The sequence below is a fragment of the Halobellus sp. H-GB7 genome (assembly GCF_030848585.1).
Lineage (GTDB): Archaea > Halobacteriota > Halobacteria > Halobacteriales > Haloferacaceae > Haloquadratum > Haloquadratum inordinatus.
This window is the reverse complement of the sequence record NZ_JAVDDW010000002.1, coordinates 1-57671: the sequence shown is the minus strand read 5'-3', so window position 1 is coordinate 57671 and position 57671 is coordinate 1. Positions and strand designations below refer to the sequence as shown.

The following is a 57671-nucleotide window of genomic DNA, read 5'->3' as shown; positions in this document are numbered from 1 at the left end:
CCGGTCCGGTACTCGTCCTGTAAGAACTCGTGACAGAGGATCACCGAGTCGTAGCCGACGACGACGTGATCGCCGAGCGTGATCAGTTCGGGCCAGAACACGTCCGGCGTCGCCTCCAGCCCCCAGGAGACGCCCCTCCCGACGGTTACGCCGAGGCGGCGGAGCGCCCAGTTGCGGACCCGAAGGGAAGGAGCGATCCGGGCGATCCACACGAGGACGTAGTTGAGGGCGACGCGCCAGACCGGCTTCGCGTCCGTCCAGTACTGTAGCGAATTGAGCGGTCCCGGCGTCGGATGCCGCTGGACGCGGCCGTGTCTGCGACCGTCGTCGGCAGCGGGGTCGTCCGCGTCGTCTGGAGAGTCGGCGTCGTCGCTCACGACCGCCCCTTCTCGGGCAGTGACCAAAAGGTTCGCTCGTCGGGCGCGTCTCGAAATAGTCGGCGGGCGCGTCTCGCAATCGCCAGCGGGCGTTTCTCGCGACGCTCCCCCGTCGTTACTCGCCGCGCAGTTCGGCCATATGGTCGATCCGGCGCTGGACGAGGTCAGGTTTCCCGACGTCGTGGCGCACGCGGAGTCCGTCGCCCGCAGCAGCGAGGGCGTCTTCGGCCTGTTTTTCGGCTTCTTCGATGGAGTCGGCGACGCCGACGACGGCGAACGAGCGGGAGGTCGTGGTGTAGAGGCCGTCCTCGCGCTCGTCGACGCTGGCGTAGAACAGGAGCGCGTCGCCGACGCTGTCCTCGTCGACGGTGATCTTCGCGCCGCTCTTGGGGTCAGTCGGGTAGCCCTCGGGAACGGCGTACTTACAGACCGTCGCCTTGCCGGCAAATTCGAGCTGCGGGAGCGGCTCACCGTCGCGGGCCGCGGTCAGTACGTCGAGGAACGAGGTGTCGAGGACGGGGAGCGTGTTCGTCGCCTCCGGGTCGCCGAAGCGCGCGTTGAACTCGACGACTTTCGGACCGTCGGCGCCGAGCATAAACTGTCCGTAGAGGACGCCTTTGTAGTCCGGCAGCGCGTCGACGGTCGCCTCCAGAATCTCGACCGCGTCGGCGTAGTCCGCGGTGGTCATAAACGGCAGTTCGGGGCCGGCGTCGCTGTAGCTTCCCATCCCGCCGGTGTTCGGTCCCTCGTCGCCCTCGTAGGCGCGCTTGTGGTCCTGCACGGCGGGCGTCGGCCGGACGTCGCCGTTCGCGACGAACGCCTGCACGGTGAACTCCTCGCCGACGAGGCGCTCTTCGAGGACGACCTGCTCGTAGTCGTTCTCGCGGAGGTACGTTTTCGCTTCTTCGGCGGTCACCTGGTCGCCGATGACCTTCACGCCCTTGCCGCCGGTGAGGCCCGCGGGCTTGACCGCGAGGTCGCCGTCGTAGTCGTCGATGTAGTCGCAGGCGGCGTCCATATCGTCGAAGACGGCGAAGTCGGGACAGCCCGGGATCGACTCGGACTGCATAAACTCCCGCTGGAACGCCTTGTCGGTCTCGATGCGGGCGGCGTCGGCGTCGGGGCCGAAGGTGTAGACGCCGGCCTCGTCGAGCGCGTCGGCGACGCCGGCTTCCAGCGCCGATTCGGGGCCGATGATGGCGAGGTCGGCACCGACGTCGGTCGCGTAGGCGACGATCTCCTCGGCGGCCGTCTCAGCGATCGTCTCGAAGCCCTCGGCGAGCGCCGTGATACCGGGGTTGCGGTTGCTCGCACACGCGTAGAGGTCGCACGCCGGGTCGTCAGTCAGCGCGCGGGCGATCGCGTGTTCGCGTCCGCCGCCACCGACGAGAAGCACCGTCTCCGAGTCAGACATACTCGGAGGGCATACACACGGGAGTGTAAAGGTTGCTCTTTTTCGGTATTCGTATATGCACGTTCGTGCGGTTCTGCGGCCGGGGAGGCACCCTCCAAACTTGCGCAACCGACGCGACAGCGACCACGACACGTCACACTGTTTTTGCACCGCAGCGTCGTACGGTCCGTATGGACGATCCCCTAGTCCGGAACCGACTCGACGAGGAGGAGAGCCCGTATCTCCGCCAGCACGCCGACAACCCGGTCAACTGGCAGCCGTGGGACGACGCCGCGCTCGCGGCCGCGAAGGCGACCGATCGGCCGATCTTCCTCTCGATCGGCTACTCGTCGTGCCACTGGTGTCACGTGATGGCCGAAGAGAGCTTCGAGGACGAGGAGGTCGCGTCCGTGCTCAACGAGTCGTTCGTTCCGATCAAGGTCGACCGCGAGGAGCGCCCCGACCTCGACCGGATCTATCAGACCATCTGCCAGCTCGTCGCCGGCGGGGGCGGCTGGCCGCTGTCGGTCTGGCTCACGCCCGAGGGCAAGCCGTTCTACGTCGGGACCTACTTCCCGAAGCGGGAGGACCAGCGCCGCGGCAACGCCCCCGGCTTCCTCGACATCTGTGAGTCCTTCGCCGCGTCCTGGGAGACCGACCGCGAGGAGATCGAGAACCGCGCCGACCAGTGGACCGACGCCTTGCGTGACCGCCTTGAGACGACCTCGGCGAGCGGATCGACAGGCGGGGCGCCGACCGGCGGCCCCGGGGCCGCGAGCGACGACGCCGACGACACGCTCGGCGCGGACGTGCTCGGCAACGTCGCGAAAGCGGCACTCCGGGCGACGGACGAGGAGTACGGTGGCTTCGGCTCCGGCGGACCGAAGTTTCCGCAACCGGGTCGGGTCGAGGCGCTCTTGCGCTCCTACGTCCGGTCGGGAACTGAGGAGGCACTGTCGGCCGCGACCGGAACGCTGGACGCGATGGCCGCCGGTGGCCTCTACGACCACGTCGGCGGCGGCTTCCACCGCTACGCGACCGATCGGGAGTGGACCGTCCCGCACTTCGAGAAGATGCTGTACGACAACGCCGAACTGCCGCGGGTCTACCTCGCGGCGTACCAACTCACCGGCCGCGAGACGTACGCGACGATCGCTCGCGAGACGTTCGCGTTCCTCGATCGGGAGTTCCGACACGACGACGGCGGGTTCTACAGCACGCTCGACGCCCGCAGCGAAGGTGACGAAGGGAAGTTCTACGTCTGGACGCCCGAGGAAGTCGCGGCCGCCATCGACGACGAGCGCACGGCCGAGATCGCGTGCGATCGCTTCGGCGTGACCGACGCAGGGAACTTCGAGGGGTCGACGGTGCTCACCATCGCAGCGTCGATTCCCGACCTCGCCGAGCGGTACGACTGCTCGGAATCGGAGATCGTCGACCGACTCGACGAGGCCCGCGAGGCGCTGTTCGAGGCGCGCGAAGAGCGCGTGCGGCCCGCGCGCGACGAGAAGATCCTCGCGTCGTGGAACGGCCTCGCGATCTCCAGTCTCGCCCGCGGGGGCCTCGTCCTCGGCGACGACACCTACACGGACCTCGCGGCCGACGCGCTCTCGTTCGTGCGCGAGCACCTGTGGGACGCCGACGAGCAGCGACTCGCCCGGCGCTACAAGGACGGCGACGTCAAGGGAACGGGCTATCTCGACGACTACGCCTTCCTCGCGCGCGGCGCGTTCGAGGTGTATCAGACGACCGGCGACGTCGACCACCTCGCGTTCGCGCTCGATCTGGCCCGAGTCGTCGTCGCGGAGTTCTACGACGCCGACGCCGAGACGCTGTATCTGACACCCGCGGACGGGGAGTCGCTCGTCACGCGCCCCCAGGAGCTACAGGATCAGTCGACGCCGTCGAGTGCCGGCGTGGCAGCGTCGCTACTGCTCGATCTGGACGCCTTCGCGCCCGAGGAGGGCTTCGCAGACGTCGCCGACGCAGTGCTCGATACCCACGCGAACCGCGTCCGCGGACGGCCGCTCGAACACGTCTCGCTGGCGCTCGCGGCGGAGAAGCGCGCCCGCGGCGGGACCGAAGTGGTGATCGCCGCTGACGCGTCGACGGATGGGAGCGACGCGGCGGCCGGGATCGCAGCTCGTGGAGCGGTCGGCCTGCCCGACGCCTTCCGAACGTCGCTCGCCTCGACGTATCTCCCGGACGCAGTCGTCTCTCCCCGTCCGCCGACGGACGACGGCCTCGCCGCGTGGCTCGACGTGCTCGGCGTCGACGACGCGCCACCGGTCTGGAAGGGCCGCGAGCAGCGCGACGACGAGCCGACGGTGTACGTCTGTGAGGGTCGCACCTGCTCGCCGCCGACACACTCGCTATCGGAGGCACTCGATTGGTTCGAGAGCGAGGTCGGTGGCGATCCCGAGATGGATACTCTGGAGACCGACGACCTCTCGCTCGACGACGTCGACGGACTCGACGTCGGGAGCGAGGAGTAGAGCAGCGGAAACGGCGGGAACGGCGAGAACGGCAAGAGCGGCGAGAACGGCGAGAACGGCGAACAAGACGACGAAACGTAGCGCGATTTCCGCCGACAGCGAAGTAGTAAGAGTTTCGTTCTATGACGAAAGTGGGCAACCAATGGAAGGTGGCACTCGACTGTCCAGTCTCGCCCGCCATCTTCTCCTGGGATTCGTCGGCGTCGTCGTCCTGTATCTCGTCCAGACGCAGAACTACCTGCTCTTTCACAGCATCGTCGAACTCTTCAGTATCACCGTCGCGTTCGCCGTCTTCACCGTCGTCTGGAGCGCACGCGACGAACTCGGCAATCAGTTCTTCGCCATCCTCGGCGTGGGCTACCTGTTCGTCGGCGGTGTCGATCTGCTACATACGCTCGCGTACAAGGGGATGGGCGTCTTCCCCGAGGCCGGGGCCGACCTCCCGACACAACTGTGGATCTTCGCGCGCTATCTCGAAAGTGCGACGCTCGTCGGCGCCGGAGCGCTCGGCGTCGTCTCCAAGTACAAGCATCCGCCGTTGCGGGAGTGGAGCGACGGACTCCTCTCGGCGCTCGTCGGCGGCTACGCGACAGTCGTCGCGCTGGGCCTCGGTTCGATGTTCGTCTTCGATCTCTTCCCGCGAGCCTACGTGGCCGGGCGCGGTCTCACCGATTTCAAAATCCTCAGCGAGTACATCATCATCGGCCTCCTGACGTCTTCGCTGTTTCTGTTGCGCCAGCAGCGAGACCGGTTCGAATCGCCCGTCTACAAACTGCTGGCCGCCGCAATCGTGATCGGTGCCGTCTCGGAACTGGCGTTCACCGCCTACATCGACGTCTACGGCATCTCGAACGCCGTCGGGCACTTCCTCAAGTTCGGGTCGTTCTATCTGGTCTACCTCTCGGTCGTCAAAACCGGGATCACGGAGCCACAGAAGACCCTCTACCGGGAGTTGGCGCGGCGCGAGGACGAGGCCCGAAAGTTCGAGCAGGCAGTCGAGCACTCGGGGCACGCCGTCGTCATCACGGATCGAACGGGAACGATCCAGTACATCAACCCGGCGTACGAGGCGATGACGGGCTATACGGAAGACGAACTGCTCGACGAGAATCCGCGGATACTGAAATCTGACGAACACGAGGAAACGTTCTACGAGGAGATGTGGGCGACGGTGCTCTCCGGCAACGTCTGGGAGAGCGAAATCGTCGACGAGCGAAAGAACGGCGAGCAGTTCGTCGTCAATCAGACGATCGCCCCGATCACCGACGACGCCGGCGAGATCGAGCACTTCGTGGGCGTCCACAAGGACATCTCCGAGCGCAAGAAACAGGAACAGGAACTCCTGCAGCGCTACGAGTTGCTGTTCGACAGCATCCGCGATGCGATCGTCGTCGCCGACACCGACCGCCGGATCACCAACGCGAACTCGGAGTTCACCAGCCTGTTCGGATACGACCTCTCGGACATCGCCGGCAAGTCGGTGAAGGTCCTCTACGAGGACGACGCGGAGTTCGAGCAGATGGGCCGAGCGATCGGCGACCACGCCGACGAGCGGCGGTTCTCCCAGACGGTCGACTACGAGAAGAAGTCTGGACAGGTCTTCCCCGGCGAGACGACCGTCTTCTACCTCCGAAACGCGGACGACGACGTGGTCGGGGTCATAAGCCTCATTCGAGACGTCTCCGAGCGGGAGAACCGCATCCAGCAGTTGCAGATACTCGATCGGACGCTCCGGCACAACCTCCGGAACGATATGAACATCATCCAGGGGTACGCGGACGTCATCCAGCACACCGGGTCGGGCGATGCCACCGAGAACGCACAAGAGATCATCGACGCCAGCGACCGCATCATCGAGAACGTGAGCAAGCAGCGCGAGGTGACGAATCTGCTCTCCGAGCCGCAGCCCCGCAAGAGCGTCGATCTGTCGACGGTGGTCGAGGCGGTCGTCTCGAACATCCGAGAGCAGTACTCCGACGGCGACGTGTCGCTGTCCGCGCCCGACGAGTGCACGGTCCGGACGCTCCCGTCGATCTCACGGGCGGTCGAGGAACTGATCGAGAACGCGCTCGTCCACACGGACCACTCCGATCCGAGGGTCGACGTCACCGTCCAGTGCGGCGAGGAGACGATCGAGATCCGGGTCGCAGACGACGGTCCTGGCATCCCCGAGATGGAACGGGACGTGCTGCGCAAAGACAAAGAGATCGGCCCGCTGTATCACGGCAGCGGCATCGGCCTCTGGCTGGTCAATCTGGTCGTCCAGCAGTCCGACGGCGTGCTGACCTTCGAGGAGAACGAGCCACGCGGTAGCGTCGTGACGATTCGACTGCCTGCTAATTGAGCGGTCCACTGTCCGTCAAGTGAGACGTGTGTGCGGATGAGAGACCGGAGAGAGTAGCGCTACGCTTGCAGTCGCTCTGCGAGATACATCGCGATCGGGACCGCCTCGTTTTCGACGTACCGTGCGACTTCCTCGCCGTCGCGTTCGACGACGACCGTCGGGATCAGTTCGATGCCGTACTCCTCGACGAGCGGGCCGGTCTTGCTCCCGTCGTCCTCCTTCTCGACCGGGTAGTGATGGACGCGCTCCTCGGGGACGCCGGCGGCGTCGAGCGCGGCGGCGAAGTCCGGGAGTTGGCCCCGGCAGTCCCCGCACCAGTCGCCACCCCAGACGCGGAAGACGAGGTCGTCAGCGGCGAGTGCCTCGACCGCGTCCTCGTGGGCGTCGGCGTTCCACGCGGGGTTCGGCTGCATCGTTTCGAGCGTTCCCGAGGCCGTCTCGGGTTCCGAATCGGCTTCTGACATACGCGGCGTTACGACAGCCGAGCGGGTAAAGTTCGCGATGGCTGTCGGTCACAACGACCTGGACCCCCGTCAGTCTGTGATACCGGCACTGCGTGGCCAACGTCGTCACCGTCTTGTGCCCGACCGACGAAGGACGGCGTGATGAACGGGAACGTGCTGGAGACCATCGGCTCGCCGCTGGTCCGCGTCGACTCGCCCGAGGGGGCGACGGTCGCAGCGAAGATCGAATCGAAGAACCCCGGCGGCTCGGCGAAGGACCGCCCCGCGCTCGCGATGGTCGAGCGCGCCGAGCGCGAGGGTGAGATCACGCCCGGCGACGCGCTGGTCGAACCGACGAGCGGGAATACGGGGATCGGCCTCGCGGTCGTCGCCGCGGCGAAAGGCTACGACCTCACGGTCGTGATGCCCGGATCGAAGTCGCCCGAGCGCCGCCAGATTATGAAGGCCTACGGGGCCGACATCGAACTCGTCGACGGTGACATCTCCACGGCGAAGGACCGTGCGGACGAACTGGAAGCCGAGGCAGGAATGGTCCAGCTTCGACAGTTCGAGAACCCCGCGAACCCGCGGGCGCACTACCTGACCACGGGCGAGGAGATCCTCGAACAGATCGGCGACCGCACCGTCGACGCCCTCGTCGCGGGCGTCGGTACCGGCGGCACGATCACCGGCATCGGGCGGCGACTCCGCGAGGAGTTCCCCGAGATGGAGATCGTCGCGGTCGAGCCTGCCGACAACGCCGTCCTCTCCGGCGGCGAACCGGGCATCGACGACTTCCAGGGAATGGGTCCGGGCTTCGTCAGCCCGAACCTCGACACGGATCTCCTCGACGACGTCGAGACCGTCACCATCGACGACGCGGAGGCCGAGTGTCGCCGCCTCGCCCGCGAGGAGGGCATCCTCGTCGGGCAGTCCTCCGGGGCCTCGAACCTCGCCGCCAAGCGCGTCGCCGAGCGCATCGCTGACCCCGACGCGAACTGCACGGACCCGGAACCGGGATACGTCATCGAAGATCCGGACGCACCCACTCCCGCCGAACACGACACCGCAGACGAGACGGACGCCGACGACTGCCCGCTCGTGATCACGGTGTTCTGGGACAGCGGCGAGCGGTATATGTCGACGGGAATGTTCGACGCGGAGTAGTTCGGATACTGTCGGACCAGCACCCAGAAGGTGCCAACGTAACTCACGAACTGCTGTCCGACAGTACGGTCGGCCGCTACACAGCGAAGGCGTCGGCAGCCGAATCCTTTCGGCGAGCGTCGCTGCTCCATTTCGAGATATCAAATCCGAGAAATCGAAGGACGGCGACGTGATATCACGGCTACGTCGCCGACGATGTCTCGCTAATACTGGACTCCGAGTGAATACTCTCTGCCGTATTTATAAGCCAGGACAACAGAACTGTTGCGTCTTCCCCTGAACTCCCTCAAGATCGGTAAGAGGATATAAGTATCAGGACGGAGAATTGTCTTAGTGCCGGGGTGCCTCTGACAACCGGCAATTAGCCGACGGTTCGGCTACGGTACTAGCCCGGTCGACGACGTTCGATCGGAACCGACGGCCGAGTCAACGGCCGACCGTCCGCGCCGGCCTTGCCCGGACCGGCGCGGCGTGTCCGTACTACCGTCTTCTCACAGCACCGTTCGAAGCGCTTCTAGCACTGCCGAGCGAAGCGTCTCTGCGTCCGGTCCGGAAACGAGGTGTGCTCGACAGTCGCAGTCGGACGCGCCAAATCCCTCGATCGGTGACGACGCGAGTTCCCGGCTCGCATCCGACCCTCGCGATTTCGTCGGACTGCTGTCGGGTGATTTCTGATCGGCGTCCGCCATCGGCGGCAACTCCCGTGCGAGGCGGCATTCGGCGTCTGCGTCGGGCGCGGCGACGACGCTGTCCAGCGAGACTCCGGGATGGCCACCCAGGTAATCGACGTGCCAGTGTGTGACGTCGTGGTCGCCGGCAGCGACGCGGCGGTGGCGGTCGACGCGTCCCAGGCCGTTCGAACCGAACGCGCTGCCGACGTAGGCGTACGCTCCCGCCGGGAACGTCGTCGTCCCGAGAGCCCCCACCGAGATCGTCGCCGCAGTACTGAGTTCGAATACGAGTGCGTACGTCCCCGGCGGTGCATCGCCAGCCCCGATGCCGAGCGCGTCTTCGCCCCCGGCGATGGCGTCAGGATCGACGACGACGCAGTCTGCCGGCGCTGCTGTCGACACGGCACTGGAATCCTCGCCGGGCATCGCTCAGGCGAGTGCCTCCGGTTCCGGCTCAGCCGCTTCGACGAGCCCATCGAACAGCGCTTCGGCGTCGTCGTCGAGCGGGTAGATCTCGTGGTAGTCGTCGGGGTCGCGTCCGCGCCCGCTCGCAGCCCCGACGACCTTGGCGATCCGGTCGTAGTTGTCGCGGACGAGCGAGCCGACGATGCCGGGCGTCCCGGCTCGCTCCGCCAGCTCCTCGGCCGCGGAGCGGCCGGCGTAGACGCGTTTTCGGCGACGATCGACGAGGAACATCGCGAACGGCTCCTCCCCGAACTGGGCGTCGAGGAATGTCTGAGCCGCCTCGTCGTACCACGAGATCGCGCCGACGTCGTCGAGGCGCTGGAGCGCTCGCGCGGCGATCGAGCAGTAGGGACACTCCCCGTCGTAGATGAGTACCGCGTCGTACTCGCGCATACCCGGAGTTGGAACCGGGCGGGCAAAACCGTGCTGGGCGATCGGGTCGTCGGTCGCGTGGTCCGGGACGCCGCGGCGGGTGACCGCCGCCGGAGCCAACTGCGACGACCGTAACGGTCAGGTCGCTGTCGTCCTGACAGAGGATATCGTGGACGAACTCCTCGCGCAATTGAAGTCGCGCCCGTACTATGCGGGGCAGATACGCGATCACCGCCGCGTCGACGGGCGCGAGGCTGCCTACGCCGACGTCGACCTCGAATCGCGGTTGGCGGGCGCGCTGTCGGATCGCGGCATCGACCGGCTCTATCGCCACCAGGTGGCAGCCATCGACGCCGTTCGCGGCGGCGAGAACGTCGTGCTCGCGACGCCGACGGCGAGCGGGAAGAGTCTCGCCTACACCGTCCCGGCGTTCGAGCGCGCGATGGATCACGGCGGCCGGACGCTGTATCTCGGCCCGCAGAACGCCCTCGTCGCTGACCAACAGGAGACGCTCTCGGATCTGGCGCATGGGCTCGGCTTCGGGAGCCGCGTCTCCGTCGAGCAGTACACCGGGCGGCTGTCGAAGTCGGAGAAACGCGACGTGCGCGACCGACGCCCGACAGTGCTGCTGTCGAACCCGGATATGCTTCATTACGCGCTGCTCCCTCACGCCCACCGGCTCTGGGAGTGGTTCTTCGGTTCGCTAGAGACGGTCGTGATCGACGAGATTCACGGCTATCGTGGCGTCTTCGGCAGCCACGTGGCGCTCACACTCCGTCGATTGAACCGGATCTGCGAACGGTTCGGGAGCGATCCGCAGTACGTCTGCTGTTCGGCGACCATCGGTAATCCGATCGAGCACGCCGCGCGCGTGACCGGTCGCGACGCGGGGACGTTCCGTCTCGTCGACGACGACGCGAGTGCGACCGGGGCGAAACACTGGCTGCTGTGGAACCCCCCGGAGTATCGAGACGACACTAGCGGAGACAGCGGGAGTGGAGGCGGCGGCAGCGGCCGCCGTCGGTCGAGTCACGTCGAGACGAAGAACCTCTTCGTCGACCTCGTCGCCCGCGGCTACCAGACCCTCGCGTTCACGCGGGCGCGACAGACGGCCGAGCGGTACGCGACAGAGAGCGCCACAGACCTCAGAGAGCGCGGCAAACACGACGAAGCGTCGTCGGTGACGGCCTATCAGGCCGCGCTGAAACACGACCGCCGACGCGAGATCGAAGCGGGACTGCACGACGGGTCGGTCCGCGGCGTCTGGTCGACGAACGCGCTGGAACTCGGCGTCGACGTGGGAGAACTCGACGCCGTGCTCATCGACGGCTACCCAGGCACGCGGATGTCGGCGTTCCAGCAGGCCGGACGGGCCGGGCGCGGCGACGACGACGCGCTGGTGGTGCTGGTCGGCGGCGAGGACCAACTCGATCAGTACCTACTCAAACATCCCGAGGAGTTCTGGGACGGCGATCCCGAACGGGCCGTCTGCGACCCCGAGAACCCGGAACTCCTGCCCGATCACGTCGCCTCCGCGGCTGCCGAAAACTGGCTGAAAACGGGCGACGAGGCGCACTTCGGAGAGGCGTTCCCGGACGTCGTCGCGTCGCTGCTCGAAGACGGACAGCTCGAACGCCGCGAGACCGAGCGCGGCATCCGGTGGCTCCACGACGGCGGCGGGAGCCCCCAACACGAGATGAGCCTCCGGACGATCGAGACCCGCGAGGTCGACCTCCTCGACGCGCGCTCGAACGAGGTGCTGTCGTCGCTCTCGTTCGCGGACGCGCTGCGCGACGCGCACGAGGGCGCGATCTACCACCATCAGGGGACGACGTACGAGGTGGCGGAACTCGACCTCGACCGCGACACCGCGCTGTTGCAGCCGACCTGGGCGGACTACTACACCCGCGTGCTGCACGAGAAGACGATCACGGTCGAGGCCGACCGACGAGCGAAGTCGCTGTCGGCCCGTCCCGACACGGAAGTTCGGTTCGCCGAAGTGACGATGCGCAAGCAGATCACCGGCTTCGAGCGGCGCGATCCGCGGCGCGGCGAGGCGATCGGCCGCGAGGCGCTCGACCTCCCGGAGACGACACTGCGGACGGCGGCACTGTACGTCACCGTCCCCGAAGACGTCGAGCGGGAGATGCGGGAGATGGGCGGCGAATACGGCTTCAACGGCGGCATCCACGCCGCCGAGCACGGGATGATCTCGCTGTTCCCGCTGTCGTTCCTCTGTGACCGCGGCGACATCGGCGGGCTGTCGACTCCCCATCACCCACACACGGGCCAGTCGACGATCTTCGTCTACGACGGCTATCCCGGCGGCGTCGGATTGACAGAGAGCGGGTACGGTGAGATCGAGACCTTGCTCTCCCGCACCCGGAAGATGATCGACGACTGCGACTGCGAGGACGGCTGTCCGGCCTGCGTGCAGTCGCCGCACTGCGGGAACGCGAACGACCCGCTCTCGAAGGCCGAAGCGATCCATCTACTGGACGAACTCAGTACGTGAGCGCGTCGCGGCGAACGACTCTCACTCGGCGCGGAACCTCGAACGGGCTAGAAGGAACCGAAAGAGTACGTAAGCACTCGGTCGACGGCGAGGAGAGAGACGACCGCCGGGAGGACGACCAGGAGTGCGGCTCTCGGCTCGAGTAACCCGAGCGCGACGATGAGCGTCGTCGCACAGGCTGGCGGATGAACCACGTTTCCAAGTCGCATTCCGGTGGTGGTGAGCGCGACCGCGACGACGCCACTCGCGAGCAGCCACGGCGGGTCGAACACGAGCGGTGACGAGGGAACAGCCACGACGGCAGTGACGCCGAGATACGCCACGAGCCCGGCAGCAACGCCGACAGCGTGCCCGCCGACGACCGTCCGATCGGATGGACAGGGAGGATCTGTCGAGAGCGCGAACGCGGAAGGCCCGAGACTCGGAAACACCGCAGGGGCGCCCGAGACCCACGCAACGGCGGCCGCGAGAGTGAGCAAGATGCCAGCACGGAGACCCACCGCGACGTCAGCTCGCGTATTCGTTCCCGACACGGCTCTACCACGTCGTTCGGAGCGGAAGAACGCCGCGATTGTGACTCCCTCAGGGGCGGCGACTACAGAGCGACAAGATTTTTAGGGTGGCCTAAAGAGCTAGCGGTGATGAAGCAGGATGTCTGTGTCGTGGTGCCGACCATCCGCGAGTACGACTGTATGCGGGCGTATTTCGAGAATGCACGCGAACACGGCTTCGACCTCGATCGACTGTTCGTCCTCCTCGTGACCGAGGACTTCTGTGACGCCGAGGCGATGGAGCAGATGCTCGACGAAGAAGGCGTCGACGGCGCGGTCTACGACGGGTCGCGGCGCGAGGCGTGGTTCGAAGAGCAGGGGCTCTCGGCGTATTCCCACCTGATCCCCGCTGCGTCGCACGCCCAGACCAGTTTCGGACTGCTCTATATGTGGGCGCACCCGCGGTTCGAGCGCGGCGTGTTCATCGACGACGACACGTTGCCGCACGAGGAGTGGGACTTCTTCGGCCGTCACCTGGCGAACCTCGACCGTACCGACGAGGTCGAGTCCGTCCGCTCGGACGAGCGTTGGGTGAACGTGCTCTATCAGAACGCGGACGAGCACGGCCTCTACCCGCGCGGGTACCCCTACTCCGCGATGGACGAGGCGGTCGAGACCGGCCGCAGCGAACTCAGCGACGTGGTCGCCTCTCAAGGCCTGTGGACGAACGTCCCCGACCTCGACGCCGTCCGAATCCTGATGGACGGCGACCTGCAGGGCCAGGCACAGACGCGCACGGAACACGAAGACTTCGAGGGCGACTTCGTCGCCGAATCGGGCCAGTATCTGACGGTCTGTTCGATGAATCTCGCGTTCGAGCGCGAGGTCATCCCCGCGTTCTATCAGTTGCCGATGGACGACAACGAGTGGGATGTCGGCCGCTTCGACGACATCTGGTCGGGCGTGTTCCTCAAGCGCGCCGCCGACCTCTTGGAGAAGGACGTCGTCAACGGCTACCCGCTCTGTGAACACAACAAGGCGCCGCGGCCGACGTTCGACGACCTGAACAACGAGGTGCCGGGCCTCGAACTCAACGAACACGTCTGGGAAGTCATCGACGCCGTCGGCGACGACGCCGACTCTTGGACGGCCGCCGCCGACGCGATGGCACGGGCGTTCGCCGAGGGAGACTTCTCCGAGTGGAACAACGGCGCGTTCCTGAATCACTGCGGCGAGTACTGGCTCGACTGGCTCGACTGTCTCTCGGAGATCGAGGAGTCGAACGCCGAACCGCCTCGCGACGCCGCCGTCGCCGACGACTGACACACAGCAGCTCGGGTCAGACTCCCGATATCGACCTCGTAGCTTCCTTTTCAGCCGAATCTATCGTCGTCAGATCGGACAGATCACGTACGTGAACCGGAAGGTATATAGGTTTTAGGCAGGCCTAAATTCAGTATGGACGGATCAGACAACACGTCCCGGACGCGCCGCCGCTTCCTCCAGGCGGCCGCGGCGGCGGGCGTGGTCGGCGTCGCCGGCTGCAACACGCCGGGAGGCGAGACGACGGAGACGGAAACGGACACTGCTGGCGGCGAGGAGCCGGCTCAACAGATCGGTTCCGGTCGTTCGCCGTTCGGCGAGCGGGACCTCTCCGCCGGCGTGTCGATGGCGGAGATGCCCGACCTCGAAGGCGAACTGACGCTGTACTCCGGACGCGGCGAGGCGCTCGTCGGCGAACTGGTCAGTTTCATCGAGGACCGCTATCCCGACTTCACCGTTCGGCCGCTGTACAACTCTGCGGCCGAACTGGTCAACCAGATCATCACGGAAGGACAAAACAGCCCCGCTGACGTCTTCTACTCGGTCAACGCCGGTTCGCTCGGTGCGCTCGCGGACCGCGACCGAACCCAGGCTCTCCCCCAGGACGTTCTCGATTTCGTCCCCTCGAACTTCCGCGACCCGGACGGCTCGTGGATCGGAACGTCCGGCCGTGCGCGCTCGGTCCCCTACAACACGAACACGTTCTCGGCGTCGGACATCCCGACGAGCATTATGGCCTTCCCCGAGACCTCGGCCTTCCAGGACCAACTCGGGTGGGCTCCCACGTACTCCTCGTTCCAGGCGTTCATCACCGCGATGCGCATCCTCGAAGGCGACGAGGCGACGCGGCAGTGGCTCACCGGGATGCAAGAGCTCGGCGTGAGCCAGTACGGCGACGAGTTCCAGGTCGCACGCGCGGTCGCCGACGGCGAGATCGCCGCCGGCCTGACGAACCACTACTACATCCAGCGCGTGCTCGCACGCCGCGGCACCGGGACGCCGCTCCGGACTGCGTTCACGCAGAACGACGCCGGTGCGGTCTTCAACGTCGCGGGCGCGGCCGTCCTCGACACCGCCGACGACGCCACGCTCGCCTCGAACTTCGTCCGACACCTCCTCTCGGCGGAAGCGCAGGACTACTTCGCGCGGACGACCTTCGAGTATCCGCTCGTCCCCGAGATCGAGCCGATCGGCCGGCTCCCGTCGATCGACGAGTTGAACCCGCCCGAGGATATAGACCTCTCACAACTGTCGGATCTCGAAGGAACGATCGATCTGCTTCGAGATACCGGCGTCCTCTAAGGGGCTGAAACGCCTACGATGGCCACAGAACACCGGACGAGCGCGGACGACGACGCGGACGAAGAGACCCAACTCCCGCTCGGAGTCTCGATCGCCGCAGCCGCGGTGTCGGCCGCGGTGCTCCTTCCGATTCTGTGGCTGGTGAAGACCGGCCTCGACGTCGGTTTCTCGGAGGCGATCGCGCTTCTCACGCGACCGACGACGCTCGAAGTGTTCGTCAACACGACCGTTTTGGTCACGCTGACGACGGCCGCGTGCGTCCTGATCGGCGTCCCGCTGGCGTATCTGACTGTCCGGACGGACCTCCCGTTTCGCCGCTTCTGGACGATCGTCGTCTCGTTGCCGCTCGTCATCCCGAGCTACGTCGGGGCGTTCGCGTTTGTCTCGGCGTTCGGGCCGCAGGGGAGTTTCCAGCGACTCCTCGCACCGCTCGGCGTCGAGAAGATCCCGGAGATCTACGGGCTCGAAGGGTCGGTACTGATCCTCACGCTGTACACCTACCCCTACGTCTACATCACCGCGCGGGCGTCGCTGAAGTCGATGGACACGACGCTCATCGACGCCGCGCGGACGCTCGAACACGACCGCTGGGAGACGTTCAAGCGGGTGACGCTCCCGCAGATCCGCCCGGCGGTCGCCGCGGGTGCCTTGCTCTCGGGGCTGTACGCGCTCGCCGACTTCGGAACACCCTCGATTATGCGCTACGACGTGTTCACGCGCGTCATCTTCGTCGAGTTCGGCACGTTCGGCCGCGACACCGCGACGCTGCTCTCGCTGCAGTTGGTGGCGGTGACGCTCTTCATCCTCTGGCTCGAGGCGCGCGTCCGCGGCGAGGAGCGGACCACGGCCGGCGGCCGTTCGCGCGGGGTCGTCTCCCTGGGCAAGTGGCGGTACCTGGCGATGGGGTTCGCCGCGCTCGTCGCCGGCTTGGCGCTCGTCGTCCCGGTCGTGATCCTGCTGTCGTGGCTCGGAACCGCGTCGACGGCGGTGAATCAGTCGCTGGCGTTCCAGTGGTCCTACGTGACCAACTCGGTCGTCGTCGCGGCCGCGGCCGCCGCCGTCGCCGTCGTCGCCGGGCTGCCGGTCGCGTACCTCTCGGCGAGATACGACGGCCTGCTTCCGACGGCGTTCGAGCGCGTCAGCTATATCGGCTACGCGGTTCCGGGTGTCGTCCTCGGCCTCGCGCTCGTGTTCTTCGGGAGCCAGTACGCGACGCCGATCTACCAGACGCTGTACTTACTCGTGTTCGCGTACGTGATCCGGTTCCTGCCGCAGTCGGTCGGCTCGCTCCGGGCGTCGTTCCTCTCGGTCGACCCGGCGCTTCCGGAGGCCGCCCGCACGCTCGGTCGGACCTCTGTGGGGGCGTTCCGGTACGTCACGCTCCCACTGGTCGCACCGGGGCTGTTCGGCGGGGCGGCGCTCGTGTTCCTGACGACGATGAAGGAACTACCGGCGACGCTTCTGCTGCGACCGTCGGGTTTTACCACGCTCGTCACACATATCTGGACAGCATATGAATCGGGGTACTTCGGACAGGCGGCAGTGCCAGCACTGGTTCTGCTCTTCGTGTCGGGGCTCTCGATGCTCGTGATTCTCAGACAAGAGGGATACGATGTCAAATAGCACGCAAACACCGGTGGAGTCGAACGCGAAGTACCGAACTGACACAGCCAGCGACGGACAGACGGAGCCGTTGACGGCCGGTGTCGGTGAGGACGTCGTCCTCGAACTAGACGACCTACAGAAGTCCTACGGCTCCGAGCCGGTCGTCGAGGGGCTCTCGCTATCGGTCCGCGAGGGAGAGATTCTGACCCTCCTCGGTCCGTCCGGCTGTGGGAAGACGACGACGCTCAGGCTCATCGCGGGGCTCGAACGACCCAACGGCGGCGCGGTGCGACTGAACGGCCGCTCGGTTTCGGGATCGACGTTCGTGCCGCCCGAAGAGCGCGGCGTCGGCGTCGTCTTCCAGGAGTTCGCCCTCTTCCCGCACCTCACCGCCCGCGAGAACATCGCGTTCGGCCTGAAAGACCGGCCGAAAGACGAAGTCGACCAGCGCGTCGACGAACTGCTCGAACTGGTCGATCTGGCCGGGCAGGGCGATAGCTATCCCGATCAGCTCTCGGGTGGCCAACAGCAGCGCGTCGCCCTCGCGCGCTCGCTCGCCCCCGAACCGGAGATTCTTCTCTTAGACGAGCCGTTCTCGAATCTCGACGTCGACCTCCGCGTCGAGATGCGTGAGGAGGTCCGCCAGATCATCAAAGAGACGGGCGTGACCGCCATCTCGGTCACGCACGATCAGGAGGAGGCGCTCTCGATTTCCGATCGCGTCGCCGTAATGAACGACGGGGAAATCGAACAGGTGGGCGACCCAGAAGGCGTCTTCCAGCACCCCGAATCGCGGTTCGTCGCCGCTTTCCTCGGCTATGCGAGCTTCATTCCCGGCTACGTCTCCGGCGACGTCGTCGAGACCGACCTGGGCACCGTCCCGCGGGACCAGATCCACGGGCTCGCCCCGGAGTACGACCGCACGCGCGTCGACCTGCTCGTCCGCCCCGACGACGTGAGCGTCCGCCGACTGGACTGTGAGGGCGTCGAAGCCTGCGGCAACGTCGTCGCTCGCCGATACCTCGGCCCGACGTTCCTTTATGAGGTCGAACTCGACACCGGCGAGTCCGTCCAGTGTATGCACAACCACGACGAGAACATCCCCGACTCGGGCCCCGTCGGCCTCGAACTCGACGCCGACCACGAACTCGCGTGGTTCCCGCGCGAACAGCGCCCCGAAGACGACTCCCGGTACAGCGATTGATCCGTGTCCCGGCGACGACGCCTCTCGTCCGCCGGAGGCGCCCTCCCACAGCGGCTCCGTGCCGCCGCGCGTGATGCGCCCGAACGAGTCCTCGCCGTCCTCCTCGCGGCCGCCGTCGGTGCACTCGTCTACTACCTGGCGATCGATCTCTTTCCGTACCACTCGGTCAACGACGACGAGGGCGTCTACCTCTATCAGGCCGCGATGTTGCTGGAGGGGAAGCTCTTTCTCCGCCCCGGCGACATCCCGTGGGAGGCGGTCCGGCCGTGGTTCTTCGTCGTCGAGGGCAGCGGCGAGAACGTCCGAATGTACGGCAAGTACTCGCCTGTCGCGCCAGCGATCTTCGCCGTCGGACGGCTCCTCGGAGACTGGAACATTTCGCTCGGCCTCGTCGCCGCCGGCACCGCTCTCGGGGTCTACACCCTCGGCGCGGCGGCCTTCGACCGACGGGTGGGACTGCTCGCGGTGCTCGCGCTCGCGGGGTCGCCGCTGTTTCTCCTCACGTCGTCGACGTTTTTCTCGTATGCCCCGACGACGCTCCTGAACGTCGCCTTCGCCGTCGCCTACATCCGCGCCGCGCGAACCGGGAGCCTGCGATGGGGTGCAGCCTCGGGCACGGCGATCGGAGTGGCGTTCTTCGCTCGACCCTACACGGCCGTCCTGTTCGCGCTCCCGTTCATCGGCCACACGCTCGTCTCGCTCGGCGTCTCGTGGCGGCGCGCGGGGTGGACGCCCCAGTTCCGAGGCGTGCTCGCCCGCGCGCTCGCCATCGCGGTGCCCGGTGCGGCGTTCGTCGGCGTCGCGCTCGCGTACAACGCAGTCGTGACGGGCGATCCGCTGGTCTTCCCCTATGCGGCGTTCGCGCCGAACGACGGCATCGGCTTCGGGCCCCACGAGATCCTCAACTACGAACGGGACTACACGCCCGCGCTGGCGGCCGAGACGACCGTCACGATCACCGAGTACTTCTTCACCGAGTGGGTGACGGCCGGCCGAATCGGCACCGCACTCGCCGCCGTCGGCGTCGGTGCCGCGGCGTGGCGCGAACGCCGACGGATTCGCGGATGGGTCGGAACGCCGAGTTCGCTCGGTAGCGGCACTCTGGAGCAGCGGTTCGATCCCGCAGACGGGATGCAAAGCTGGGAAGTCGCCGCCGTCCTCCTCGCGATCGTCCCTTCGGTGTTCCTCGGCGAGGCGTACTTCTGGGGGACACACAACGGCCTCCGAAACGGCCTCATCGATCTCCTGGGGCCGTTCTACCACTTCGACGCGCTCGTCCCAGTCGCGATATTTACCGCCGCAGGAGTCGCGTTCCTCGCGCGTGGCGCTGTCTCGACGCTCCGCGCCTACACCACGCGCCGCCGCGCCCGACTCGCGCTCCTCGTCGGCCTCGTCCTCGCCGCACCGGTCGTCGCCTCCGCGGAGTTGGCAGTCGTCGAGGAGCCGTTCGCGGCGAATTCCCAGCGCACCGATAGTCTCGAAGCGACCTACGAACCGTTCGAGGAACGCTCGTTCGACGACGCGCTCGTGTTCACGCCCGACCCCTACGGCGACTGGCAGGCCCATCCCTTCCAGTACCTCCGCTACGATCCCGGCTACGACGGCGACGTGGTGTACGCGACAGACGGCGGTCCCGACCGCGACCTCGCGGTGTTGGCGGCGACGAATCGGACGCCGTATCGCTTCACGTATCGGGGCGTCTGGACCGGCGCGGCGACGCCCGTGAACCCAGAGATCCAGCGCCTTCGCGTTCTCGAAGGAGAGTCAGTACAGGCGCGAACGACGCTCGGGATTCCTGCGGAGGCGACGAGCGTGAGCGTCCGGGTCGAGACGCCCGAGGGGTACGCGCGCTATGCGGTCCCCGACGCGGCGCGGACGAACGAGACGGTCACGGTCGCGTGGCGAATCAGCCCCGACGCGGCTCGGGCGGAGAATCTGCGCTTCGAGGGTGGTTCGCGGTTCCGCAACGTGCCGCTGGCGGCGGACGGGCGCGGCGAGGTCGACCTGGTCGTGACCTTCGTCGGCGTCGGTGGATCGAGCATCACCTACCGACAGGAGGCGACCGTCGAGTCGACCCCGGAGGGCGTTCGCGTCGTCTGGCCGCCCGAGACGCGTATCTGTCGGCTGACGACGGAATGTGGCTCAGAAGGTACGTGGGTCGGTTCCGACGGCGACTACGTCGCCGGAGTGTCGGTCGCGACGAACGCGAGCGTCGTCTGATCTTCACATCGTTCTGTCCGACAGTATAGCGTTCAGAGCGGACCGGTGAAACTGAGCTGGAGAAGACCCTCGCGGACCGCGTACTGCAGGCGCTCGTCGAGCGGCATCTCACCCCAGTCGTCGGGGCGTTCGGCCTCGGGCACCTCGTCGAGACGCTCGACGAGCGATTCGTGGAGGAACCGCCCGTTCTCGCCGCAGTCCGGACAGGTCAGGATGATAAGACGGACCCGGTAGGGGCGGTCTTCCACACGCCCACAGTGCGGGCAGACGTACGAGTCAGTCACTGGGTCGCGGTACGAGCCGAGGTAACTCGTATCTGTGGGTTTCGACCCGAGCGCAAACGCGAGGGAGCGGCGTCATTTCGCGCGGAAGACGGCCACGTCGTCTACTTCCAGACCTGCAGCCGTCGCGCGCGACTCCCCAGTGATCAGATCCGTCGCGTCGACGTCGCGGTCGTCGAGCGTCACTGTCGCCGGATCGGCCTCGAAGTTGAGAACGCAGACGTAGGTGTCGTCGAGTTCGCGGGCGAACGCGACCGCGCCGTCGGCGTCGGTCTCGTAGTCGATCCGTTCGAGCGTGCCCTCGTAGCCGAGTGCGGGAATCTCCGAACGGACGTCGAGCAGGCGTTCGTAGTGGTCGGAGAACTCCTCGCGGGCGTGGTCCCACGCGAGGGCGTCGCGACGACCGCGCTGGCCGAGTTCCTGGCCGCCGTAGAGCATCGGAACGCCGGGGAGCGTGACCAGTGCACCTGCGGCGGCCATCGCAGCCTCGTCGCCGCACTCGACGACGTACCGCGTTTCGTCGTGGTTCTCGATGTAGAGCATAAACGCCGCGTGCGGCGGGAATCCCACGCCAGCGCGCTGGTCGATGGCATCGAGAATCGCCTCGGCGGGGGCGTCACCGCGGCCGACCTGCCGCAGCGTGAAGTACAGCGTGGTGTCGAAGTGCATATCGAACATCCCGTCGTGGAAGTCCGCCACGTAGGGGATGGTCTCATCCAGCAGGAGAAACTCGGAGTCGCGGGACTTCACCCGCTCGCGGAGTTCCCGCCAGAAGGTGTCGGGGACGGCCCAGGCCATATCGCACCGAAATCCGTCTGCGACCTCGAACCACGTGTCGACCGCATCGAGGAGGTGCCGGCGGACCGAGAGGTTCGCGAAGTTCCAGTTGGCGATGTACTCCCAGTCGAAGTACGTTTCGGGTTCGCCGCTGTCCTGCCAGTCGTACCAGTCGTAGTACTCGGAGTCGGGATTGCCGTAGGCGTCCTGAAAGAACGGGTGGTCCCGCGCGGAGTGATTCAAGACGAGATCGAACAGGACCTTCATCCCGCGGTCGTGGGCGGCCGCGACGAACTGCTCGTAGTCCTCGCGGTCGCCGAGGTCCTCGGCGATGCTGAAGAAGTCGGTGATGTTGTAGCCGTGCGGCGCGTGATCGTTCTCGAGCACCGGCGTGAGCCACAGGCAGTCGACGCCGAGGTCGGCGAGGTAATCGAGTCGTTCCTCGATGGCCTCGAACACGGTTTCTGATTCGATCTCGGCTGGGTCACCCGCGAAGCCCCGGACGTAGATCTCATACAGCGTGACGTCTTTCGCCCACTCCGGCGGGTCGTTCGGTCGGACGACCTCGAAGGCGTGTCGCTCCTCGACGACGGTCCCGGAATCGGCGTCTGCACCCTCGGCCGCCTGGGACTCCGACGAGAGCGTGATGGCGCGCCCCTCGCCGCTGCCGTCGGGAACGACCTCTCGACAGAATTCGATGGTGTCGGGGACGCTGTAGGCCTCCGCGACCGCGACACCGTGGATCCGAACGCGGTCGCCGACTGCCGCGGTCGGGATCCGGAGTTCCCAGCCCTCCGTATCGATTTCGCTCTCGTCGACGTCGTCGCGGTCGTCGACGAGGAACTCGACGGCCATCTCCTCGCGGTCGACGTCGCTGTCGGGATGCGGTTGCGGGTCCGCGCGAACGACGAGCGTACTTCCTTCGACGCTGCCTCTGAGTTGTATTCGCGGTCGGCCGCCGCCGCCGCTTCCGGATCGGGCCCCCGACCCTGATCCGGAGACGCCGCCGCTCTCGCCGGGTCGCCGTCCCGACCCGCTCTGGAAGCCGCTCCAGCCACTCACACCGCTGCCACCACTGACGCGGTCCGCGGGAGCGAGTTCGCCCGGGAACGCGCGGATAGTGAGTCGGTGGATGCCGTCGGGTGCGTCGAGTTCGAGCCCGAACGTACCCGCAGCGTCGGGGACGAACTCGACGACCGGCTCGTCGTCGGGCAGTTCGGCCGTGCTCGCCGCCGGCGCGCTCCGAACGCGCCAGCTGTACGTCGCCTCCGGGTCGGGGTCCCGAGGCGCGAGCTGGACGGATTCGCCGACCGCGACGAAGCGAGGGGGGCCTGGGTGTTGCATACTGATATCAACGATTCCTCGGGACTTTGTCTTTGCCCCGCCCTCTGACGTCTGTTTTCATCGATCGTTTCAAATTCTGCGGGAGCGGTTACAACGGGGAGATGTTCCCGGCGAACACCGTGAGTTTCCCGCCAATACTTATGTCGCGGGCACACTGGTGCGTGTGTATGAGACTTCGGACCGTGCTGAACGAGTACAAGCGCGACCGTGACGGGCGCTTTCCGGGGGAGTTGCCCACGACAAACGGCGCGTTCTCCGGGCACGGCGATCGATTGGTCTACGTCGGGGCTGACGGCGCCCTCCGCGATTATTCCGCGGCGCTCTCGGGTCTGTACGGGATCGACCGTTCTCGGTTCGCGATCGAGGCGGACGGCGAGATACGCTGGTTCGACGAACTCGAACGCGTGCGCCAGCACTACTATCGGGAGACGACCCTCGTCGAGACGGAGTACAACGCCGGTTCCTACACCGTCCACCAGTACGACCTGACGCTGGGTCGCGCACACGTCACCCACGTCGAACTCCGCGGAGCGATCCCGACCGACGCACACCTGACGGCCTTTCTGACGCTCGCTCCCGAGAGCAGCGAGACGCAGGTCGGTCGCCTCATCCACGAGCGCGGCGGTCCGAACGACACCCAGGCCGTCGAGGTGTTCCACCGCGACGAGCACGATTACGTCACCGCTTCGACCGGCCTCGACGACGTTCGCGCACAGGTCCCCGAGCGATTCGAGGAGATGCTCTCCTCGGAGGCGTTCGAACTCCCCCGCGACGCCGTGCTCGAACGCTACGAGGACACGCACCTCAGCGGCGACATTGTCGTCTCCGCGCCGCTCGAACGCGAAGACCGGGGCGTACAGACGACGCTCGTCACGCAGTTGTCGGATCACACCGAGGTCGACCGCGAGGACGCACTGGCGGACCTCCGGAACTGCGCGCTCGAACACGCCACGGCGGACGAAATCCGCGCTGCTGCCCGCGAACGTGCCGAGGTGGCGGTCCCCGAAGACGTGCCGAGACCCCGCACTGTCCGCGCCGATCTGCGGGCGCTCTCGCTGCTGACAGCGCCCTCCGGTGCGCACATCGCCGGACCCGAGTTCGATCCCTTCTACACGCACTCGGGCGGTTACGGCTACACGTGGTTCCGCGACGAGGCCGAGTCCGCTCGACACCTTCTTCGAAGCGACGGACTGCTCGACCTCGATCTGACAGAGCGGCTCTCGACCGTCGCCGCGTTCTTCTGTGATACCCAACTCGACGACGGATCGTGGCCCCACCGGGTGTGGGCGATCGACGGGTCGCTCGCTCCGGGCTGGGCGAACGCACAGATCGAAGGATCAGACGCACCCGAACACCAGGCCGACCAGACGGCGAGCGTCGTCACCTACCTCGCGACGCTCTTGACAGAGCGGCAGTCTGATCTCTCGGCGTCGCTCACCGAGCGGATCGAGGAGACGATCGAAGCCGGCGTCGCCGCACTCGATTCGGATCTCGCAGACGACGGGCTCCCGCGGGAGTGTCAGAACGCCTGGGAGAATATGATCGGCCGGTTCGTCCACACGACGGCGACGTTCCTGCACGCGTACGCGAGCGTCGCAGCGGCCCCCGTGGAGACCGACCTGGCGGTCCACGCCGAAGCGCAGGCCGACGCCGTCTTCGAGGGCCTCGATCTGCTCTGGGACGACGACTACGAGGTGTACGCGCTCCGTCTCCGTGACGGGAACGGCGACCGCGACTCACGATTAGATTCGGGCTCGTTCGCCCTCGTCGAGGCGTTCGCCGCCTACGACGACGTCGACGAACTCGACGAGATACCGACGCAAACGCTCTCTCGGCTGGAGCGACATATGCGAACGGCGTTCGACGACCTCTATCGGGAGTCGGCGGGCGACGACGTCGCGGGCATCATCCGGTTCGAGGGAGACTACTGGCGCAGCGCCGAACAGGACGACGAGAAGGTGTGGTCCGTCGCGACCGCGTGGGGCGCGAACGCCGCTGCGGGGTTCGCCGTCCTGCTGGACAACTACGGGCGGAAAGCGGCGTCCGCGGACTTCTTCGAGTACGCGACGGAACTGTACCACCTGATCCGTCCGAACGGCCCGTTCTGTACGGGCGCCGGCTACCTGGCAGAGCAGGTGTTCGACGACGGCACGCCCGACAGCGCCACGCCGCTCGCGTGGTCGCACGCGATGCGCCTCCGCGCGACGGGCGTTCTCGAAGCCCACGACGCCCTGCCGGCCCCGAAGTCCGCGCCGTCGGGGCCGACTGGGCGACCGCGCTGGACGACCGGCGAGAAGTACGGCGTCGGGACCGTCGCAGATCACACCTCAGAGGACCCCTCGCGCGTGTGGTTCACGCTGACCGAGGGGGCGTTGACGGAGGTCCGGTTCCCCCGCGTCGACCTGATGAACCTCCGCACGCTGGATCTCCTCGTCGTCGACGCCGACGCCGACTCCGATTACACGGCCCGGACGTACAACGAGACGCGCCGCGACGACGAGGCCGACACGATCGATCGGCGCGTCGAGATCGTCGACGACGACGCGCTGTTGTTCCGGCACGTCGTCTCCGAGACCGGCGACGGCCGCGGTCACGAGTGGCGCCTGCACGCAGAGTACGTGACCGACCCCGAACACGACGCGCTGCTCGTCGACGTCGACTTCGAGGCCGACGACGACAACGAGTACGAACTGTACGCCATCGCGGACACCGCGCTCGCGAACACAGGCACGACCGACCGCGGGCTCCGGCTCGGCGGCCCGGACGGCTATCACCTGGTCGCCCGCGACGCCAGCGCGTACGATCAGCGCGGCGACGTCGAACCGCTCCTCATCGACGAGGACGGGACGGAGTACAGCGTCGCGGCCGCGATGGCGACCGCCGGCCGCTTCGAGTGGGCCACCGTCGGCGTCGCGGGCTCGAAGTACCTCAACGAACTCTTTTCGGACGGGGCCGCGCCGACGCCGCAAAACAGCGTCGACGACGAGAACGTCGTCCTCGTCGGCCGCCTCGGCGTCGGCGAGGGAGTCGCCGACCGGATCGCACTCGGATTCGCCGAAGACGCCGACACTGCGGCCGCACTCGGTGAGGCCGCGGGGGCGCTCAGCCGCGGCTACGAGACTGTCCGGCGGGACTACGTCGACTCCTGGGACGACTTCCTCGCGGACAAAGAGCTCCCGGCCTCCGTCGCAGACGACGACACGCTCGCGAATCAGTACAAGACGTGTCTGATGAGCCTGCGCGCCGTCGAGGACAAGACGTTCCTCGGGGCCGGCATCGCCTCGCCGTCGGTGCCGTGGGGCGAGGCCGTCAGTGCCACCGAAGCGAAGGGCTACGGCTACAACTTCGTCTGGTCGCGCGACCTCTATCAGGTCTTCACCGTCTTCGAGGCGGTGGGAGACATCGAGACCGCGCAGTTGGCGCTCGAGTACATCTACCGCTTCCAGCAGGACGAGCGGGGGTTCATCCCGCAGAACACCTACCTGAACGGGCGGACGCGCTGGGGCGGCGAGCAGATGGACAACATCTCGTTCCCGCAGGTGATGGCGTGGATGCTCCGCGAACACGGCGTCGACTTCGCCGATACGGAGTACGATTACGTCAACGTCAAACGCTCCGCTGACTACGTGGCCCGGAACGGGCCGCCGACGGCCCAGGAGCGCTGGGAGGAAGAAGCGGGCTACTCCCCGTCGTCGATCGCCGCCGAGATCGCCGGCCTCGGGTGTGCTGCCGACATCGCGATCCAGGAAGGACACGACGCCGACGCCCTCATCTGGCAGGCGTTAGCCGACGACTGGGCCGACCGCGTCGAGGAGTGGACCGCCACGGAGACGGGAACGAAACGCCACACGAACACGCCCTACTACGTCCGGATCACCCGCGACGGCGACCCCGACGTGGGGCACCTCCGCACGCTCGCGAACAACGGACCGACGCTCGACGAACGCGAGATCATCGACGCCGGCTTCCTCGAACTCACCCGATTGGGAATCAAGCCCGCAGACGACGAAACGATTCGAAATTCGGTGACGGAAGTCGACGAGACGATCCGCGTGGATACGCCGCACGGTCCGGCGTTCTACCGGTACAACGGCGACGGTTACGGCGAGCGCGCGATCGACGAGGAGGGCGCGCCGTGGTCGATCGAATCGAAGGGCAAAGGGCGACTCTGGCCGATCTTCACCGGCGAGCGTGGGGAGTACGAACTGCTCCATAGGCCGGACGAAGACGCGCTCGATCCCCGAAACCTCTTGGAGACGATGGCCGGCTTCGCCAACTCCGGCCGGATGCTCGCAGAGCAGGTCTGGGACCGCGAGCACAGCACGCAGTACAACTGGGCGTTCGGCGAAGGGACCGGCGCGGCGACGCCGCTGGCGTGGTCGATGGCACAGTACGTTCGCCTCGCACACAGCATCGACGTCGGCGAGCCGGTCGAGATGCCGTCGGTGCTCCGCGAGCGGTACGTGGAGACTGAACGGCCGTCGGGGCCGCGGCTTAAGATCAGTACGCGCTTTATGCGCGACGAACTGGTCGTCTCGGGGCGAACCGATGCGGCCATCGTGGCGATCAAGACCCCTTCGGAGACTGAAATCGTCGTGCCCGAGAAAGGGTCTTTCGAGGAGTCACTCGACATCGAACACGGAGAGAACCAGATCACCGTCGCGGGCGCGACCGACGTCGATCTGAAGCAGGCGGGAACGAGCGTCACGCGGTTCACGCTCTGAACCGTTCTATGGGGATAAATCGAGGAGCGGTCCAGACCGCGCTCCTCACTTCGCCCCCTCACGGCAGATAGACCGCTCACAGCAGGCTGACTTTCCCACGCACGAGCGTGGGCAGTTGTGCGATGACTGCCGGGAAGGTGAGCCCCAGTTGGTCCATACACTCCCGTTGGTCGAAGTAGACGTGGTGTTCCTGCAGTTTGCCCTCCTCGATGTGAAACTTCGCCATCATCTGGATTTCGACGCTCCGATACGTCGGCGGCACCCCGTTGAACACGCCTTCGTGGGTCCCCGTGAACGTCACTTCGTCCATCACGAGATCGTCCGTCGCGACGAGGTCGGCGACGGCAAACTGAAAGTCGGGGAAGCCACGCTCCAGTCGGTTCATAAAGGACACTAACCCGGTCGGGCCGCGCGCTTCGCCCACCGGGCCCGTGCCCACGTCCTCCGGGACGGCCGGATCGTACAGGACGAACGAGTCGGACACGAGGTCTGGGATCTGTCATAATGATTACTCTCGTCTCTTACCGCCGACCATCGCCACCGGGAGTGGCGCTCGGCGGTACACAGTGAGAGTAATCACTATGAGTAGTCCCGTTCGTTCCAAACGTCCACGTACGCCTCGACTAATGTTTCGTTTGCTGTGCGATTCGGAGTCATCCTCGACTCACGTTCGAATGTATGTCACAATGTGTCATAATCTCTCGTGAGCATTTTTTGAAATGTAAACCGAGATATGGATTGTGCAGCGAGCACGGAGAGCAGACACGACAGAGTGGATCTCCCAACGTCCGGCGACAGAGATCTATCGACCGAGCGTCGGCCGAATCGCCCACGTCGCTTTTGTCTCGTCGGGTCCTCTCTCTCCTATGGCGACGTACTCGCGGCTGACACGCGTTTCCGCACCGCTCTCTGAGGTCTGGGACTTTCACTCGCGCGTCTCCGGACTGAAAGCGTTGACGCCGGGGTGGATGAACCTCCACGTCGAGGCCGTCACCGGTCCCGACGGCGACCGCGATCCCGAGATTCTGGAGACAGGGTCGGAGATCCAGATGTCGATGCGACCGTTCGGTGTCGGGCCGCGACAGCGCTGGACGTCGGTGATAACCGAACGCGAGTCCGGCGAAGAGCGGGCGATGTTCCGCGACGAGATGCGCGGCGGCCCGTTCGCGAAGTGGGTCCACACCCACCGGTTTATCGCCGACGGGGAGGAGGCGATAATCGACGATCAGGTCGAGTACGAACTCCCGGGTGGTGGCCTCGGTCGGACCGCCTCGCCACTGGCCGTGGTCGGCTTCGAGCCGATGTTTCGAGCGCGACACCGGAAGACGAAGGAACTACTCGAGTAGGGGCGACGCGCACCGAAAGCACTTATCGGTCGCTCGGGCAGTTGACAGTATGTCAGGCCCTCCACCTGTTGACGCGTCGGATATTCCCGCCCGACCCGAGACCGGTCCCCCAAAGCGGAGCGAGAGCGACGTAAACGGCGACAGCACCGCGGATGGTAACGCGGACGCAGGCAGTGGCAGGAACGCGGATGCAGACAGCAACGCGGCCGACGGCCGGCCCACTCGACGCCGGGTCCTCGCGAGCGTCGCAGCCGTCGGCGCGGGACTCCCCCTCGCGGGGTGCGGCGGCATCGGCACGCCCGGAACCGAAACCGAGGGCGACACGGCCACCGAGACGGCGTCGTCGCCGACGGACACATCTCCCGGTCGCGGTCCGGCACCGTCGGTAATCGGGCCGTGGCCGCAGGCCCGCGCTGACGCGGCGAACACCGGCGTCGCGGCCGGAACCGGACCACTCAGTTCGCCGAGCGTCCGGTGGACCACGGCGAGCGCCGGAACGATCGGCGCGGCGGTCGGCGTGGGTGGCGAAGCAGACAGTTCAGCAGACCACACTGGCGCGTACGTCGTCGCCGAAGACGGACGCGTCGCCGCCGTCGACGCCGCGGGCGAGGAACGCTGGACGGCCACCGTCGACGCGGCGCAGTTCCCGCCGGCCGTCGAGTCGGGTCGCGTCGTCGTCCCGGAACGCGAACGCCTCGTCGTGCTTGACGCCGCAACCGGACAGCGACAGCGGACGATCGGCCTCCCGGGCGGAATCCTCTACGCGCCGACAGTCGTCGGGTCGCACGCGTTCGTCGGCACGTTCTCCGGCGGCGTCGTCGCAGTTGATCTCGCGACGGGCGAGACGCGCTGGCAGGCGGGCGACCCGAGTCGTTCGTACCCGCCAGTCGTCGTCGACGGCGTCGCCTACGTCACGGCGCGGCGGTGGGGGACCGATGAGACTGGCGAGCGCGAAAGCGGCGCGTCCGACGATGCCGGCGTGTTCGCCGCACTCGACACCGAGACGGGTGATCGACGCTGGTCGGTGCCCCTCGACGGCAACCCGACCGCGCCCCCGGGATACCACGACGGCGTCGTCTACTGCGGGACGCACCGGGGTCACGTGTATGCGGTGGACGCGACGACAGGTGAGACGCGCTGGCGCGAGACGGTTGGCGGCTGGGTGACTCGCGGTCCGACGGCCGCGGCCGACGGCGTGTACGTCGTGGTCCTCGGGGAGGGGCCAGTCAAACTAACGCACGACGGAAGCGTGTCGTGGCGCTCGACGATCGACGCCGGGACGAATCCCGTCCTCGATTCTGGCGTCGCCCTGTTCGGAACGAACGCGGGCGTCGTCGCAGTCGGACGAGACGACGGCGAGGTCCGCTGGCGCGGTGAGACGGACGCGCCCGTCCGATTCGACGTCCAGGTCGCCGACGGCGTCGCGTACGCGGGCGATCAGTACGGCACAGTCCTCGCGTTCGACGTTGCCACGGGCGACCGACGGTGGGAGTTTCCCTTCCGTCCGAAGACGATGTCAGGACCGGTGGTCGGCCCGCGGACGGTGGCGGGTGGTAACAGAGACGGCGGCACGTACGATCTCCTCGCGACGGACGGGATCGAACTGTCCCACATCGGAAGCGTCGGCGGGCCGAGCCTCACACCGGTGTTTCTCGGCGACGAGCCAGGCTCGTCGCGCGAGACGTTGCTCAGCGGCGGCGGAGACGGCGTTTTCAACCGCGTGCGGACGATCGACTACGGCGACTCGCCGACGACTGATCTTCAGCCCACCCCGACGCCGACCGCGACGCCGGGGCCAGACGAACCGACGGCGACGCGGACGCCACACATCGACTTTCCGCAACCCGAGCAGCTCTGGGGCACCTCACTGGACGTCGATCCGCGCTCGCCGCTGACCTACGCCGACGGCGTCGCGTACGTCGGAACGGCAGAGGGGATCGCCGCCGTCGACGCACGTGACGGTGATCTACGCCTCAGGCGAGATCTGGGGGCGGTGGTGAGCGGTGCTCCCGCGGTACAGAGCGACCGGGTGTTCGTCGCGACGCGGGCCGGCCGACTCGTCGCGCTCGGGATCGGCGGGACCGGCGACAGCAACCTCGCCGAAGCGAGCGTTCAGTGGGAAGTTTCGGTAGACGCGCCGGTCCGGTCTGGCCCCGCCGTCGCTGACGGCGCGGTAGTCGTCGCCAGCGAGTCCGGACGCGTGGCGTCGTACACCGTCGACGGCGACGACCGCTGGGAGCAGACGCTCGACGGCGAGATATACGGGGGGACAGCGACGACGAGCGAGCGCGTGTTCGTCGGCACGAGCGTCGGGGAAGTGGTTGCGCTCGAACGGACCGACGGCTCCGTGGCGTGGCGTGCGTCAGCCGAGGGAGCGGTGCACGGGACACCCGCCGTGGGTGGAGAAGGCGACGACGAGCGGGAAACCGTCTACGTGGGGGATCACGCGGGGACGGTTTCGGCGTTTGCGGGGGCCTCCGGCGACGTTCGCTGGCGGCTGTCGGTCGGACAGTGGGTCGACGCCCCGCCGGCGATCGGCCACGGCGCGGTGTTCGTCGCCGACCAGACGGGCCGCGTGTATGCCGTCGTCGGGTGACTTCGATCGCGGGGTCCGGCGGGAAGCGTCCCGGTCTCATAATGATTACTCTCGTCTCTTACCGCCGACCATCGCCACCGGGAGTGGCGCTCGGCGGTACACAGTGAGAGTAATCACTATCAGGCGTCGTCGTCGCGTAAGTCGCCGAAGACTTCCTCGGCGGTAGAGGGCGTGTCGAAGTCGTGGTAGTGTTCGCCCTTCTCTTTGGTGAGGACGTTCAGCGCGGCGGCGGCGCCGTCACCGGCGGAGATGACGGCCTGCCACTCCTCGGCGCGGATCATCCCGCCGGTCGCGTAGGCGTCTTCCACGCTCGTCTCCATCGTCACGTCGACGGCGACAGTGCCGTCGTCGTCGAAGTCACAGCCGAGCGACTCCGCGAGGTCGCGGTTCGCGCCGGTCGCGAGCACGAGGTAGTCGGCCTCGTGGTCGTCGTCGCCCGCGGTGACGACGAAGCCGTCGTCTGTCACGTCCACGTCGTCGACCTCGACGTCCTGGTGGCGTTCGGCCCCGAAATCGTCGGCCTGCTGGCGCGCCGTCTGCATATACGCGTCGCCGTCGAGCGAGCCGATTCCGGGGTAGTTGAACAGATGCGCCTTGTGCATCCACGTCTCGTCGGTGTCGAAGACGAGCGCGTCGAGACCGTTCTTCGCCGCGAAGAGGGCTGCCGAGAGGCCGGCGGGACCGCCGCCCACGATGGCTACTCGTGTCATCAGTTCTGCATACAGTCCCGTCCCGGTTGAGTGTTCGGGCTAGCGTGGCGAGCACCTCGTCGCGGGCGGGGACAGCAAGATGGGGCGAAGTGTGGCGTGGCCCGCTGATTAGGACGGCGTCGGGAGCAGTTCGCGCCACTTCTCGGGTAACGGGGCCGCCGAGCCAGTCTCCGGGTCGACGACGACCTGCACCGACGAGCCGGTGGCCGCGACCTCACCCTCGAAGGTGAGTTCGTAGGTGGTCTCGAAGGAGGTACGGCCCACGTCGCTGACGTCCAGCGCGACTTCGACGGCGCCGATGTCGTCAATCGGGGTGCGATAGTCCATTTCCAGATGGGCGACCACGATGCTGAGGTCGCTCAGACCTTCGCCGAGAATCTCCTCGAAGAACTTCACGCGGCACTGTTCGCAGTACGTCGCGTACACGACGTTGTTGACGTGGCCGACGGCGTCAAGATCGCGGAAGCGGACTTCGTGCGTCGTTACGTAGGGGTATTCGAGAGGTGAGGACATACCACACCGCTCGGAGGCGGCGAACGATAAATGCCCGGTCGGTCGGCGCACTCGGATCGGTCTCGGGGACCTCGGCGCGTCGGTGCACCAATCGCACCGGTACGTCAGTGCATCGGTCGTACCGGTCCGTCGAGTTCGGCGGGATCTGCGGACCGGGAAACAGTCGCGCGGCGCTCGGGGAGTTCGAACGCGCGCCAGACGTTCGAGCGAACGCCGACGCGGGTCATCGTCAGCGGGACGGTCGTACCGGACGGGAGCGCTTCGAGTCGCCGGCGGAGTTCGGGGGACGCGTATTCGGTGAGGTGTCGCGTCTCGTTCGTCTCGCACACCTCGACGGTCATCGCGCCGTGGTCGTTCATCGGGCGGCGTACGACCACGTGGGTGGGGGATTGGGGCGCAGGCATCGAATAGTCCCAACGGGCATCGCTCAGATAAACTGTTATATTTTCAATACAACTGGCTACTAGAAGCTACGTAGTTTCGGTAGCCGACGGGAGGGCGGCGTCGATCAGCAGTGACTCGCCGCGTTCCCGACGGCCGGCGTGGTGATTTCGGCTTCGATAAGCACTGAACCCTGGCTGTCGTCGGGGCGGTGAACCAGCCGATACACCTCGCCTTCGCACGCGGGATTCAGTGCCGAATCGCTGCCGTAGCCGTCGATGTGTGCGTAGTCGCCGGCCGTGAGCGGACCCGACGTCGTCCAGACCTGGTCCCAGCGAATCAGATTCCCATCGCTATCGACGACGTAGAAATCTTCGCCGGGTTCGATACGTCCCTGCGTCAGGGTGATGGTCACGTAGGGCCGGTCGTCCGTATTTCCGGAACCGTCAGCCACGTGATCCGTCTCGTAGCCGTACTGCGGCGACGGGTCGTTGGGAGAGTCGATCCCGATCGCGAGGGTTCCGAGGATGGCGGCGAGCGCGGCAAGAATAGCGAGCATCAGGACGGCGCCAACAACCGGGGAGACGCCACGTCGGTCCAACGAAAGATGGGACCGCATTGTGAAACGCTTCTCCGCGGACGTATTGTATCTTACTGCGATCGCTCCACGGTTCTGTCGAGCCAGCCCCCACGAGACGTGTGAACATTACTTTTAATCATTTGGTATCTGATTACTACTGTGAGATGTACGACAACATCCTCATTCCGACGGACGGGAGCGAACAGGCGGGCAACGCGGTCGAGGAGGGGATCAGACTGGCGAACGAACTGGACGCGACGGTACACGCGCTGCACGTCGTCGACGAGTTCGAGGCCAAGATCGTTCCGATCACCGAAGCCGAGGACGAAAAACGCGAGGAGTACCTCGAACACGGCGAAGCGATCACCGACGAGGTAGCACAGTTGGCCGAGGAAGCGGGGCTCGACTGTGTGACTGCCGTCCGAACCGGGATGGCTCACAAGGAGATAGAGCGCTACGTCGACGAGAACGACATCGATATCGTCGTGATCGGCTCGCGTGGACTGGGCGCGGTCGAAGAGATGTTGCTCGGGAGTACTGCGGACAAAGTCGTTCGGATCGTCGACAAACCCGTGACCGTCGTCTACAAACGACCCGCTGAGACCGTCCAGTGGATGTTGCCCTCTGCGGAGGATACGATTCATCGTTGAGACGATAGGACGAGGTGCCCGAAGACGAAGATCGAGACGGGATACCCGACGATCGAGAGGCGGCCCTGGCATCGGTAGGCCGGCGGTGAGTCCGCCCTGATCGAGATGTGTTTCACCGACGCAGTTGTGCTCTGAAAGTGTTAGCTAGACCACAGTAATTATGGATCGCCGCGTTGTACATCGAGTGTCGTGACTGACAACGAAAATCGGGATGGGGGGACGTCAGGACGCGCGAGTCGATCGAGTCAGGAAACTGGGTCGGAGTCGTCCGAGAACCCGGTCGATCTCGCGGTCCTCGAGCGCGATTCCGTGTTTTCAGTTTTGAATGATCGACGCCGGCGATACGTACTCTACGCGCTCGCGGAGGACCCCGAGTGGACGTTGCAGGAGTTGGCGACGCGGCTCGTCGCCTGGGAAGAAGGCGTCGAGGACGATGACGTTGGCGCGCACTGTCGCGAGCGGCGGTACATCTCGCTGTATCACACGCACCTCCCGAAACTCGCCGACGAAGACGTCGTCGAGTTCGACGCGGACGCCGAACGCATCACGTCCGGTGAACGTGCTGCGGAGGTAATCGAGTTTCTGGCGGCCGTCGAGTGAGAGACGAGCGGAACGGGAGGTTGGATCGCTCGTGAACGGTTTTCCTGTCGGGACTTCGTTCGCGCGCGTGTAGTCGACGACGTACCGGCCTGTGGAAACGTTAGCGCAGCGTTCGCTGTTCCGTTTTAGCCGTCCGCTCACGCTACCAGCTGGTCAGTGATCGGTTATACAATCCTGATTGCAATAAGAAAAGTTCATTTTGCGTCGTCGTTGAGCACAGTGCAATGCGATACCGTCTACTGATACTAGTCGGGTTGATTCTGCTCAGCCCGATCGCTACTGCAGCGAATCCAGCACAATCGCAATCTTCGGTGGGAGATTCGGTCGTTTTCGATCAAAGCTCGACGGATACCTCAACACCGACGCCGACTCCAACACCGACACCGACGCCGACTCCAACGCCGACTCCAACACCTACACCAACGCCGACTCCAACGCCGACTCCAACGCCGACACCAACACCTACACCGACGCCGACTCCAACGCCGACACCAACACCTACACCGACGCCGACTCCAACACCGACTCCAACACCGACACCGAGTGAGAGTACCTGTGATCTTCCGATCACGGAGACAGACGTCACGAGCCACACCGTGACGATCGAAGAACCGCCGACGCGGGTCGTCACGCTCAACCCGAGTGCCGCCCAGACGATGTGGGAGATCGGAGCCGAAGACCGGGTCGTCGGCGTCTCACAGTATGCGACCTATCTCGACGGGGCCGACGAGAAAGCGAACGTCTCCGGCGCAGGGGGCCCGAGCGTCGAGAAGGTGATCGACGCCGAACCGGACCTTGTGCTCGTGCCGAACACGACGCACGCGTACACGCCCGACCGTATTCAACAGATACGCGACGCAAACATCCCCGTATACGTGTTCGGGACAGGGACCTCTCTCGAATTCGTCGTTAAGAAGACCGAGACCACTGGACGTCTGGTCGGCGAGTGCAGTGCTGGCCGCGCCCGGGCCGACGAGATGCGACGTTCCATCGAGGATATCGAGGCGGCACTCGCGGACGAATCGACACCTGTCGGGCTCAACGTCTTCTACGGGTACACCTCCGGCGCCAATACCTTCATCGGGAGCGTGATGGAGACGGGCGGTCTGAAGAACGGTGCCGCAGAAGCCGGCATCACGGGCTTTCAGATGATCAACGACGAGACTGTCGTCGAGATCAACCCGGATTGGATCGTCACGCCGTCAGGCGTCTCCGTTCCCAAAAATCCGGCGTACAACTCGACGACTGCCGTGAAAAAAGACCAGATAATCAGCGTAAACACGAACTATCTACAGCAACCCGCGCCTCGGGTCATACAGGCCGTAGAAGTGATTCTGAAACAGGTCCACCCGGACGCATACCAGGAGTACAAAACCGGTGTGGACCCCAGTGACTCGGATCCGGAGGCGGAAGAATCGAACGCCGATTCGGACGACTCTGACGAGTCAGACGACGCAGATAGGTCGGATGATTCTGACGAACGTGACACCCGGTCCACAACCCGGAGTCCAGCGACTCCGGGGGCTCCGGGTGCAAATACCTCCGCGCAAGCAGTCGATCTGAGCAATCAAACACGATTGCAGACAACCGGGAACGCTACGGTTGATCGGGCGGAGGCAAGGGCGAACCAGATGGTCAACGTCACAGCACGAAATATCTCCGCGAACGAAACGGTCTCCGTTGAAGTAAGTTCCAACGGTGTGCAAAACCAGACGCGGAAGTCCGGTTGGGGCGTCGAACGCGTCAATATGTCCTTTGGCACAGATACCAACACGACGATCGGCCTCTCGGAAGCCAACGCGACGAACGTCGAGGCATCGCTCCAGCGGGGGTCGTCGGATGAAGCTACGACCGAGAGACCGGTGATCGGCTACCTCAATGTGAGCCACACGGCCGGGAACGAAGAGATCACGAGCGGTGAGATCGTCGTCCGCGTGAACGAGACTGCTCTGCAGAACACCTCCGCCGAATCGGTCACAGTCTATCGGTATCACAACGGAACGTGGACGGGGCTAAACACCACCGCGCTAGGCGACGGGCGGTTCCGGGCTGAGACGCCAGGATTCTCGACGTTCGCAATTGCGGCCTCGGAGGCTGCTTCGGAGCAGAACTCTCCGACACCGGATCCCACGACGACAGCCACGAGTACGTCTACCCTGACCACATCTACCGAAAGAGTGCTGACGACTGCGGCCGACACACCTGGATTCGGATATACCGCCGGGCTCATCGCACTCACCCTGGTCACGGGACTCCTTGTCCGACGACCGGAGTAAGCCGTAACACGTCTCGGATCGATCGAAGACGGCCACAGCGCCACAACTGGACACCCCGCGTAGCCACCACCGTTTTGACGCGACCAGACTATATACTTGTATGACACGTACTGCTGTCATCGCCGGCGTCGGTTCCGGGTTCGGCGAATCGCTCGCCCGTCGGTTCGCTGCCGAGGGCTGTCGCGTCGCGCTATTCGCCCGGACGGCCGACTTCATCGAGGAGTTGGCTGCCGACCTGCCCGAACCGGGAGAGGGGCTCGCGGTCCCGACCGACCTCCGGGACGGCGAGGCGATTCGAGAGGGGTTCGACACAGTCAGAGCGGAGTTCGGGTCCGTCGACGTCCTCGTCAACCACGCCAGTGGCGCGTCGTGGAAGGGACTGATGGATTCGAGCGTCGAGGAGTTCGAGGGGGCGTGGGAGGTAGGCGGCCGCGGGGCGTTCGTCTGCTCGAAAGAGGCAGTGGGTGATATGCTCGATTCAGGTGGCGGAACGGTCATCTTCACCGGGGCGACTTCGGCCGTTCGGAGCCTCGGCGGGACGATCGGCTTCACCGCCGCGAAGTTCGCCGCGCGCGGGATGGCAATGGACATCGCCCAGGAGTTCGGACCCGATGGCGTGCACGTCGCACACGTCGTCATCGACGGCCAGATCGACGGGCCGAACGCCCGCGAGCGGTTCCCCGATCGCTCCGAGGACACGTTTCTCGATCCCGACGAGATGGCCGAGACCTACTGGCACCTCGTCGAACAGGATGCCATAGATACGATGCCGTTCGAGGTGCACATCACGAACGGGCCGCAGAACACAGAGTTCCTGTGAGCAGTTCCGGTACCGCGACGATCCCGTGAAGGTACGAGGTGACGGCTGGATTCGAGTGTACGAGTCGAGCGAGACCGGAGAGCCGTGATCCGAACGGCATAGACGGCCGTTCACGGATTCGACGTAGTCGAAGCTCGACATCGAGAGCTGATTTCGACTGGGGCTGTAGCAAGGGACATTACGGGAACGGACCGTCTGTTGGATATGGTCATTTCAACCACGTCGATATGGGACGAACTGACGGAGGAGTTCACCGCCGAATCGGTCGTCGAATACGAGAAAGCGACAGTGTACGGAGACTTCGAACAGGAACGGGTTCTTCACCAGGGCAGAATTCGGCTGCTTCCGAACGGCTGGATCGCCTTACCGACCGGGCGACTGCTGTCTCCCGAGGCCGTGCATCATATCGATCCTTAGACGGATCCCACCGCGATCGACTCCGGGCCAACAAAGGCAGAACAGAAGTGAATTGGGAGAAACAGAGTGGTATGGTCGACGAACCGGCCCTAGACGCGCCCGAGGACGGGGTCCCGACTGTCTCGTGTTCACGGTGCAATCGCGAGTGGGACCTCCACTACGAACTCGACGAACTATACGCGGGGAACCGAGCCGTCGAACAGTTCGCGCTCGATCACGAACGCCACACCGGACACTTCCCCGACGACGTGACGCCCTGGGTCGTCGATTGTCGGCAATGCCCCGATGGCGACCGCTACCTCGAAGAACGGCCTGCGCGGCGCTGGGCGGAGACCCACGCCCGCCATACCGGTCATACAGTCGAGCTTCAGTCGCCGACCGAGGAGGGGCCGACCGAACGCATCGGTGAGGAGTAGGCGTCTCAGGTATTTGTCCTCACCGTCCAGCAACCGAGCGACTTCGACGATCAGTGCAGATCGGGTAAACAACCGAATTCAGATGTCTGCTACGATTCGGCAGGAAAGGAAGTCCGCCCTCCCCGAATTGAACGGGGGACAAGCCGATCTACAGTCGGCTGCTCTACCAGGCTGAGCTAAGGGCGGGCACCTCAACGTAGCACCGCTGTTGGACTTAAGGGTTACTCATCGTCGCCGTCAGTCGGTCCGGTTCGTTCTCTCGGGCGATGGCTGTTCGTCGAGAACCGACAGGAACTGTTCTGCCGCGCGGTCGATGTCGGTCTGGACGGCCTGCAGCTCGGGGATCGTCTTCTGGTTGTACGCGCGCTTCGAGCAATCGACGTGGTCGGGAACGATGGCGTGGGCACGTTGTGAGAGCTCCGCGAGTTGTCGCTGCCGTGGACGCGCTCGCCACTCCGGTAACGCGAGGCGTTCGACCGTCGACTTCGAGAGACTCGATTTCCCGCCCGAAGAGATGGTACGGAGACAGCGCTGGTACGGTGCCGAATTGAGGAGCGCACAGAGGTAGTGCGCTTCGTCTTCGTCGTCGGTCCCGACGAACATACAGTGATCGCCGGGTATCACGGGCTTCTCACCGACGAGGGGGTCGGAAACTGTGGAGACGACCGTGAAGTGCGGCTTGAAACCGAGCCGGCACCAGACGACTTTGTACGTCGACCACGTGTACGAGCCGAGCCCGAAGAGCGAGTAGAACGGCCCATCGTCGAACCACGACGACCCGCGATCGGTGAGCCGTTCGCGGTGCGCGTCGAGGTACGCGTACGTCGCCGGCGCTTCCTGCTTGAGTTCGCGTTCGTTGTCCTCGCCCGCCTGTCGCTGGGGGACGAGTTGCAGGTCGTGGCCGAACAGCCCGTACTTCACGATGTGTTTCGATTTCAGATACGGAAAGACGTGCTCGGATTCGAGTTCCTGCTTCTCGATGGTCGCCCGGTCGAGGGCATAAACCGCCTTTGCGTCGTCTTTCACCCCGTGACGGATGCGATACGGACTCGAACCGAGTGCACTTCGTTCGGCGTCGGCGCGGATCCACGGTGACGTCGGGTCCTCGGGGTCTGCGGGTACGAGACGCGTCTCCGCGCGGTCGAACGAGGCCCGCATCCGCGCCAGCGACTCAAACGCTGACGTTCCATCGGAGCGGTCGACGTCGCGAGCCGACGTCGTCGCCGGAGCATCCGTCCAGCGACAGGTCGGAATACCCTCGTCAGTCGGGAACGGTGATCTGCCGTCGTCGGGTGAGAGACGAAGTGAAAACAGCGCGGTGCCCGCATCGACGTCGGTGAACGGTGACAACGAGCCGAAGTCGTGGACGCGATCGTACGTGATCGATCGATGACCCACCTGCGGCCGACGGAGACGTGCCCCAGCGGGTCCGGTGAGGAAATCCCGTTTGAGGACGAGTGCAGCACGACCACCATCACGGAGGAGCTGGTGGAGACACGTCAATGCGTATGGCACGGAGAGGTCGTCGTTCGCGTATCCGAGTCGGGCGTCGGCGCCGGTGTGGTCGAACAGTTCGAGTCCGGCTTCTTCGAACGGTCCCGCTCGCCACCGGTCTTTCGCGCCCTCCGGAAGCGAATCCCAGGTCAGCCACGGCGGATTCGCGAGGAGGACGTCCGCGCGCCGACCGTCGAGCGGAGGGTCATCTGCGGTCGCGTCGGCTGCATCGCCGAGAACGACCCGGGGTGCGACGGTCGGCGACCCGTCGGCGGCGGCGAGCAACGGTCGCACGGCGAGCACCAGCGCCAAGCGCGAAGCACGGACGGCTGTCGGTGAAACGTCGAAGCCGCGGACGGCATCGAAAATGGCCTGGATGGGTGTCCCGTGACTACCGTCGGCGTTCAGTGAGTTCTCGGCGAGAGCGTCGACGTACCGGGTCGCCGTCGCAGCGAGAAACGCACCGGCGCCACAGCCGGGGTCCACTACGAGCGGGAGGTCGGCAGGTGGTCGATCGGCAGCGATCGACGTCTCGTGGTGGGCTGGTGTCTCGTCGTAGGCTGGTGTCTCGTGGTGGGTTGGTGTCTCATCTCGGGTCTGCGTCCCGTCGTGAGGGGATCCGGCGTCGAAGGCAGAGTCGACGGCGAGTGCGGCGAGTCCCTGCGGTGTGTCGTAGCGGCCGAACGCTCGACGGGCGAGCGGCGAGACGCACTCACGGTGGAGGAGTGCGACGTCCCGACTCGAAGCCTCGCGGGCGAAGGTAGACGCCTGGGTGTCGAAGTCGCATCCTGCGTCCGCGGTTCCGGTGTCGAGATGGGGTGAAATCGACTCGTGCACGGCCTCGAAATTCGGCGTGAACGGAATCGCGGCGTCCGCGGCGAGCGAGCGTGTGACCGTGCACTCGAACTCTCGTTCGACCGCATCGAGGATCTCGGTGAGGAGGTAGTCGAACGCGAGCGTTTCGACGAACAGGTCGCGGGCGACGTCGGCGGCCGATCGGGCTACATTGGCGGTGGATCGGTCGGCGCCGCCCGTGGTTCCGCCGCCGTCGACGGGGGATCGTTCGCCGCCTGCGGCCGCGAGAGTGGCGAAGACGTCGCCGTGTCGCTCTCGAACGTACCGGTGCCACGCCTCGAACGCGTCGGCAACCGGGGGATCCGAGAGCGAATCCTGAAGTCGTGAGCGGTATCGAGCGAGGCGCTCGCTGTCGGCCAGGTGGCGCGCGCACGCGGCGGTGTCGACGTCCCGGCGCTGGTCGGCCATCGGCTGCTTACTCCTCGCCGTTTGCGGCGGGATCGGTCGTCGCGGGCGAGGCCTCGGATGCCGAACTCTCTCCGTCCGATTTCCGGGTGCTGCGGTCCGTCTCAGTCACGCGGATACCCTTCTCGGCGAGGTGGCGCATCTGTCGCTGCGCGAAGTCTTCTTCCGAGGTTCCGCGGGTCGCGAGCACGTACACTTGCGATCCGCCAGCAGGACGCATCGTCCGGCCGGCGCGCTGTGCTCCCTGCCGGCGAGACCCACCGAGTCCGGAGGCGACGATGGCGAGTTCCGCGTTCGGGAGATCGATCCCCTCGTCACCGACGCGCGAGACGACGAGGGTTCGGAGATCGCCCGCGCGGAACGACGCGAAGACGCGCTCGCGACGGTGGTGTGGCATCTCTCCGCTCACGAACGGCACGTCGAGCGCGTCCGCGAGGGCTTCGCCCTGATCTAGCCAATCCACGAAGACGAGCGTCCTCGCGTCCGGGTGTGCGTCGAGGAGCCGCCGCGTTTCGTCGATCTTCTCGGGATTCTCGGCTGCGATCCGGTGTCTGTCGCGGCCGTCCGCACTCGCCCACTCGTTCCGGGCGAACTCCTCACCCCAGGGCACGTATCGGATCTGTACTTCGGGCTCTTGAACGTACCCTGCCTCGAAGAGCTTCGACCAGTCGGTGCCGATCGGGCGTCCGATGAGCGTGAAAATCTCCTTCTCTTTGTCGTCTTCGCGCACCGGCGTCGCCGACAGTCCGAGCCGATGTTTCGTCTGGAGGTCGGCGCTACGTCGGTAGATCCGCGAGGGGATGTGATGGACCTCGTCGTAGACGACGAGCCCCCACCCGCGGGAGTCGAACAGGGAGCGGTGACGGTCCATCCCCGCCGTCTGGTAGGTCGCGATCGTGACTGGGTTGATCTCCTTTTGCCCGCCGTGGTACTCACCGATCTGCTCTTCGGTGAGCGTCGTGTGTTCGAGCAGTTCGGCACGCCACTGTGCGGCGAGTTCCCGCGACGGGACGAGAATCAGCGTCTCGCCGCCGACAGCCGCGAGGACGCCGATGGCGGTCACGGTCTTGCCCGCGCCGGAGGGGCCGACGAGGACGCCGGAGCGCTGATCGAGGAAACGCTCGACCCAGTCGGATTGGTACTCGCGCAGGTCGACAGTCAATTCCACGTCGAGCGGTTCCCCCGTGTCGAGGTCGCGGTCGTCTTCGACGGGGTAGCCCGCTTCGTAGAGGATCCGCTTGATCTCGGCTTCGGCGCCGTCGCGAACCCAGCTCTGCGTATCCGAAATCGGCGCGACGAGCTGTTCGTCGTCGAGTTTCTGCCGCGCGACGTTGCCCATCAGGCTCTCGGAGGCGGCTTCGAGGACGACGTATCCGTCTTCGTGGGTGAACAGGCGGAATCGGTTCGCGCGTTTCCACTGTGATTCGACCCACTCCTCAAGCGGGGGTGACCGCCGCGGGAGCACCGACCGCATCAGCGACAGCAAGTCGGCGAGATCGTCGAAAGGGGCTTGCCAGACGTCCTCCTGGCGGATCTCGTAGATGTAGCCGCGGGTGCCGGTCTGCCGGTCAGTGGTCGACCGCGCCCGCTCGCCCGTGGAGTCGACGAGGTGGGCGAACTGTGAGAGTTGCGCGCGGGTGTACTGCGTCGGTTGATCGACCACGATCTGTCGCCGTTCCGGGAACAGCACGATCCGCTCGCGCTCGGCGAGTTTCGTCCACTCGCTCGGGAAGTAGACGATCGGGTCCGTCTCGACGTTCACCCGTTCGACCGCCCCGTCGTCAGTCAGCGCATCGAGATCTGCGGCGGCGGCCGACTGCGTCGTGTCGAGTCGGCGTGCGACTTCCGAGGCCGTCACGACCGGACGGCCCTCCGCCTCCAGTACGTCGTGGAAGCGATCGAGATCGACGTTAGCAGTAGACGTATCGGCGTCGTGAGACTCGTCGGTGTCGTAAGCGCCGTCGGTGTCGTGAGAACCGTCGGCAGGCGTCGCTTCGGGAGACGCCCTCTCCGGTGCAGTTGGCCCGCCAGTCCCCTCCTCTTCCGTCATTGTCTCTCGGGACGGTCCCGACCGGGAAACGGTTTGCGACTACGTGGGTTCGAGTCCGGCTGTTAGCGTCGACTCGAAGGGGACAGGCGAAGAGTGTGTCCCGAAAACGGCGCCCACGTCCGTCAAAGCCACCCACACCGTGTTTCCGGTGAAATGCCCGCGAACTGGGTCCGGCGAACACCGTGTGAAGGTGAATCGCGAACACCGAGTTTCCGGTGAAACGGTGAACTGGGACCCCCCCTTCGAGATAGGAGTCTCGACTTGGTGGACGAGATCCTCAGTTTCTCACGGGAACACACCGTGTTTCCGGTGAAACGCCAAGAAGAATCGGATCCGAGGCCGACTATTTCAGATTGAGCGTGATTAGAGCGGCTTGAGTTGATAGCTATCTCCAATTTCTCCGCTAACCATATCGTGTAGCCCCGAAAGACCGCAGACCTCACTCGCGATGTCGAGAACAGTCGAAGTGTGGCGAATTCCACGCGGAGACACACCACGTTTCCGGTGAAACCCGCTGGTAGTCCCCCTCGTCACGAGCGACGACGACCACGCATCCGCGCGTACCGAACCAATATCTGTCCTCTATAAAGCAACAAATATATACTAGATACTCGTCACCGTCCATTGACCCCAATCGAAAAGTTATAAACTAGCTTCATCGAAGTAATTCGATCGGAAACGGACCCGAGACACCGCGCCGCTTTTTCGAGCAGGTATCGGACGGACGCTCTGAGAACCCCACAGCGATACGACCAAACTTGTTCGCCGTAGAATACCGATAGCCGACGATCCCACGTATTGGCCTGTCTCAGTGCGTATCTGCGTCCTCGCTTGGGAAGTACCGTTGTCGGCCAGATTCTAACGCCTCGCCACACACCGTGTTTCCGGTGAAACTCATCCTCTGTTTCAACTGGACCTCCCCCCGGTATTTCCCCCGTTCACCGGAAACGTGGTGTGTGTGTCGTCCGGTAGTCTGTCGAATCAGTCGCCGTGCCCTGTCGGAACAACGTGGCCGTCATCCGTCTGGCATAACCGTACGAAGATGCCCAGTACCCCGGATGTCGCGATGCTTCCCGAGAACGTGTCCGACAGTATCACCGTCGAACCGGGGGAAATAACAACGCATTTCACCGGAAACCCGGTGTCCTGTAGTATGCCGAACACCAGCGACGACCTCTTCACCCGAGAGGACCCCATCTTCTCCAACAAAGAGCTCTTGGAGATCAACCACCTTCCGGGGGAGGGACGGATCGTCGGTCGCGACGACGAAATCTCTGATCTGGCGGCGGCGGTCAATCCGGCGATCTTCGGTCAGAGTCCGAGCAACGTTCTCATCTACGGCAAGACGGGTACGGGTAAGTCGCTCTGTGCGAAGTACGTCTCACAGCGGTTGGTGGAAACCGCCGGCGAGGAAGACGTGAAAGCGACGTTCGCCTACGTCGACTGCGCACAGGACACGACCGAGACGCAAGCGGTCCAAACCATCGCGGATGGCGTCAACGAATCCGAAGTTACCGGAATCAAAGTCCCGGACAAGGGACTCAGCACGTCGACGTACTACAAGCGGCTGTGGCGAATCCTCGATGCACAGTACGATGTCGTCTTGATTCTGCTCGACGAGATCGACAAACTCTCCGACGACGACATTCTGATGCAACTCTCGCGGGCGGGGGAGGCCGGCAAGATCGACCAGTGCAAACTCGGCGTGATCGGCATCAGCAACAAGATCCAATACAAAGACCGGATGGACGAACGCGTCAAATCCAGCCTCTGTGAACGCGAGTTCGTCTTCCCGCCGTACGACGCCAACCAACTCCGAAACATTATGCAGGCGCGGTCGGACGCCTTCCGCGACGACGTCCTCGACCCCTCGACGATCCCGCGCGCGGCAGCGCTCGCAGCCAGAGAACACGGTGACGCCCGCAAGGCGATCGACATTCTTCGGTACGCCGGTGAGATCGCTCAATCGAAGGGCGCACAGATCGTCCGCGAGGAGTTCGTGACGCAGGCTCGCGAGCGTGCGGAGACCGATCGCTTCCGCGAACTCATCCGCGGGTCGACGCCGCACTCCCGGTACGTGTTGCAGGCCCTCGCGATCCTCTCGCTGTCGAGCGAGCGACAGGAGGGATTCCGAACGAGTCGCGTCTACGAGGTCTACGAGAACATCTGCGACGGCCAGGGCTCGGATACGCTCTCGCTACGTCGCGTCCGCGATCTGCTGAAAGAACACGCCTTCCTCGACATCATCGAGCAGTCCAAACACAGCGGTGGGAGCGCCGAGGGGAGCTACACGAAGCACCAGCTTCTGGAGGATCCTCAAGTGGTCAAAGACGTCCTGACCGAGAGCGACGACGTCTGACCGGACTTTGATTCTGAGTACACTGTCGACATCGTCGACTCCGGCGACGGACCGTCACTCCACGAGGAGACCTTCGACATCGGCGATGGAGTCGAGGACGTAATCGGGATCGACGTTCACGTCGGCGATCATCTCACGGTCGGTCACGCCCGTAAGCACGAGGACGGTGGTCATCCCGGCACGGTCGCCCATCCGGATGTCCGTCTCGATTCGGTCGCCGACCATCAGGCAGTCGCCGGGATCGACGCCGACCTCCCCGAGCGCCGTCTCGACCATCGTCGCGGACGGCTTCCCGAGCACCTCGTCGACGGTCTGTCCCGTCACGCCTTCGATGGCGCCGATCATCCCCGCGGCGTCCGGGATCGCACCCTTCTCAGTCGGACAGGTCCGGTCCGGATTCGTCGCCAGGAACGGCGCACCGTCTTCGAGCGTTCGGAGCGCGGTCTCGAGCGTGTCGTAGTCGAAGTGGCGGTCCATCGATGCCACGACGATGTCGCCCGGTGTCTCTGTCACTGTCGTGACGCCCGCCTCCCGGAACTCCTCGAGAAGCGGGGCTTCGCCGACGACGAACGCCGCCGCAGAAGGGAAGCGCTCGCTGACGTACTGGGCGGTTACCCACCCGGAGTTGACGACGTCGCTGCGCTCGACGTCGATGCCGAGTCGTCGCAACTTTTCGCTGTAGTCGCCGCGGCGCGCGATGGCCTTGTTCGTGAGGAACAGCACCTCTCCGACCTCCTCGCGCAGCAACTGCACGGTCTCGCCGGCACCCGGGATGAGTTTGTCGCCCAGATAGACTGTCCCATCCAGGTCCAAGATCGCGGCCTCGTGCTCGGCGATGCTCATTGGCCGTCCGGGACTGTGTGCCCGGCGAGCGCCCTCCGGTCGTCGGGCGCCTCCGAGGCCTGTACGGCCCACCTATCCGACGCTGACCGACGGAGCTGTTTGGTTACTGGAAGTATGATATGCATCAATAAAGAAATTGATGACCAAATTACAATAATCTTTGGCTGCGCTAGCGCTCGGCCTCGACGTACGGGTTCGGCGCCACCGTGGCGCTGATCTCCGTCTGCGTGTGCGATTCGACTTTGGGGTTCGGCGATTCACCGCCCGGTTCGCCCCACACCAGCGTCACCTCGGTTCCAGGTTCGCTGTACTCCTCGTCGACGAGTGCCAGCGACAGGACGGCACGCTCGTTGTAGGTGTAGCCGAAGTACTTCGAGAGACCGACGGTCTCACCGCCTCTCAGGACCTCGTCGTAGTGGAAGACCGCCCAGTAGGGCATCGAGAGGTCGAAGTACTTGTACGTCTCTCCGTCTCGCAGTAACGACGCAAACAGGTCGATGACGTCGTCGTCGTCCCAGACGAGCGTTACTTTCTGGCGCTGCGACGCCTCTGCCATTTCCGCGAGCGCGTCTCTGCCGGGGAAGTCGCGGGCGAAATCGACGAATCGTTCGTATCCGAGTTCGATCGGATTCAGGTAGTACTCGGATACGTCGTCGGCGGCGAAACTCCCGCCGAGCGTGCTGCTCGCCTCGTAGCTGTCCCCGTCCAGCCACTCCCGATACTCCGCCATCTCGTCGCCGAAGATCGCGGGGAGCGGACGGGCGATCCAGCCTTTCTCAGAGCCCTGCGCCTTGTAGCTCTTCTCGCCGAGTTGGCGGAGGCCGTGGTCCTCGCCGGCGTCGAGGATCGTCTTTCGAACGGTCTCGCTCGCCTCCCACGGCCCCCAGATCTCGAAGCCGACGTCCGACGCCATCGAGTGTTTCAACGCGCGCACGTCGACGCCTGCGATCGTCACCTCGTCGAAATTGAAGAACGGAATCTCCGGGAGCGACCCCTCGACTGCGGCTCTCATCACGTCGAGTGCGTTCGGCCCCTGTAGCTGATACCGGAAGGTTCTGTGCGGTTCGTCCTTGTCGTGATACCGCTCGTCCGCTGTCGCGACCGCGTCGTAATCGCCCGTTTCGAGGTTGTACTCGACCCAGTTCGGCGCGATCGGTGTGCCGGTGAGTTTCAACCGCTCGTCGTCGAGGTAAAACAGGATCGCGTCGCCGATCAGGTAGCCGTCGGTGTTGCAGGCGACGAACTGTTTGGCCTGACCGGGCTCGAACCCCTCGAAGTCGTTGGCTCCGAGGTCGACGAAGACGGCCAGCGCGTCGGGCCCCTCGACGTAGAGGTCTTTCTGGTGGTGAGAGAGGTCCGACAGGCTGCACGTCTCTCGCCAGCTCCGTTCCTCCTCGATCCAGTTCGTGTGCTCGCTGGGAACCGGATAGGGGTGTCGTCCCCGGTTTTCACGGAGCAAGTCCATCGGACTACCTGCCGCGTCCAGCGCGTCTTCGAGGCTTGGATCAGTCATTTGCCCAACAAACATCTTCTCGGGTCGTCATCTTAAAAATTACCTCCAATCTGGGTAGTGACAGTAAATAAGTGGCGCTAGATGGCACTCGGCGTCCCCCCACAGCCATCTGGCCGCTCTTCTACATCCATCTGGCCGCTCTTCCACAGCCATCTGGTCGTTCCTCCCCAGTCACTTGGTCGAGCGGATGACGTGGAGCGTCTCCGGATCGAAGCCGACCGACAGGGTGTCGCCCGTCTCGACGTTCGTCAGCGACCGATCCAGTTGGAGTGTCAGTTCTTGGCCGTCAGCAAGCGTCCCCGTCGCCTGGATGTGCTCGCCCTGATAGAACAGGTTCGTCACTTCGACGGCGGCGTCGCCTTCACCGTCGCCGACGCGGATGTCGTCCGGGCGAACGAGAACCGTCACGTCGCCGCTCGACCGGAGTCCGTCGGGCGCGTCGACGTCGCCGAATCCGAACGAGATCCGCCCGTCCGTGACCGTCGCATCGAGCAGATTCGCGGTGCCGATGAAGCCCGCGACGAACTCGTTTGCCGGCTCCTCGTAGATCTCGGCCGGCGTGCCGATCTGTTCGAGGTGGCCGTCGTTCATCACGGCGATCCGATCGCACATCGACATCGCCTGCTCTTGATCGTGCGTGACGTACAACGTCGTCACGCCGAGATCGTCGAGCAACTGGCCGAGCTCTTGCCGTAGGGTCTGTTTCAGCTTCGCGTCGAGCCCCGTCATCGGCTCGTCGAGCAGCAGAATCCGGGGCTCGATCGCGAGCGCGCGGGCGAGGCCGACGCGTTGCTGCTGGCCGCCCGAGAGTGTCTGGGGGTCGCGGTCGGCTAACTCCTCGATGTCGAGGAGTTCGAGTAGTTCACGCGCGCGCTCTCGGCGTTCAGCTTTGCCGACGCCGTGCATCTTCGGCCCGAACGTGACGTTCCCGAGCACGCTCATATTGTTGAACAGCGCGTAGGACTGAAAGACCAGGCCGACGTTTCGATTCTCCGGCGGGACGGGCGTGACGTCCTCGTCGTCGTAGCGGATCGTCCCGTCGGTGGCGGTCTCGAAGCCGGCGACGAGCCGGAGCGCCGTCGTCTTGCCACAGCCGGACGGGCCGACGATTCCCATCACTTCGCCGTCGGCGATGTCGATCGAGACGTCGTCTACGGCGACTGTCGAATCGAAGCGTTTCGTGACGTTTTCGAGTGAGACTTTTGCCATTCGTTAGACCCTCCGAATCGTCCCTCTGTTACCGACGATCTGCAGCGAGATCGTGACCAGTGCGATGAGCAGGAAGAACACCGAGACGGCCGCGGCCGCGTTCAGGAACGAGGCGTTCGTGATGTTGTTGAACAGGAAGATCGCGAGCGGCGGCGTCCCGCGAGAGTAGACGATGTACGAGAAGTTGAACTCCGCGGCCGCGAGCGTCCAGGAGATGATCGAGCCGGCGATGATGCCCGTCCGGGCGTTCGGGACGATCACCGTGAGGAACGTGCGCGGCCACGACGCACCGAGCGAGCGGGCGCTCTCTTCGATCTGTTGGAGATCCATCGACTGAAAACTCGACTGCACCGCCATCACCATATACGGCGCTTTCAGTAGCGAGTAGCCGATAATCAGGGCGATGCCGGACGTCGAGAGGTCCGGGTACGTCCGGAGGAAGGCCACACCCAGGATGATCCCGGGCGCCAGCGGGAGAATCGCGAAGACGTTGACCCAGTCTCGCCCCCAGAAGTCGTAGCGTGCGACCGCGTACGCGATCGGCACGCCGACGATGAGGTTGATGACGACTCCACCGAGAGCGAGCCCGGTACTGTACGCCAGCGAGGACCCGACTGCGACGTCGGCACCGACGCCGGTACCGACGATGACGTCTTCCCAGTTCTGTATCGTGACGAAGCCGCTGGGGAAGACGCCGAACCAATCGGAGGCGAACGAACTGACGAACGTCATCACGACCGGGAACGCGAGGAAGACGAGCGTCAGCACCAACACGAGTTTGACGACTGGCCGGCCGAAGCGGGCAGAGAGGCTGCCCCGTTGGAATCGTTCGGTCATATGCTCACCTCCGCACTGGTGTACCGAAGTGCGAACACCGTGAACCCGAACACAAAGACGAACCAGATCGTCGCCATCGCCGAGGCCTGCGCGATGTTGAAGCCCTGGGCGAGTTCACGGTCGATCTGGAGCGTCCAGACGAGCAGCCCCTTCAGGATCAGGACGGTTCCGAAGATGGCGAGTCCGGTCCGGAACACGAGGATGAACGCGCCGATCAAACCCGGTTTGATCTGCGGGAGCGTCACGTAGCGGAACGTCTGGAGGGGCGTCGCTCCCAACACGCGGGCCGCCTCCTCGGCGTCCGTGTTAATCTCCGAGTAGGTTCCACGGAGCAACAGGAGCGCGCGCGGGATCATCGAGTAGAGGTACGCGAAGAACAGCCCCAGCACGCCTGTCGAGATGGCAACGTCGATCCGCGATTGCCCCGACAGGAACGCGAGGAGGTTGGTGAACACGCCCGTGTTTCCGAACAGGATGATGATCATAAACGCCGCGACGATCCCGGGGAGGCTGTTCGGGAACGACAGGATCGTCAGGATCACCGACTTCGCGGGGAGCGCGTACTTTTCGAGCGCGTGCGCCACGGGGACGGCGATGCTGATCGACGCGACCGTCGTCGCGGCCGCGAACCACAGCGTGTTGAAGGCGATGTTCCGATAGTACGGATCGTTCACCATCGTCCGATAGTACTCGAGGGTGAAGCCCTCGGTCACGAGCCGACTTTCGGAGAAACTGATTCGAAACATCTCCGTCAGCGGGAAGACGCCGGAGAACACCAAGAGCACAGAGAACGGCAGACAGAGGGCGACGATGCGCCGTATCTCCCGCTGTCGCTCGGACGTCGGGGACACTACCGATCCGACGGCGGTCCGGACCGCACCCGTCGCCCGCGTGCCCATCGATACTTGATCGGCCGCCATCGCTTACAGGCTGGCTCCGCGCGTGATGTCCTGGATGATCGTCTCCTGGTTTTCGACCAGCGCCGACTGATCGACAGTGAACTGTGTCTTGTCGTATCGGCTCTGCGGCGGGAATTCGTCGGGCATATCCATCTCCGAGGCCCGGATCGGCCGCGCGTACGCCTTGAGGAACTTCCGCTGGCCTTCCAGCGAGAGCACGTAGTCCATGAATTTCTTCACCGCCTCTGGATTCGGTGCGTTCGCCAGCATCGCGTAGCCGTACAGCGCGTTGAACGCGCCGGCCTCCCCGTTCGGCCCTTCGAGGAGCGCGACGCCGACGTTCTCCTCGGCGATGTCCTCGACGTTGTACTTCAGATCCAGCCCCGAGTAGTCGTAGCGGATGAACGAGCCGTACTCGCCGCTCGTGAACTGCGCCAGGAAGTTGTCGGTGAACTCCGCACCCCCTTCCTGGATCTCGTTGTAGTAGTCGATCACCGGTTGGACGTCGTCGAGGGACCCGCCGTAGGCGTTGTTGATCGAGAGGGCCGCTGCGAGCCCGACGGCCGCCTGCGGCGTCTGCAGCGCGAGGTCCTGCATAATGTCTGGGTGCTTCAGGTCCTCCCAGGTCTGCGGTTCGTCGAGTCCGCGCTCCTCGAAGAGGTCCTTCCGGTAGGTGAGCGCCGTCGTCACCTTCCGCGTCCCCGTACAGTGGCCGTTGTCGGTCTTCGCGCTGTCGGGGACTTTGTCCCAGTTCGCCGGCTTGTACGCCTGAGTCAATCCGTCCTGCATCGCCTGGATTGCGTAGGTGTACCCGCCGTTGAACGCCGAGTGCGTGGGGTTCTGCGCGTGCGAGCGGGCGTCCTGTAGCGCCTCACCCGACGACCGGTCGTCGTCGTTGAGCTGGACGCCGTACTGCTCGTTGAACGCCTGCATTACCTCCGGCCAGTTCATCCACCCCGACTGAACCGCGTACACGTACAGTTTCTCGTCGGTCGGGAAAGCGTCCGAACAGACGGTCGTCTGGGAGTCGCCGTAGCCGACCTCGTAGGTCTCACCCGAGCAACTCCCGCTCCCCCCAGAGGTGCCGTCGCCTCCCGTACCCGTCGTCCCGCCGGTGTCGCCGTCCCCAGTACCGCTTCCACTGTCGCCGCCACTGAGGCACCCAGCGAGACTCCCGCCGAGGACTGCACCGCCCGATGCGAGGATCTTGCGTCGCGTCGCGGAGTCTTTCATTGAGAACATAGCTACCAGCAATAAAGGTATTGACGAGAAATTGCAATAAATCTTTGGTGAATAAATATAATACATAGGTGTATGTTACTCGGCATCTCCGAAAATAGCGCTATTAATCGCTGAGACGGTCATTTATTCGTTCAGTACACAATGTTACCGGACGATATTTTGCGGCAGTCGGCTGTCTTGAGGATTGCTCGCGTTGCCGTGCTCCGTCCACTGCTGTTCCAGTGTATGCATCTGAAACCGCCTTGGACTCTCTATCGCGTGAAATAGCCATTTCTAAATAGGTTATTTGTGGCTAGCCTATCGAAGATAAATATCACCGTGTGCCGTGGCACCTGACGACGGCGTCGACGACGTCGCCCCAGTTCTGGTACGCCGTCTCGGCTGCACTCGCGTCCCCGGACGGCGTGAACGCCCGCCCGGTCGGTTGACAGGGCGCGAGGTCGTCGAGCGAATCCCACACGCCTGTCGCGAGACCCGCCGCGAATCCCGCGCCCAACGCCGTCGTCTGCGTCACGTTCGATCGAACCAGTCGCCGATCGAGGAGATCCGCCTGCCACTGCGCGAACTCGTCGTCCTGGATTGCGCCGCCGTCGACGAGGAGGGGACGCTGTTCGATTCCAGTCGCGGCTTCGGCCGCTTCGAGGACTGCCCGCGTCCCGAACGCGATCGCCTCCACGGCCGCTCGCAGTACGTCGTCGGGGTCGGTTTCTCTGCGTAGCCCGAACACTCCCGCCCGGAGGTCCGGCACCCAGTGGGGTGCACCGAGACCGCCGAAGCCCGGAACGAGCTGCAGATCACCCGGCGACTCCGTGCTATCGAGTTCTGCGAGTCCGCCCGCGTCTTCGAGCAGCCCGATCGTCCGGAGCCACTCCAACACCGCGCCCGTGGCGAAGACCGGCCCTTCGAGCCCGTAGCGTGGTTCCGCACCCGCCCGCTGGAACCAGACCGTCGTCAGAAGGTCGCCGTCGGCCGCGACCGGATCGCTCCCGGTGTTCTGCAGGAAGAAATTCCCCGTTCCGTAGGTGACTTTGGCGTCGCCCTCGCCGCACGCGACTCGTCCGAGGAGCGCCGCTTGCTGGTCGCCCATCACGCCCGTCACAGGAACGGCAGCGTTGAGGATCCCGTTCGGATCGGTCGTGCCGAACCCCGACGGGTCGCTGGAAGCGTGTACCGCAGGCAACGCCGCTCGCGGCACGTCGAACAGGTCCAAGAGGTCGTCGTCCCACTGCAACTCGTGGATGTCGAACAGCATCGTCTGGGCCGCGTTGGTGACGTCCGTCGCGTGCGTGCCCGTGAGATTGTAGAGGAGCCACGAGTCGACGGTGCCGAGAAGCACCTCGCCGGCTTCCGCCCGTTCACGGAGGCCGCTCTGGTCGTCGCTGCCGCGGTGCAGACGGCTGCTGCCCTCTTCGTGGTGGTCGCCTTTGTCGCCGCACCGACCGCGACCGTGATCGAGGAGCCATTTAGCGTTGGGCGCGGCGAAGTACGGGTCCGGTTCGAGCCCGGTTCGCTCGCGGATCAACCGTCGCTCCTCGTCAGTCAGTTCCGTGATCTGCTCGGTCGTCCGCCGGTCGCGCCAACTGATCGCGTTCGTGACCGGCGTTCCGGACTCCGCCTCCCACAGCAGCACCGTCTGGCGCTGACTCGACACGCCGAGCGCACGCAGCGCACTCGCCGAGTCGACATCGGCCTGCACCAGTCCGCGCCGGATCGCGTCGGTCGCACAGCCCCACAGTTTGAGGGGGTCGTACTCGACGCGGTCGCCCTCGCGTGTCGTCGGACGATGACTGGTGAACGCCTCCGAGGTCGGATCGCCGCGTTCGTCGAAGACGACGAATCTGGTTCCGCTCGTCCCCTGATCCAGCGCGCCGATGTAGGTCGTGCTCATCCGCCTTGCAGTGCGGTAAGCAGTCGGGGGGCGAAGTTCAGCGCGACGCCGCTCGGTCGTCGCCCGGCCACCTGGGCGCCGACGGAGACTTCCCGCCGTTCCAGAACGCCGAACTGCGCGAGTTCGTACAGTAGTCGTTTGACCGTCCCGTGAGTTAGGTCGGTCCGCTCGGCGATCTGCTCGGCCGCGGTCTCGATCCGCGCCTCGCCGTCGAGTGAGAGTTCCAGTAGCTGGTCGAGAACCAGTCGTTCGTTGTCCGAGAGTGCCAGCACTTGCCCGATCGGGACGCCGTCTCTCGGTACGGCCGCTCTCCCGGCGTCGATGTCCTCGTCGCGGAGCCGCGTTGCCCCGTCGGTTTCCGCGTTGCTCGCGGCGAGGAACAGGGCCGCGAGCGCGTTGTGAGCGTCGCCGTCGGCCCAGTCTGCAAGTCGCTGTGCGTGGACGTGATCGAGTGTCTGTGAGAGCCCTCGCGACCCGCGGACCGTCAGGATGTCGACGAGTTCGTACGTGTACGCGGGCACGTGGATCTGCTGTTCCGGCATCGGGAGCGACAGTTTCTCGGGCGGCGTCCGCCCGACACCGATCCACGCGAGGTCTTCGAACGGCTCGAAGAACGTATAGAGGTCCGCCAGATCGACTGTCGTCTGTTCTCCGAGGTGATCGACGGCGACCAGTACGGTTTCGCTCGCGGCCGTGACAGTCTCGATCCGCTCGCGCAGCGCATCGGTGCTCACCCCGCGTCTCGGGACCGACTCTACGAGGAGACTGTCGAGCAGCTCCCGATAGAGTCGAAAGCGGCTCGCGGCCCGCCGTGCGTCGAGATAGACGACACGGACGTCGTCGCGGTCGCTTCCGCTCCGGGTGGCAGTGTAGAACGAGTCGTGGGCACCCATCTCCGTATCGAGCACCGATACGAGCGCGGTCACGATGGCCGACTTTCCGGAGCCCTGTGGTCCCCAGACGTAGGTGTTCGGCGGCACGGCGTGATCGAAAAGTGGGTCGATCGCGTCCAGTAAGGCCTCGAAGAGGGTTTCTCGGCCGACCGGCTCGGAGAGATGCATCGCGGGGTTCAGCGAGTCGCGATCGACGATAAGCTCGTTGTTGCTGCTCCGGTTTCGGCGGCGTTCGATGCGTTCTGTGAGATCCATAGGACTCCCTGACGCTATGCAGTATACACGGGAGTGTGGGTAAAACACTTTTTCCCGGTTGCAGGGCGGTTTCTCCGGATTTAGTCCCACTCTGTCGCGTTCGCTCGAACGCGTGCGAACGCCTCAGTCACCCACTCGACGAACCCGGCTTCTGCACTGTCCGCACTCGCAACGAGGTTTCCGTGCTCGTCGTAGGCACCCAGATAGGCGTGTCCGTCGACGAGGAGGAGTCCGAACTCCAGCGGCTCCTGTGACACGTACAGCGTGAATCCGTCCAGGCCTTTCGCCCGCTCGAGCGACTCCGGATACTCCGTAGCGGAGGTCTGCAGCACGTCCTTATCGACGATTAGTTCCACCTGGGTCTCCGGTCCGATGACGCTGCCAGCAGCCTCGTTGAAAACGCGGCTCACGATCGGTGTAACCCCACGGAACTGCTCTACGGGTTCGTCTCCCACGATGGCGAGAAACCGGTCGATAGGTGCGTGCGGATTCTCCGCTGTCGACTGGGCGTACGTCGTCCCCGATAGCGTCTCACACTCTATCTCCTCGGCGGTCCCACGCAGATTCGAGAGGAGATGCTCGAAGCGGTTGGCGACGTCCATACACTCCTCGAACTCGTCGTAACTTCTCGCGACGAGTACCCCCGCACGCGTGAGACGATATCCGTCGCTCGTGGATACCTTCTCGGCCCACCCGCGTTCGACGAACGCCGTGACCGCACGCTGGGCGGTCTCGCGGGCACACGAGCATTCCGCAGCCAGTTCGCTCGGGCGGTGCTCGCCCGAACGAAGCGCTCGTAGCACGGCTATCCGGATCTCGGATCCGGTCAAAAACGCGACATCCTCGCGCGCGGTCATTCGATCAAAACGTTATACTGCGGTTGTCATTACGCTGTCGCTCCTCGTCGGCTCCCACTCGTCGGCGGCCGCCGCGTTGCGTTCCGGTTCGGGCCTGTTATCCGAGCAGGCCCAGATCGTCGATGCGCTTGACGATCTCTTCGACGGCGGTCTTCGCGTCGTCGGTCCGCTTCCCGCCGGTGATGACGATTTTTCCGGACCCGAAGAGCAGGATGACGACTTCGGGTTCGTCCATCCGGTAGACGAGACCGGGGAACTGCTCGGGCTCGTACTCGACGTCTTCGAGGCCCAGACCGATCGCGAGCGCGTTTAGGTTCAGGTTGTGACCGAGGTCGGCGCTGGAGACGATGTTCTGGACGGTGATCTCGGGGTCCTCGTCGACCGGGATGCTGAGGCCACGGAGCTTCTCGAAGATAATTCCGAGCGCCTCGTGGACGTCGTCGATGCTCTTTGCGCCCGTACAGACGATCTTCCCCGAACGGAAGATTAGGGCCGCTGCCTTCGGCTCCTGCGTTCGGTAGACGAGCCCGGGGAAGTTGTCCGGGTTGAAGTCGGCTCCGGGGAGGTCCTCGGCGAGAGCTTCGAGATCGAGCTCTTGGCCGATACCGGTCGATGCGACAACGTTCTGAATCTCGATGGAATCTGCCGGCGCACTCATACTCTGTCGGATTATCTCTGCCCTCCCTTATAAAGGCCCCCGTTATAAAGAGGGTCGGTTCGCTCGTCTCCGGCTATCCGGGAGTCGGTCGTTGCCAATTACTTGTTTCACGTGCGCTCGCGCGTGACCAGTCGTCGATCCCGTCAAAACACCAAGTGGTCGAACGTCCACTCTACTGGTACTCTATCAGAACGTTGTTAGACGAACACACATATCTAACACCATTTTTCGAAAATCGTTCGGAATCAACGGGGTTAAGTACAACCCACGCATCAGACAGTAATGCGAAGAACACTACGCGACTGCGGGCGGTTGAACTCCGTCCGCGCTCGCATTCCGACGTCCGTGGCGATCGACGCCGCGGGGCGAAACGGATTCAATGGGTTTATACCCATCCGACGTTTCGCTTGAGTCGGACACGGAATGAGGATTCCACCCCTGCGGTCCGCCGTACAGATGGGATCTGATGTTAGCCTTGATGGTTCGGTGACACCTGTCTGGTGTCCACTGAACCACGAACGGACCACGCAATGATATATGGTGATCTCCCTCTCTCCGAGAGGGAAATCCCGCCACACCCCTCTCCCACTATGGGA

At 65.0% G+C, this 57671-nt stretch carries 45 protein-coding genes and 1 tRNA gene (1 of these 46 running past the window's edge); 19 read left to right on the top strand and 27 right to left on the bottom strand.

All coding sequences use genetic code 11. From position 1 onward, the window contains the following. Both RBH22_RS05245 and purD read right to left on the bottom strand, forming a co-directional pair. Positions 1 to 377, bottom strand: the 5' portion of a protein-coding gene (locus RBH22_RS05245; RefSeq protein ID WP_256289778.1) for an acyltransferase. The gene continues 244 nt to the left of window position 1, outside the view; the window shows 377 of its 621 coding nt (coding positions 1–377); its start codon is at positions 375 to 377; its stop codon lies off the left edge, out of view. A gap of 115 nt (positions 378 to 492) precedes the next feature. Continuing rightward, on the bottom strand, positions 493 to 1791 hold the full coding sequence (gene purD / locus RBH22_RS05240) for a phosphoribosylamine--glycine ligase (protein WP_306676767.1): 1299 nt from the start codon (positions 1789 to 1791) through the stop codon (positions 493 to 495). A 170-nt stretch (positions 1792 to 1961) separates the two neighbouring features. On the opposite strand from purD, the gene RBH22_RS05235 reads away from it, so the two are divergent. Further along, positions 1962 to 4265 (top strand): thioredoxin domain-containing protein, encoded by a 2304-nt coding sequence (locus RBH22_RS05235; protein ID WP_306676766.1) that lies wholly within the window; start codon positions 1962 to 1964, stop codon positions 4263 to 4265. Between the two features lie 142 nt (positions 4266 to 4407). Beyond that, a complete protein-coding gene (locus RBH22_RS05230; RefSeq protein ID WP_306676765.1) occupies positions 4408 to 6609 on the top strand; it encodes an MASE3 domain-containing protein in 2202 nt (733 codons plus the stop codon). 59 nt (positions 6610 to 6668) lie between these two features. Here the strand turns inward: RBH22_RS05230 and RBH22_RS05225 are convergent, their stop codons facing one another. After that, positions 6669 to 7073 carry a thioredoxin family protein gene (locus RBH22_RS05225; RefSeq protein ID WP_256545155.1) on the bottom strand — a complete coding sequence of 135 codons (405 nt, stop codon included), beginning with the start codon at positions 7071 to 7073 and terminating at the stop codon, positions 6669 to 6671. Between the two features lie 141 nt (positions 7074 to 7214). Between RBH22_RS05225 and RBH22_RS05220 the strand changes: the two genes are divergently transcribed. Next, positions 7215 to 8219 carry a PLP-dependent cysteine synthase family protein gene (locus RBH22_RS05220; protein WP_306676764.1) on the top strand — a complete coding sequence of 335 codons (1005 nt, stop codon included), beginning with the start codon at positions 7215 to 7217 and terminating at the stop codon, positions 8217 to 8219. 491 nt (positions 8220 to 8710) lie between these two features. Here RBH22_RS05220 and RBH22_RS05215 read toward each other — a convergent pair whose 3' ends face one another. Both RBH22_RS05215 and RBH22_RS05210 read right to left on the bottom strand, forming a co-directional pair. Continuing rightward, entirely contained in the window at positions 8711 to 9316 is a 606-nt protein-coding gene (locus RBH22_RS05215) for a GIY-YIG nuclease family protein (RefSeq protein ID WP_306676763.1), read from the bottom strand. A gap of 3 nt (positions 9317 to 9319) precedes the next feature. Continuing rightward, on the bottom strand, positions 9320 to 9748 hold the full coding sequence (locus RBH22_RS05210) for a DCC1-like thiol-disulfide oxidoreductase family protein (RefSeq protein ID WP_121570655.1): 429 nt from the start codon (positions 9746 to 9748) through the stop codon (positions 9320 to 9322). Between the two features lie 148 nt (positions 9749 to 9896). Here RBH22_RS05210 and RBH22_RS05205 point away from each other — a divergent pair, with 148 nt between their 5' ends. Next, on the top strand, positions 9897 to 12242 hold the full coding sequence (locus tag RBH22_RS05205; protein WP_306676971.1) for a DEAD/DEAH box helicase: 2346 nt from the start codon (positions 9897 to 9899) through the stop codon (positions 12240 to 12242). A gap of 47 nt (positions 12243 to 12289) precedes the next feature. On the opposite strand, the gene RBH22_RS05200 is transcribed toward RBH22_RS05205, so the two are convergent. Then, complete coding sequence (locus tag RBH22_RS05200; RefSeq protein ID WP_306676762.1) at positions 12290 to 12775, bottom strand: HPP family protein; 486 nt, start codon at positions 12773 to 12775, stop codon at positions 12290 to 12292. A 108-nt stretch (positions 12776 to 12883) separates the two neighbouring features. Between RBH22_RS05200 and RBH22_RS05195 the strand changes: the two genes are divergently transcribed. The 5 genes from RBH22_RS05195 (at position 12884) to RBH22_RS05175 (ending at position 20387) form a co-directional block, all read left to right on the top strand. Beyond that, positions 12884 to 14056 (top strand): alpha-1 4-glucan-protein synthase, encoded by a 1173-nt coding sequence (locus RBH22_RS05195; protein WP_306676761.1) that lies wholly within the window; start codon positions 12884 to 12886, stop codon positions 14054 to 14056. Between the two features lie 135 nt (positions 14057 to 14191). Next, complete coding sequence (locus RBH22_RS05190) at positions 14192 to 15358, top strand: iron ABC transporter substrate-binding protein (RefSeq protein ID WP_256545149.1); 1167 nt, start codon at positions 14192 to 14194, stop codon at positions 15356 to 15358. Between the two features lie 18 nt (positions 15359 to 15376). Continuing rightward, the gene (locus RBH22_RS05185) at positions 15377 to 16981 is read left to right on the top strand and encodes an iron ABC transporter permease (protein WP_306676760.1); all 1605 of its coding nucleotides are present in this window, start codon (positions 15377 to 15379) and stop codon (positions 16979 to 16981) included. Continuing rightward, a complete protein-coding gene (locus RBH22_RS05180; RefSeq protein ID WP_256545147.1) occupies positions 16971 to 18167 on the top strand; it encodes an ABC transporter ATP-binding protein in 1197 nt (398 codons plus the stop codon). Before RBH22_RS05185 ends, RBH22_RS05180 begins: the two co-directional genes overlap by 11 nt. A gap of 3 nt (positions 18168 to 18170) precedes the next feature. Further along, positions 18171 to 20387 (top strand): glycosyltransferase family 39 protein, encoded by a 2217-nt coding sequence (locus RBH22_RS05175; RefSeq protein ID WP_306676759.1) that lies wholly within the window; start codon positions 18171 to 18173, stop codon positions 20385 to 20387. A gap of 32 nt (positions 20388 to 20419) precedes the next feature. On the opposite strand, the gene RBH22_RS05170 is transcribed toward RBH22_RS05175, so the two are convergent. After that, positions 20420 to 20635, bottom strand: a complete 216-nt coding sequence (locus tag RBH22_RS05170; RefSeq protein WP_256545145.1) for a hypothetical protein — start codon at positions 20633 to 20635, stop codon at positions 20420 to 20422. A 108-nt stretch (positions 20636 to 20743) separates the two neighbouring features. Beyond that, complete coding sequence (gene malA, locus RBH22_RS05165; RefSeq protein ID WP_306676758.1) at positions 20744 to 22789, bottom strand: alpha-amylase MalA; 2046 nt, start codon at positions 22787 to 22789, stop codon at positions 20744 to 20746. A 167-nt stretch (positions 22790 to 22956) separates the two neighbouring features. Here malA and RBH22_RS05160 point away from each other — a divergent pair, with 167 nt between their 5' ends. Further along, positions 22957 to 27513, top strand: a complete 4557-nt coding sequence (locus RBH22_RS05160) for a glycoside hydrolase family 15 protein (RefSeq protein WP_306676757.1) — start codon at positions 22957 to 22959, stop codon at positions 27511 to 27513. Between the two features lie 76 nt (positions 27514 to 27589). On the opposite strand, the gene RBH22_RS05155 is transcribed toward RBH22_RS05160, so the two are convergent. Then, on the bottom strand, positions 27590 to 27997 hold the full coding sequence (locus RBH22_RS05155; RefSeq protein ID WP_256289760.1) for an ester cyclase: 408 nt from the start codon (positions 27995 to 27997) through the stop codon (positions 27590 to 27592). A 382-nt stretch (positions 27998 to 28379) separates the two neighbouring features. Between RBH22_RS05155 and RBH22_RS05150 the strand changes: the two genes are divergently transcribed. Both RBH22_RS05150 and RBH22_RS05145 read left to right on the top strand, forming a co-directional pair. Then, a complete protein-coding gene (locus tag RBH22_RS05150; protein ID WP_256289759.1) occupies positions 28380 to 28859 on the top strand; it encodes an SRPBCC family protein in 480 nt (159 codons plus the stop codon). Positions 28860 to 28908: 49 nt separating this feature from the next. After that, the gene (locus RBH22_RS05145; RefSeq protein WP_306676756.1) at positions 28909 to 31455 is read left to right on the top strand and encodes a PQQ-binding-like beta-propeller repeat protein; all 2547 of its coding nucleotides are present in this window, start codon (positions 28909 to 28911) and stop codon (positions 31453 to 31455) included. Positions 31456 to 31574: 119 nt separating this feature from the next. On the opposite strand, the gene RBH22_RS05140 is transcribed toward RBH22_RS05145, so the two are convergent. The 4 genes from RBH22_RS05140 to RBH22_RS05125 form a co-directional block, all read right to left on the bottom strand. After that, complete coding sequence (locus RBH22_RS05140) at positions 31575 to 32165, bottom strand: FAD-dependent oxidoreductase (RefSeq protein ID WP_306676755.1); 591 nt, start codon at positions 32163 to 32165, stop codon at positions 31575 to 31577. A gap of 108 nt (positions 32166 to 32273) precedes the next feature. Then, positions 32274 to 32678 carry a thioesterase family protein gene (locus RBH22_RS05135; RefSeq protein WP_256545138.1) on the bottom strand — a complete coding sequence of 135 codons (405 nt, stop codon included), beginning with the start codon at positions 32676 to 32678 and terminating at the stop codon, positions 32274 to 32276. A gap of 104 nt (positions 32679 to 32782) precedes the next feature. Further along, positions 32783 to 33082 (bottom strand): hypothetical protein, encoded by a 300-nt coding sequence (locus RBH22_RS05130; RefSeq protein WP_256289755.1) that lies wholly within the window; start codon positions 33080 to 33082, stop codon positions 32783 to 32785. 104 nt (positions 33083 to 33186) lie between these two features. After that, complete coding sequence (locus RBH22_RS05125) at positions 33187 to 33678, bottom strand: type IV pilin (protein WP_306676753.1); 492 nt, start codon at positions 33676 to 33678, stop codon at positions 33187 to 33189. Between the two features lie 125 nt (positions 33679 to 33803). Here RBH22_RS05125 and RBH22_RS05120 point away from each other — a divergent pair, with 125 nt between their 5' ends. Both RBH22_RS05120 and RBH22_RS05115 read left to right on the top strand, forming a co-directional pair. Continuing rightward, positions 33804 to 34289: a universal stress protein gene (locus RBH22_RS05120; RefSeq protein WP_256545135.1), complete on the top strand. Its 486-nt coding sequence runs from the start codon at positions 33804 to 33806 to the stop codon at positions 34287 to 34289. Positions 34290 to 34478: 189 nt separating this feature from the next. Beyond that, on the top strand, positions 34479 to 34889 hold the full coding sequence (locus tag RBH22_RS05115) for a hypothetical protein (protein WP_306676752.1): 411 nt from the start codon (positions 34479 to 34481) through the stop codon (positions 34887 to 34889). Between the two features lie 334 nt (positions 34890 to 35223). Here the strand turns inward: RBH22_RS05115 and RBH22_RS05110 are convergent, their stop codons facing one another. Further along, the gene (locus RBH22_RS05110; RefSeq protein WP_306676751.1) at positions 35224 to 35460 is read right to left on the bottom strand and encodes a hypothetical protein; all 237 of its coding nucleotides are present in this window, start codon (positions 35458 to 35460) and stop codon (positions 35224 to 35226) included. A 25-nt stretch (positions 35461 to 35485) separates the two neighbouring features. On the opposite strand from RBH22_RS05110, the gene RBH22_RS05105 reads away from it, so the two are divergent. The 4 genes from RBH22_RS05105 to RBH22_RS05090 all read left to right on the top strand — a co-directional run bounded on the left by RBH22_RS05105 (position 35486) and on the right by RBH22_RS05090 (position 38818). Further along, positions 35486 to 37165 carry a PGF-CTERM-anchored ABC transporter substrate-binding protein gene (locus RBH22_RS05105; RefSeq protein WP_306676750.1) on the top strand — a complete coding sequence of 560 codons (1680 nt, stop codon included), beginning with the start codon at positions 35486 to 35488 and terminating at the stop codon, positions 37163 to 37165. Between the two features lie 100 nt (positions 37166 to 37265). Further along, positions 37266 to 37985 carry an SDR family NAD(P)-dependent oxidoreductase gene (locus RBH22_RS05100; protein WP_306676749.1) on the top strand — a complete coding sequence of 240 codons (720 nt, stop codon included), beginning with the start codon at positions 37266 to 37268 and terminating at the stop codon, positions 37983 to 37985. A gap of 204 nt (positions 37986 to 38189) precedes the next feature. Further along, the gene (locus RBH22_RS05095; RefSeq protein ID WP_256289749.1) at positions 38190 to 38402 is read left to right on the top strand and encodes a hypothetical protein; all 213 of its coding nucleotides are present in this window, start codon (positions 38190 to 38192) and stop codon (positions 38400 to 38402) included. Positions 38403 to 38473: 71 nt separating this feature from the next. Continuing rightward, entirely contained in the window at positions 38474 to 38818 is a 345-nt protein-coding gene (locus RBH22_RS05090) for a hypothetical protein (protein WP_256545132.1), read from the top strand. Positions 38819 to 38930: 112 nt separating this feature from the next. Here RBH22_RS05090 and RBH22_RS05085 read toward each other — a convergent pair. The 3 genes from RBH22_RS05085 to RBH22_RS05075 form a co-directional block, all read right to left on the bottom strand. Further along, positions 38931 to 39004 (bottom strand) — tRNA-Tyr (locus tag RBH22_RS05085). Between the two features lie 51 nt (positions 39005 to 39055). After that, positions 39056 to 41575, bottom strand: a complete 2520-nt coding sequence (locus tag RBH22_RS05080; protein ID WP_256545131.1) for a type I restriction endonuclease subunit M — start codon at positions 41573 to 41575, stop codon at positions 39056 to 39058. Between the two features lie 7 nt (positions 41576 to 41582). Next, on the bottom strand, positions 41583 to 43622 hold the full coding sequence (locus RBH22_RS05075) for a DEAD/DEAH box helicase family protein (RefSeq protein ID WP_306676748.1): 2040 nt from the start codon (positions 43620 to 43622) through the stop codon (positions 41583 to 41585). A gap of 1153 nt (positions 43623 to 44775) precedes the next feature. Between RBH22_RS05075 and RBH22_RS05070 the strand changes: the two genes are divergently transcribed. Continuing rightward, positions 44776 to 45981 (top strand): orc1/cdc6 family replication initiation protein, encoded by a 1206-nt coding sequence (locus tag RBH22_RS05070; protein ID WP_121570587.1) that lies wholly within the window; start codon positions 44776 to 44778, stop codon positions 45979 to 45981. 54 nt (positions 45982 to 46035) lie between these two features. Here the strand turns inward: RBH22_RS05070 and RBH22_RS05065 are convergent, their stop codons facing one another. The 10 genes from RBH22_RS05065 to RBH22_RS05020 form a co-directional block, all read right to left on the bottom strand. After that, a complete protein-coding gene (locus RBH22_RS05065) occupies positions 46036 to 46824 on the bottom strand; it encodes an HAD-IIA family hydrolase (RefSeq protein ID WP_306676747.1) in 789 nt (262 codons plus the stop codon). Positions 46825 to 46993: 169 nt separating this feature from the next. Beyond that, positions 46994 to 48337: a hypothetical protein gene (locus tag RBH22_RS05060; protein WP_306676746.1), complete on the bottom strand. Its 1344-nt coding sequence runs from the start codon at positions 48335 to 48337 to the stop codon at positions 46994 to 46996. Positions 48338 to 48508: 171 nt separating this feature from the next. Further along, positions 48509 to 49546 carry an ABC transporter ATP-binding protein gene (locus RBH22_RS05055; protein ID WP_121570584.1) on the bottom strand — a complete coding sequence of 346 codons (1038 nt, stop codon included), beginning with the start codon at positions 49544 to 49546 and terminating at the stop codon, positions 48509 to 48511. 3 nt (positions 49547 to 49549) lie between these two features. Further along, the gene (locus tag RBH22_RS05050; RefSeq protein ID WP_306676745.1) at positions 49550 to 50383 is read right to left on the bottom strand and encodes an ABC transporter permease subunit; all 834 of its coding nucleotides are present in this window, start codon (positions 50381 to 50383) and stop codon (positions 49550 to 49552) included. After that, positions 50380 to 51303, bottom strand: coding sequence for an ABC transporter permease subunit (locus RBH22_RS05045; RefSeq protein ID WP_256289742.1), 924 nt, complete (start codon positions 51301 to 51303; stop codon positions 50380 to 50382). The genes RBH22_RS05050 and RBH22_RS05045 overlap by 4 nt, the downstream gene beginning before the upstream one ends. 3 nt (positions 51304 to 51306) lie before the next feature. After that, positions 51307 to 52524 carry an extracellular solute-binding protein gene (locus tag RBH22_RS05040; RefSeq protein ID WP_306676744.1) on the bottom strand — a complete coding sequence of 406 codons (1218 nt, stop codon included), beginning with the start codon at positions 52522 to 52524 and terminating at the stop codon, positions 51307 to 51309. Between the two features lie 313 nt (positions 52525 to 52837). Then, on the bottom strand, positions 52838 to 54412 hold the full coding sequence (locus RBH22_RS05035; protein ID WP_306676743.1) for an FGGY family carbohydrate kinase: 1575 nt from the start codon (positions 54410 to 54412) through the stop codon (positions 52838 to 52840). Next, positions 54409 to 55560 carry an AAA family ATPase gene (locus RBH22_RS05030; RefSeq protein ID WP_306676742.1) on the bottom strand — a complete coding sequence of 384 codons (1152 nt, stop codon included), beginning with the start codon at positions 55558 to 55560 and terminating at the stop codon, positions 54409 to 54411. Before RBH22_RS05030 ends, RBH22_RS05035 begins: the two co-directional genes overlap by 4 nt. An 80-nt stretch (positions 55561 to 55640) precedes the next feature. Then, the gene (locus RBH22_RS05025) at positions 55641 to 56417 is read right to left on the bottom strand and encodes a hypothetical protein (RefSeq protein ID WP_306676741.1); all 777 of its coding nucleotides are present in this window, start codon (positions 56415 to 56417) and stop codon (positions 55641 to 55643) included. A gap of 97 nt (positions 56418 to 56514) precedes the next feature. Next, complete coding sequence (locus tag RBH22_RS05020) at positions 56515 to 57075, bottom strand: TATA-box-binding protein (RefSeq protein ID WP_089769931.1); 561 nt, start codon at positions 57073 to 57075, stop codon at positions 56515 to 56517. Positions 57076 to 57671: the final 596 nt, after the last annotated feature.

Bases quoted from the DNA above. Each gene is read 5' to 3' on its own strand.
- RBH22_RS05045 (WP_256289742.1), bottom strand. From the start codon at position 51,303: ATGGCGGCCGATCAAGTATCGATGGGCACGCGGGCGACGGGTGCGGTC.
- purD (WP_306676767.1), bottom strand. From the start codon at position 1,791: ATGTCTGACTCGGAGACGGTGCTTCTCGTCGGTGGCGGCGGACGCGAA.
- RBH22_RS05190 (WP_256545149.1), top strand. From the start codon at position 14,192: ATGGACGGATCAGACAACACGTCCCGGACGCGCCGCCGCTTCCTCCAG.
- RBH22_RS05025 (WP_306676741.1), bottom strand. From the start codon at position 56,417: ATGACCGCGCGCGAGGATGTCGCGTTTTTGACCGGATCCGAGATCCGG.
- RBH22_RS05235 (WP_306676766.1), top strand. From the start codon at position 1,962: ATGGACGATCCCCTAGTCCGGAACCGACTCGACGAGGAGGAGAGCCCG.
- RBH22_RS05055 (WP_121570584.1), bottom strand. From the start codon at position 49,546: ATGGCAAAAGTCTCACTCGAAAACGTCACGAAACGCTTCGATTCGACA.
- RBH22_RS05030 (WP_306676742.1), bottom strand. From the start codon at position 55,560: ATGGATCTCACAGAACGCATCGAACGCCGCCGAAACCGGAGCAGCAAC.
- RBH22_RS05185 (WP_306676760.1), top strand. From the start codon at position 15,377: ATGGCCACAGAACACCGGACGAGCGCGGACGACGACGCGGACGAAGAG.
- RBH22_RS05035 (WP_306676743.1), bottom strand. From the start codon at position 54,412: ATGAGCACGACCTACATCGGCGCGCTGGATCAGGGGACGAGCGGAACC.
- RBH22_RS05220 (WP_306676764.1), top strand. From the start codon at position 7,215: ATGAACGGGAACGTGCTGGAGACCATCGGCTCGCCGCTGGTCCGCGTC.
- RBH22_RS05095 (WP_256289749.1), top strand. From the start codon at position 38,190: ATGGTCATTTCAACCACGTCGATATGGGACGAACTGACGGAGGAGTTC.
- RBH22_RS05070 (WP_121570587.1), top strand. From the start codon at position 44,776: ATGCCGAACACCAGCGACGACCTCTTCACCCGAGAGGACCCCATCTTC.
- RBH22_RS05145 (WP_306676756.1), top strand. From the start codon at position 28,909: ATGTCAGGCCCTCCACCTGTTGACGCGTCGGATATTCCCGCCCGACCC.
- RBH22_RS05140 (WP_306676755.1), bottom strand. From the start codon at position 32,165: ATGACACGAGTAGCCATCGTGGGCGGCGGTCCCGCCGGCCTCTCGGCA.
- RBH22_RS05130 (WP_256289755.1), bottom strand. From the start codon at position 33,082: ATGCCTGCGCCCCAATCCCCCACCCACGTGGTCGTACGCCGCCCGATG.
- RBH22_RS05060 (WP_306676746.1), bottom strand. From the start codon at position 48,337: ATGACTGATCCAAGCCTCGAAGACGCGCTGGACGCGGCAGGTAGTCCG.
- RBH22_RS05120 (WP_256545135.1), top strand. From the start codon at position 33,804: ATGTACGACAACATCCTCATTCCGACGGACGGGAGCGAACAGGCGGGC.
- RBH22_RS05210 (WP_121570655.1), bottom strand. From the start codon at position 9,748: ATGCGCGAGTACGACGCGGTACTCATCTACGACGGGGAGTGTCCCTAC.
- RBH22_RS05180 (WP_256545147.1), top strand. From the start codon at position 16,971: ATGTCAAATAGCACGCAAACACCGGTGGAGTCGAACGCGAAGTACCGA.
- RBH22_RS05225 (WP_256545155.1), bottom strand. From the start codon at position 7,073: ATGTCAGAAGCCGATTCGGAACCCGAGACGGCCTCGGGAACGCTCGAA.
- RBH22_RS05040 (WP_306676744.1), bottom strand. From the start codon at position 52,524: ATGTTCTCAATGAAAGACTCCGCGACGCGACGCAAGATCCTCGCATCG.
- RBH22_RS05135 (WP_256545138.1), bottom strand. From the start codon at position 32,678: ATGTCCTCACCTCTCGAATACCCCTACGTAACGACGCACGAAGTCCGC.
- RBH22_RS05195 (WP_306676761.1), top strand. From the start codon at position 12,884: ATGAAGCAGGATGTCTGTGTCGTGGTGCCGACCATCCGCGAGTACGAC.
- RBH22_RS05090 (WP_256545132.1), top strand. From the start codon at position 38,474: ATGGTCGACGAACCGGCCCTAGACGCGCCCGAGGACGGGGTCCCGACT.
- RBH22_RS05150 (WP_256289759.1), top strand. From the start codon at position 28,380: ATGGCGACGTACTCGCGGCTGACACGCGTTTCCGCACCGCTCTCTGAG.
- malA (WP_306676758.1), bottom strand. From the start codon at position 22,789: ATGCAACACCCAGGCCCCCCTCGCTTCGTCGCGGTCGGCGAATCCGTC.
- RBH22_RS05215 (WP_306676763.1), bottom strand. From the start codon at position 9,316: ATGCCCGGCGAGGATTCCAGTGCCGTGTCGACAGCAGCGCCGGCAGAC.
- RBH22_RS05065 (WP_306676747.1), bottom strand. From the start codon at position 46,824: ATGAGCATCGCCGAGCACGAGGCCGCGATCTTGGACCTGGATGGGACA.
- RBH22_RS05160 (WP_306676757.1), top strand. From the start codon at position 22,957: ATGAGACTTCGGACCGTGCTGAACGAGTACAAGCGCGACCGTGACGGG.
- RBH22_RS05125 (WP_306676753.1), bottom strand. From the start codon at position 33,678: ATGCGGTCCCATCTTTCGTTGGACCGACGTGGCGTCTCCCCGGTTGTT.
- RBH22_RS05080 (WP_256545131.1), bottom strand. From the start codon at position 41,575: ATGGCCGACCAGCGCCGGGACGTCGACACCGCCGCGTGCGCGCGCCAC.
- RBH22_RS05100 (WP_306676749.1), top strand. From the start codon at position 37,266: ATGACACGTACTGCTGTCATCGCCGGCGTCGGTTCCGGGTTCGGCGAA.
- RBH22_RS05020 (WP_089769931.1), bottom strand. From the start codon at position 57,075: ATGAGTGCGCCGGCAGATTCCATCGAGATTCAGAACGTTGTCGCATCG.
- RBH22_RS05230 (WP_306676765.1), top strand. From the start codon at position 4,408: ATGGAAGGTGGCACTCGACTGTCCAGTCTCGCCCGCCATCTTCTCCTG.
- RBH22_RS05075 (WP_306676748.1), bottom strand. From the start codon at position 43,622: ATGACGGAAGAGGAGGGGACTGGCGGGCCAACTGCACCGGAGAGGGCG.
- RBH22_RS05050 (WP_306676745.1), bottom strand. From the start codon at position 50,383: ATGACCGAACGATTCCAACGGGGCAGCCTCTCTGCCCGCTTCGGCCGG.